Source organism: Lujinxingia sediminis (assembly GCF_004005565.1).
Taxonomy (GTDB): domain Bacteria; phylum Myxococcota_A; class Bradymonadia; order Bradymonadales; family Bradymonadaceae; genus Lujinxingia; species Lujinxingia sediminis.
Map to the genome: position 1 here is coordinate 1 of NZ_SADD01000005.1, position 57,671 is coordinate 57,671.

General features: G+C 64.8%; 41 protein-coding genes, 5 tRNA genes, 1 other RNA gene and 1 riboswitch (1 of these 48 running past the window's edge). Of the genes, 32 read left to right on the forward strand and 15 right to left on the reverse strand.

All coding sequences use genetic code 11. The annotated features are described in order from the left end of the window. Nucleotides 1-128 precede the first annotated feature (128 nt). Entirely contained in the window at nucleotides 129-620 is a 492-nt protein-coding gene (locus EA187_RS10435; RefSeq protein WP_164856180.1) for a type II TA system antitoxin MqsA family protein, read from the reverse strand. Between the two features lie 1,134 nt (nucleotides 621-1,754). Here EA187_RS10435 and EA187_RS10440 point away from each other — a divergent pair. Further along, nucleotides 1,755-2,093: a cupin domain-containing protein gene (locus EA187_RS10440; RefSeq protein ID WP_115604073.1), complete on the forward strand. Its 339-nt coding sequence runs from the start codon at nucleotides 1,755-1,757 to the stop codon at nucleotides 2,091-2,093. A 153-nt stretch (nucleotides 2,094-2,246) separates the two neighbouring features. Here the strand turns inward: EA187_RS10440 and EA187_RS10445 are convergent, their stop codons facing one another. Continuing rightward, nucleotides 2,247-3,455, reverse strand: a complete 1,209-nt coding sequence (locus EA187_RS10445; protein WP_115604074.1) for a right-handed parallel beta-helix repeat-containing protein — start codon at nucleotides 3,453-3,455, stop codon at nucleotides 2,247-2,249. 477 nt (nucleotides 3,456-3,932) lie between these two features. Between EA187_RS10445 and EA187_RS20970 the strand changes: the two genes are divergently transcribed. The 5 genes from EA187_RS20970 to EA187_RS10470 all read left to right on the forward strand — a co-directional run bounded on the left by EA187_RS20970 (nucleotide 3,933) and on the right by EA187_RS10470 (nucleotide 13,752). Beyond that, nucleotides 3,933-4,880, forward strand: coding sequence for a YecA family protein (locus EA187_RS20970; RefSeq protein ID WP_127780229.1), 948 nt, complete (start codon nucleotides 3,933-3,935; stop codon nucleotides 4,878-4,880). 464 nt (nucleotides 4,881-5,344) lie between these two features. Continuing rightward, nucleotides 5,345-10,312: a cupredoxin domain-containing protein gene (locus tag EA187_RS10455; RefSeq protein ID WP_206524254.1), complete on the forward strand. Its 4,968-nt coding sequence runs from the start codon at nucleotides 5,345-5,347 to the stop codon at nucleotides 10,310-10,312. Then, entirely contained in the window at nucleotides 10,312-11,982 is a 1,671-nt protein-coding gene (locus EA187_RS10460) for a YncE family protein (RefSeq protein ID WP_127780230.1), read from the forward strand. Before EA187_RS10455 ends, EA187_RS10460 begins: the two co-directional genes overlap by 1 nt. A gap of 197 nt (nucleotides 11,983-12,179) precedes the next feature. Further along, nucleotides 12,180-12,473 (forward strand): hypothetical protein, encoded by a 294-nt coding sequence (locus EA187_RS10465; protein ID WP_115604078.1) that lies wholly within the window; start codon nucleotides 12,180-12,182, stop codon nucleotides 12,471-12,473. 190 nt (nucleotides 12,474-12,663) lie between these two features. Continuing rightward, nucleotides 12,664-13,752: a porin gene (locus tag EA187_RS10470; RefSeq protein WP_127780231.1), complete on the forward strand. Its 1,089-nt coding sequence runs from the start codon at nucleotides 12,664-12,666 to the stop codon at nucleotides 13,750-13,752. Between the two features lie 259 nt (nucleotides 13,753-14,011). Here EA187_RS10470 and EA187_RS20395 read toward each other — a convergent pair whose 3' ends face one another. Next, complete coding sequence (locus EA187_RS20395; protein WP_164856181.1) at nucleotides 14,012-14,149, reverse strand: hypothetical protein; 138 nt, start codon at nucleotides 14,147-14,149, stop codon at nucleotides 14,012-14,014. Nucleotides 14,150-14,200: 51 nt separating this feature from the next. Here EA187_RS20395 and EA187_RS10475 point away from each other — a divergent pair, with 51 nt between their 5' ends. Beyond that, the gene (locus EA187_RS10475; protein ID WP_127780232.1) at nucleotides 14,201-15,178 is read left to right on the forward strand and encodes a YecA family protein; all 978 of its coding nucleotides are present in this window, start codon (nucleotides 14,201-14,203) and stop codon (nucleotides 15,176-15,178) included. A gap of 88 nt (nucleotides 15,179-15,266) precedes the next feature. On the opposite strand, the gene EA187_RS10480 is transcribed toward EA187_RS10475, so the two are convergent. Both EA187_RS10480 and nrfH read right to left on the reverse strand, forming a co-directional pair. Continuing rightward, complete coding sequence (locus EA187_RS10480; RefSeq protein ID WP_127780233.1) at nucleotides 15,267-16,787, reverse strand: ammonia-forming cytochrome c nitrite reductase subunit c552; 1,521 nt, start codon at nucleotides 16,785-16,787, stop codon at nucleotides 15,267-15,269. Between the two features lie 68 nt (nucleotides 16,788-16,855). Next, nucleotides 16,856-17,326, reverse strand: coding sequence for a cytochrome c nitrite reductase small subunit (gene nrfH / locus EA187_RS10485; RefSeq protein WP_115604083.1), 471 nt, complete (start codon nucleotides 17,324-17,326; stop codon nucleotides 16,856-16,858). A 281-nt stretch (nucleotides 17,327-17,607) separates the two neighbouring features. Between nrfH and EA187_RS10490 the strand changes: the two genes are divergently transcribed. The 6 genes from EA187_RS10490 to EA187_RS10510 all read left to right on the forward strand — a co-directional run bounded on the left by EA187_RS10490 (nucleotide 17,608) and on the right by EA187_RS10510 (nucleotide 27,977). Then, nucleotides 17,608-18,150 (forward strand): hypothetical protein, encoded by a 543-nt coding sequence (locus tag EA187_RS10490; RefSeq protein ID WP_127780234.1) that lies wholly within the window; start codon nucleotides 17,608-17,610, stop codon nucleotides 18,148-18,150. 151 nt (nucleotides 18,151-18,301) lie between these two features. Then, complete coding sequence (locus EA187_RS20400) at nucleotides 18,302-18,817, forward strand: hypothetical protein (RefSeq protein ID WP_164856183.1); 516 nt, start codon at nucleotides 18,302-18,304, stop codon at nucleotides 18,815-18,817. Next, complete coding sequence (gene hemW, locus EA187_RS10495; RefSeq protein WP_164856184.1) at nucleotides 18,814-20,046, forward strand: radical SAM family heme chaperone HemW; 1,233 nt, start codon at nucleotides 18,814-18,816, stop codon at nucleotides 20,044-20,046. The genes EA187_RS20400 and hemW overlap by 4 nt, the downstream gene beginning before the upstream one ends. A gap of 300 nt (nucleotides 20,047-20,346) precedes the next feature. Then, entirely contained in the window at nucleotides 20,347-26,316 is a 5,970-nt protein-coding gene (locus tag EA187_RS10500; RefSeq protein ID WP_164856185.1) for an alpha-2-macroglobulin family protein, read from the forward strand. Between the two features lie 69 nt (nucleotides 26,317-26,385). Continuing rightward, nucleotides 26,386-26,937, forward strand: a complete 552-nt coding sequence (locus EA187_RS10505; protein ID WP_164856186.1) for a cupin domain-containing protein — start codon at nucleotides 26,386-26,388, stop codon at nucleotides 26,935-26,937. Between the two features lie 65 nt (nucleotides 26,938-27,002). Further along, nucleotides 27,003-27,977, forward strand: a complete 975-nt coding sequence (locus EA187_RS10510; protein ID WP_127780238.1) for an NAD-dependent epimerase/dehydratase family protein — start codon at nucleotides 27,003-27,005, stop codon at nucleotides 27,975-27,977. A gap of 42 nt (nucleotides 27,978-28,019) precedes the next feature. Here EA187_RS10510 and EA187_RS10515 read toward each other — a convergent pair whose 3' ends face one another. From EA187_RS10515 to EA187_RS10525, 3 genes are all read right to left on the reverse strand, one after another. Then, a complete protein-coding gene (locus EA187_RS10515; RefSeq protein WP_127780239.1) occupies nucleotides 28,020-28,919 on the reverse strand; it encodes an ABC transporter substrate-binding protein in 900 nt (299 codons plus the stop codon). 218 nt (nucleotides 28,920-29,137) lie between these two features. Then, complete coding sequence (locus EA187_RS10520; protein ID WP_127780240.1) at nucleotides 29,138-29,701, reverse strand: hypothetical protein; 564 nt, start codon at nucleotides 29,699-29,701, stop codon at nucleotides 29,138-29,140. Nucleotides 29,702-29,796: 95 nt separating this feature from the next. Then, nucleotides 29,797-30,333 (reverse strand): hypothetical protein, encoded by a 537-nt coding sequence (locus tag EA187_RS10525; RefSeq protein ID WP_127780241.1) that lies wholly within the window; start codon nucleotides 30,331-30,333, stop codon nucleotides 29,797-29,799. Between the two features lie 372 nt (nucleotides 30,334-30,705). Here EA187_RS10525 and EA187_RS10530 point away from each other — a divergent pair, with 372 nt between their 5' ends. The 6 genes from EA187_RS10530 to trpA all read left to right on the forward strand — a co-directional run bounded on the left by EA187_RS10530 (nucleotide 30,706) and on the right by trpA (nucleotide 36,940). Next, on the forward strand, nucleotides 30,706-32,196 hold the full coding sequence (locus EA187_RS10530; RefSeq protein ID WP_127780242.1) for a carboxypeptidase M32: 1,491 nt from the start codon (nucleotides 30,706-30,708) through the stop codon (nucleotides 32,194-32,196). Nucleotides 32,197-32,201: 5 nt separating this feature from the next. After that, nucleotides 32,202-33,164 carry a hypothetical protein gene (locus tag EA187_RS10535; RefSeq protein WP_127780243.1) on the forward strand — a complete coding sequence of 321 codons (963 nt, stop codon included), beginning with the start codon at nucleotides 32,202-32,204 and terminating at the stop codon, nucleotides 33,162-33,164. Nucleotides 33,165-33,371: 207 nt separating this feature from the next. Beyond that, a complete protein-coding gene (locus EA187_RS10540) occupies nucleotides 33,372-34,397 on the forward strand; it encodes a penicillin-insensitive murein endopeptidase (protein WP_115604094.1) in 1,026 nt (341 codons plus the stop codon). Between the two features lie 67 nt (nucleotides 34,398-34,464). After that, the gene (locus EA187_RS10545) at nucleotides 34,465-34,944 is read left to right on the forward strand and encodes an SRPBCC family protein (RefSeq protein ID WP_127780244.1); all 480 of its coding nucleotides are present in this window, start codon (nucleotides 34,465-34,467) and stop codon (nucleotides 34,942-34,944) included. Beyond that, a complete protein-coding gene (locus EA187_RS10550; protein WP_115604096.1) occupies nucleotides 34,944-36,140 on the forward strand; it encodes a pyridoxal-phosphate dependent enzyme in 1,197 nt (398 codons plus the stop codon). Before EA187_RS10545 ends, EA187_RS10550 begins: the two co-directional genes overlap by 1 nt. Beyond that, the gene (gene trpA / locus EA187_RS10555; protein ID WP_127780245.1) at nucleotides 36,137-36,940 is read left to right on the forward strand and encodes a tryptophan synthase subunit alpha; all 804 of its coding nucleotides are present in this window, start codon (nucleotides 36,137-36,139) and stop codon (nucleotides 36,938-36,940) included. Before EA187_RS10550 ends, trpA begins: the two co-directional genes overlap by 4 nt. 51 nt (nucleotides 36,941-36,991) lie before the next feature. Here trpA and EA187_RS10560 read toward each other — a convergent pair whose 3' ends face one another. Beyond that, nucleotides 36,992-39,250 (reverse strand): mechanosensitive ion channel family protein, encoded by a 2,259-nt coding sequence (locus EA187_RS10560; protein WP_127780246.1) that lies wholly within the window; start codon nucleotides 39,248-39,250, stop codon nucleotides 36,992-36,994. Nucleotides 39,251-39,492: 242 nt separating this feature from the next. Between EA187_RS10560 and EA187_RS10565 the strand changes: the two genes are divergently transcribed. Both EA187_RS10565 and EA187_RS10570 read left to right on the forward strand, forming a co-directional pair. Then, on the forward strand, nucleotides 39,493-39,993 hold the full coding sequence (locus tag EA187_RS10565) for a hypothetical protein (RefSeq protein ID WP_115604099.1): 501 nt from the start codon (nucleotides 39,493-39,495) through the stop codon (nucleotides 39,991-39,993). Then, nucleotides 39,990-40,688: a hypothetical protein gene (locus EA187_RS10570; protein ID WP_127780247.1), complete on the forward strand. Its 699-nt coding sequence runs from the start codon at nucleotides 39,990-39,992 to the stop codon at nucleotides 40,686-40,688. The genes EA187_RS10565 and EA187_RS10570 overlap by 4 nt, the downstream gene beginning before the upstream one ends. Here the strand turns inward: EA187_RS10570 and EA187_RS10575 are convergent. Continuing rightward, a complete protein-coding gene (locus EA187_RS10575) occupies nucleotides 40,633-41,757 on the reverse strand; it encodes a matrixin family metalloprotease (RefSeq protein WP_164856187.1) in 1,125 nt (374 codons plus the stop codon). The genes EA187_RS10570 and EA187_RS10575 overlap by 56 nt on opposite strands. A 2-nt stretch (nucleotides 41,758-41,759) precedes the next feature. Then, nucleotides 41,760-42,803 carry a SurA N-terminal domain-containing protein gene (locus EA187_RS10580; protein ID WP_115604102.1) on the reverse strand — a complete coding sequence of 348 codons (1,044 nt, stop codon included), beginning with the start codon at nucleotides 42,801-42,803 and terminating at the stop codon, nucleotides 41,760-41,762. Between the two features lie 227 nt (nucleotides 42,804-43,030). On the opposite strand from EA187_RS10580, the gene EA187_RS10585 reads away from it, so the two are divergent. After that, nucleotides 43,031-44,497, forward strand: coding sequence for a vWA domain-containing protein (locus tag EA187_RS10585; RefSeq protein ID WP_127780249.1), 1,467 nt, complete (start codon nucleotides 43,031-43,033; stop codon nucleotides 44,495-44,497). 161 nt (nucleotides 44,498-44,658) lie between these two features. Continuing rightward, nucleotides 44,659-45,537: a PHP domain-containing protein gene (locus tag EA187_RS10590; protein WP_127780250.1), complete on the forward strand. Its 879-nt coding sequence runs from the start codon at nucleotides 44,659-44,661 to the stop codon at nucleotides 45,535-45,537. Nucleotides 45,538-45,613: 76 nt separating this feature from the next. On the opposite strand, the gene dinB is transcribed toward EA187_RS10590, so the two are convergent. After that, complete coding sequence (gene dinB / locus EA187_RS10595) at nucleotides 45,614-46,669, reverse strand: DNA polymerase IV (protein WP_115604108.1); 1,056 nt, start codon at nucleotides 46,667-46,669, stop codon at nucleotides 45,614-45,616. Between the two features lie 199 nt (nucleotides 46,670-46,868). Here dinB and EA187_RS10600 point away from each other — a divergent pair, with 199 nt between their 5' ends. Further along, a complete protein-coding gene (locus EA187_RS10600; protein ID WP_127780251.1) occupies nucleotides 46,869-48,584 on the forward strand; it encodes a hypothetical protein in 1,716 nt (571 codons plus the stop codon). 425 nt (nucleotides 48,585-49,009) lie between these two features. Here the strand turns inward: EA187_RS10600 and EA187_RS10605 are convergent, their stop codons facing one another. The 3 genes from EA187_RS10605 to EA187_RS10615 are packed head-to-tail and all read right to left on the reverse strand — an operon-like array spanning nucleotide 49,010 to nucleotide 54,809. Further along, nucleotides 49,010-49,684 carry a hypothetical protein gene (locus EA187_RS10605; protein ID WP_127780252.1) on the reverse strand — a complete coding sequence of 225 codons (675 nt, stop codon included), beginning with the start codon at nucleotides 49,682-49,684 and terminating at the stop codon, nucleotides 49,010-49,012. Beyond that, a complete protein-coding gene (locus EA187_RS10610; protein ID WP_127780253.1) occupies nucleotides 49,674-53,291 on the reverse strand; it encodes a CehA/McbA family metallohydrolase domain-containing protein in 3,618 nt (1,205 codons plus the stop codon). Before EA187_RS10610 ends, EA187_RS10605 begins: the two co-directional genes overlap by 11 nt. A gap of 33 nt (nucleotides 53,292-53,324) precedes the next feature. Next, entirely contained in the window at nucleotides 53,325-54,809 is a 1,485-nt protein-coding gene (locus tag EA187_RS10615) for a porin (RefSeq protein ID WP_127780254.1), read from the reverse strand. A gap of 376 nt (nucleotides 54,810-55,185) precedes the next feature. Between EA187_RS10615 and EA187_RS10620 the strand changes: the two genes are divergently transcribed. From EA187_RS10620 to EA187_RS10655, 8 genes are all read left to right on the forward strand, one after another. Beyond that, nucleotides 55,186-55,268: transfer RNA gene (locus EA187_RS10620), tRNA-Ser, on the forward strand. A 61-nt stretch (nucleotides 55,269-55,329) separates the two neighbouring features. Next, a tRNA-Ser gene (locus tag EA187_RS10625) sits at nucleotides 55,330-55,419 on the forward strand. Between the two features lie 175 nt (nucleotides 55,420-55,594). After that, nucleotides 55,595-55,668 (forward strand) — tRNA-Arg (locus EA187_RS10630). A gap of 222 nt (nucleotides 55,669-55,890) precedes the next feature. Then, nucleotides 55,891-56,403 (forward strand): tRNA adenosine(34) deaminase TadA, encoded by a 513-nt coding sequence (gene tadA, locus EA187_RS10635; protein WP_241250191.1) that lies wholly within the window; start codon nucleotides 55,891-55,893, stop codon nucleotides 56,401-56,403. 4 nt (nucleotides 56,404-56,407) lie between these two features. Further along, nucleotides 56,408-56,494: transfer RNA gene (locus EA187_RS10640), tRNA-Ser, on the forward strand. A gap of 40 nt (nucleotides 56,495-56,534) precedes the next feature. Next, nucleotides 56,535-56,621, forward strand: a tRNA-Ser gene (locus EA187_RS10645). Nucleotides 56,622-56,685: 64 nt separating this feature from the next. Further along, nucleotides 56,686-56,776, forward strand: an RNA gene (gene ffs / locus EA187_RS10650) — signal recognition particle sRNA small type. Between the two features lie 113 nt (nucleotides 56,777-56,889). Further along, nucleotides 56,890-57,121: riboswitch (cobalamin riboswitch) on the forward strand. Between the two features lie 155 nt (nucleotides 57,122-57,276). Then, nucleotides 57,277-57,671 carry the 5' portion of a hypothetical protein gene (locus EA187_RS10655; protein ID WP_127780255.1) on the forward strand. Its footprint extends 73 nt past the window's final position, so the window shows 395 of its 468 coding nt (coding positions 1-395); the start codon lies at nucleotides 57,277-57,279; the stop codon falls past the right edge of the window.

The following is a 57,671-nucleotide window of genomic DNA, read 5'->3' on the forward strand; positions in this document are numbered from 1 at the left end:
GTGCTGTCGAGCCTGGATGACTGATTTTGGCCACCCTGGAAGAATCAAAGCCACGCCGGGTTCGGCGTGGCTTTTTTAATAGTAGGGGGCGTTGGGTGGTGATGGTAGGGTTTGGCGAGCATTTACGCTTAGCCGCGGACCGGCTCGCTGCGATGCCAGCGCTGGTCACTTTCCCAGAGGTTGATGGTGAGGTCGGTGGCACCAGCGTCTTCTTGCGCGACGCTGGCGAGGTGCTCGGCGTAGTTTTCGATGGGCTCTTCGTAGGCGACCATCAGGCGGAGAAGGCGGTCGTGGCCCGGGCTGATGTGTTGTTTGTTGCTTTCCCAGCGGGAGACGGTGGCTTTGCTGACGCCCATGCGGGCGGCGACGTCGGTGCCGGAGAGACCGAGGTGTTTCCGCAAGAAGCGGACCTGGGGGCCGCTGAGGCGCGCGCGCTGGCAGATGAGGGCGCGGGCGATGGTGCGGTTGAGCTCGGCGATGCGGGGGATGTCGACCTCGGAGGCGCCGCAGGAGGGGCAGGTGCGGTGGGTGACGCCGCGCAGCAGGGTGCCGGGGAGGGCGTGGTAGGGGACCTCGCCAGTGTGTTGGTTCATGGGGGCGTTGCATTCAAGGCAGTTCATGGGGGCTTCCAGGGGGAGATAAGGGTGGCGCATGGCTGGGGGTGATGCCTGGAGGTAGCGTCGGTACGTCGGTCGTGTTGATGTTACGTCAACACGTGGGGTGGGGGCGAGTCGTTTTCGGCGTGTTTTGAGGAGCTTGCTGCGAGGGAGGTGGCTTCGTGCTGGGGCGGACATCGAGGGTCGGCCCGGGAGGAAGAGGGACGAAGCTGATCGGTGAGCGGAGCGCTTTTATTGGAGCGCTCCTATGCGTCGGCAGCCGATCCTTGAGCGCCTGCAACCTCACACTGGCTCGCCCATACCGATGGCCGATGCCTCGCGATCCGCGAAAACCCGTGCAATTCCCATCGACTATGCCACATGGTCACGCTGAGCTGTCGGCCGCCGGGTGGGCGAGGAGCATTGAAGCGGGGTGTCGACCCCGGGAGCCGGTGCCCGGAGGGCATATGAGCGGGGTGTCGAGGGCGCCCTTGAGGGGGGCCGGGCATCGCCGGGCGGTGTCGAGGGCGGCGCGGAGGGCGCTGAGCTAAGAGATCGTGGTGTCGAGGGCGGGCTTCGATACCCGGGGGGGACCGTGCCGGGGGTGTCTAGGGCCGGTGGAGTACCCGGGCCGGGTAGATCGGCGTGGTGTCGAGGGCAGGTCGGGGTACCCGGGGTGCATTGAAGCGGGGTGTCGCCCCCGGGAGCCGGTGCCCGGGGGGGAAGGCGGCGCGGTGTCGAGGGCGTCCTTTCAGGTGGTCGAGGTATCGCGGGGTGGTGTCGAGGGCGGCGGGGAGGTCGCTGAGTTAAGAGGTCGCGGTGTCGAGGGTGGGTTCAGGTGCCCGGGGGGTAGCGTGGTGGGGTGTCGAGGGTGGGTTCAGGTGCCCCGGGGGTAGGGCGGAGAGGTGTCGAGGGTGGGGAAAGATGCCCGAGGGGGGGCGGCCTGTGGTGTCGAGCTGTGACGCCGTGGTGGCGGTTCATGGGGTTGATGGTGCCGGGTATCACCCTGCGCCACAGCCTCGACCCCACGCCCTTCTGCCCGCGCCCGTGCTCCGCAGGGTGGGGGTGGGGTTATGCGGGGCGCGGGGGTTGCTTAGGTTTGGGAGCAGCGTCGACCACCTGGGTGGCGCTCAGGTTTTACGTCGAAGGAGCAGACCTATGGAGAACTTCAGACCCGAAACGATCAACGTGAACGATGCCCCGCGGGGCCAGGGCGACTATATGCGTGTGCTGGCGCGGGGAGAGCACCTGGCCATGCGCATCTGGATCGAGGAGACCCCGGCGGATAAAGAAAGCGTCATGCACAGCCACGGCTACGAGACGGTGGGGTATGTGATTGAAGGGCGCGCCCGGCTGCATTTTGAGGGGGATTCGGTGCTGCTTGAGCCGGGCGACTCGTGGCTGGTGCCCGCGCATACGCCGCATTTTTACCTGATTCTGGAGATGTTCACCGCCATCGAGGCGACCAGCCCGCCCTCGGAGGCCCATCTCTCCTGAAGGTCGATGGAGACATGGGATGCCCGGCCCGGGGCGTGGAAGCTCCTTTCCAGGCCCTGAACGAAAAAACCGCACCCCGGCAAGGGGTGCGGTTTTTTTGTGGAGCGCCGGGCTCAGCATGGCGAGCTCAGCGCAGCGCGTTGACGTGAAGCATCAGGGGAGGATGACGTCCGCGCCGACGTTGTCGATGAAGGAGTTCACGCTTTCGACGTCTTCGTTGACGCTGGAGCCTTCGCCGACGGCGATGCCGGCGCCCTGGGAGTAGGAGAAGGTGCTGTCGAGGACGACCATGGTGCTGGTGCCGGTGGCGCCGCCGATGGTGAGGTTGGCTTTGGGGGCGTCGTCGTAGCCGGAGAAGCCGGCGTGCTCGATGGTGGTGTACTCCATGCGGCTCTGGTTGGAGTCGACGCCGTCGAGGTAGAGGCCCTTCCAGATGACGTCGCCCAGGCGGCTCATGACGACGTTGTCGGCTTCGGTGCCGAGCGCGACGAGGACGCCGCCGTTTTCGCCGTCGATGGTCATGCCGATGAACTCGTCAAAGAGGATGCGGGTGCCGGGCTCCAGGTCGAGGCGGTTTTTGACGACGACGGTGTCGGTGACGGCGATGGGAGCGTTGTTGGAGAGGGGCTTCCAGGTGGCGCTGGTGGTGATGTCGCCGCCGTAGGTTTCGACGCCGGCCTCGAAGTTATTGCCCGAGAAGGTGGAGAGGCGGTCGACTTTGCCGACCTCGCCGGCGGGCAGGCGCATGGCGTAGTCGAAGTTGCCGGAGAAGGTGTTTTGCGAGAATCCGGTCAGGGCGCTGTCGGGGGTGACCTCGATGCCGTAGCGGGCGGACTCGCGGATGGTGCTGTTGGAGATAAAGAGGGTGGAGCCGCCATCCAGCGAGAGGTTGGCCGCGCGCAGGCCGTTGCCAAAGGGGTTGTCGCCGGCGAACTCGATGGTGGTCCAGCGCAGGTTGTTCTGGGAGGAGGTCGAGTTCACAAAATGAATGCCGTCCCAGGCGCCCTTGGCTTTGTCTTCGCCGGTGAACTTGATGGGCTTGTCCTGGCTGCCGCGGCTGTCGAGCGCGCCGCCGTTTTCGCCGTCGATGGTCAGACGCGTGGTGCGGGCGAACTGCACGTTGACGCCGGGATCCACGCGCAGGGTGGCCTGCACGGTGACGGACTCGGTGACGACGTAGTCGGGCAGGCTGGGGTCGGAGACGATGTTGCTCAGGACGGTGTCTTCGAGAATGCTCTGCGGGAGCAGATCCGGCTCGGTGTTGGCCTGGGGCCCGTCGTCGCCGCAGGCGACCAGGGCCAGGGACGCGGAGAGGGTCAGGGCGCCGCGGGTCCAGTTCTTCAGGTTGATCAGGTTCATCATCGTGTACTCCGTAAAGTCCGTCGTGTCCGTCAAATCCGTTGAACGCGTGCTGACGTGTGGGGTCAGGGTTTGCTGTCGCGCATCTTACATGGGCGTTAAAGCGGTGGCGACTGTGAGCGTGCGCCCGGCGCGACGGGAAGTCGGTGCCGGGAGCCTACCACGCCGAGGTGTAGCAGGGCAGACGGGGCGCTGCCAGCAGCGGGGGGATCGTGGGGACCTGGCGTGGCGAGCGGGGCGTCGAGGGGAGAGACGTGGGGGAGGTGGGGATGTTCAAAGCGGGGGGCGGCGCGCTACAGGCAGTCGCTCTCATCGACATCTGGAATCATGGCCGCACGTCCGGCGTCGGTGACTGTACCAACCCGTCGAGCGTGTTTGGCGTTTGTGGTGACGTGGATTTGCCAGTGATTGAAGACTTGCGTATCAGAGGCGGGAAGAGCGGGTGAACACGGATAAGAAAATGAGCATGCGGAGTATGCGATGCCTTATGTGAATCGATGTGTGGTGGTGGTGCGGCCGGGGCAGCGTTTTGTCGACTGGGTGCATGCGCTTGATGAAGAAGACGGGGTGGAGCCTGCCGAGGCGTCGGCGATTCGCGGGGAGACCATCGCCTATCTGGCGCCGGAGGTGGAGACGCCCGGGGATGTGGAGCGTTTTCTCAAAAAACAAGCGCGTAGGATGTTTGAGGACCTGCTCGAAGGTTGGTGCGTGGACCGCGAGCAATGGCCGAAGCAGCGGGGCATCAAGAGTTTTGAGAAGTGGGTGGAGTGGGAGCTTCATGATTACGTCGTCGACCTGGATGGCGCGCCGCTTGTCTCAGATTCAAGCACTGACCAACCCGGGGTTGTCGATGAGCCCTTTGATTTTCATGCCGCGCTCCATGACCCGGATGGATATATCAGCGACACCTGGGGGCCGATCTGGGTGGCGCATCTCTATGAGCAGTTTGCGAGTTCGAAGGAGGCTGAGGGGCTGAGGTATGTGGTGGGGTGGACGGAGGTTCTTTTTCATTACCTTCATGGTTATGAGGGGATCACGGTTCATGATCTGACGCCGGAGCTTCTGGAGTACGCGTTGCTGGTTCATTTCCCGCGCAAGATCACCGATCCGAGCTTTGATGCGGAGGCGGTGCTGGCGGAGTTTGTGGCGCTCTTTGAGTTCATGAAGCGGGCCTACAATCTGAAGAACGCATCGGCGTGTCTTGCGCTGCTGCGACGCAGGGGGATGGCCGATGAGATGGATGAGGCGATGAACTCGGCGGATAACTTCGGGATGGCCAAACGCATGATGGCGGGGTTGGAACCGTTCGGCGGGGGCGCGTTCGGCGGCATTCAGCACCCTTTTGTGTCGAAGGAGCCGGAGGTGGGGCGAAACGATGCGTGCCCGTGTGGGAGCGGCAAGAAGTACAAGCGCTGTTGTTTGAAGTAGGGGGGGGCGAGTCCGCCTTAGAGAGTGATAGAAACTGCGAATTCTGCGAATTGTTGATTGAAGTCTGCTGAGGGGAAGCCACGTTTAAGGGGCCGTCACTCCGTGAGCCAGCGTTGATGCCGTGTCTGCGGCATCGAGACTGCTGGCCAGCCAGCGTTGCAAAGCCTCGACGATGCAAACGCGTCACCCGGGTTTTGCGCCGTGCCGGTGTCATTCTCGATGTCGCATGGCTGGGCATCGGCGAGTGCACGGGGCGTAGCAATCCGTCCAGCCATAAGCCTCGCTATCCGTGCGGGGTCGCCGTGCGGCGATGCGTGTGGGGCCTTCCGGGGAGTTGGGGAGGTCGCGTGCGGCCGAATGCTGTTCCACGCTGTGAAGCTGTGAAGCTGTGAAGGTGTTTTGTGCGAGCGAGCCCGCGCTGTCGGGGTCGCGAATGGATTGTCAGACATCCGGGGGGATGAACGATGGAGAGATATGGCTACGCGGCCGCGTGCGTAGGGCGTTCTTTTATTCGTCAGACACCATCATCGTGGGGGCTCTGCCTTTTGGCGGTGGCGCTGGCCGGGCTGGTGGGCAGTGGGTGTGTGGACTGGAATGACGAGGATAATAACGCTGCGGGGATCTCGCAGCAGGAGGAGGGGCCCCGGGTGGTCGAGGGGCCGGGGGCCCGGCGCCCCGGAGGAAAGGGGCGCCCCGGGGGGCCGGCGTTGCCGGAGCCGGAGGAGGAGCCGGTAAGCTGTGAGCGGGTGATCAAGGCGGATGTGGTCGCCATCGATCAGATCTATGTCTACAACCGCTACGGCAGCTACAACCCCTTTGGGATGATGTACGCGCTGCGCCGCGATGTGGTGGCGCTGGAGGGGGATACGCCCGGGCCGGGGAACGCGCGTTTAAGGGATGGGAAGCGGCCGCGGCCGCTGGTGTTGCGGGCCAACGAGGGGGATTGCCTCGATATTCAGTTTGAGAACTGGCTCAATCCGGGGCAGTGCCGCGCGCCGATCGAGGGGAATCCGGCGTTTTTTCGCAGCGACCGGGGGCCCGGGGAGTGTGACCAGTCGGATACGCCAGCGACGCGCGCGGTGTCGGTGCAGGTCAACGGGATGCAGTACCTGGGGATCGAGGACAGCGGGGCGCATGTGGGCTTTAACGCCACGCGTCTGGTGGCGCCGGGGGAGCAGGCGAACTACCGTCTCTACGCCGAGAAGGAGGGGACGTACCTGATGCGCAGCATGGGGGCGGTCACCGGCGGTGAGGGGCTGGGGGCGACCACTGCGCTGGGGCTTTTTGGGGCGGTGAACGTGCAGCCGCGGGGGGCGCGCTGGTTCCGCTCCCAGATCACCCATGAGGAGATGCTTCGGGCGGCGCGAAAGGTCGAAGACGCGGAGATCTTAAACCCCGATGGCACGCCGCAGATCGACTACAACGCCGAGCATCAGGGGGTGCCGGTGCTCTCGATGCTCAACGCCGAGTTGGAGATCGTGCACTCGGATCTGACGGCGATCATCGCCGGCTTTGAGCCCACGCGAAACAGCCCAGTGTACCGCGGGGAGCGCGCGTATCGGGAGTTCACGATCATCTTTCATGATGAGCCCAAGGTGGTGCAGGCCTTTGAGGAGCTGGACCATAACTCCACGTTCAAGGGGCTGGCCGACCACGCGGGGATTAACTACGGGATCGCCGGGGCGGGCGCGATGATTCTGGGGAATCGCAAGGGGATCGGGCCAAATAAGGAGTGCATCAACTGCAAGTTTGAGGAGTTCTTTATGGCCTCCTGGCCCAACGGCGATCCGGCGATGAATGTGCGCCTCAATGAGGAGGGCGTGGCCGTGGAGGCGCTCTGGCCCGACGATCCGTCGAACGTCTACCACAGCTATGTGCGCGACCCGGTGCGCTTCCGCAATCTGCACGCCGGGCCGCGGGAGACGCACGTGTTCCACCTGCACGGCAACCAGTGGCTGCGCTCCCCCGACGATGATCAGTCGGCGTACACCGATTCGCAGACCATTGGCCCTGGCGAGGCGTTTACCTACGACATCGCCCACGGGGGCTCGGGGAACCGCAACCTGGCGCCGGGCGACAACATCTTCCACTGCCACCTCTACCCGCATTTTGCCGGGGGGATGTGGGGGCTCTGGCGCAATCATGACGTGTTTGAGGACGGGAGCATCGAGCGCTACCTGCCCGACGGGGAGATTCATTGTGGTACGCCGACGCCGGCGCTGGTGCCGCTGCCGACGCGGGCGATTCCGCCGCTGCCGACCTACACGAAGACCCGGGTGTATGCGGATGGGAAGATGCAGGATCGCCCGGCGATGCCGGGCTACCCCTTCTACATCGCGGCGGTGGGGGGCAAGCGCGCGCCGCTCAATCCGCTGGTCCATGTGGAGGACGGGGGGCTGAGGCGCCATCTGGTGATGGGCGCGCCGGAGGGGGGCGTGGTGTACGGGCAGCGCAGCCCCTTTGACGTCATCATCAACGAAGCTCACGTCAAGCTCCTGCCCGATGAGGGGCTGCCCGGGGAGCAGGATGCGATGCTCTACCACGAGGGGGCCTTTCCGGGGGCGGAGAGCGCGACGACGCCCTACGGATTCCCGGCCAGAGCCTATCCGGCGTATCTGCCCGACGGTCAGCCGGGGCAGTGGTTTGTGAACGGTCAGCCGCGGCGAAAGGGAGCTCCCTTTGCCAACCCCTGTCCGGCGGATGCGCCGGCGCGGCGCTACAGGATGGCGGCGATCGAGACGGAGATCGTGACCAATAAGGCTGGCTGGCGCGACCCGCAGGGGCGGATCTACGTGCTGGAGGAGGATATCGATGCCACGCTCTCGGGGGAGCGGCCGACCGAGCCGCTGGTGATTCGCGCGAACTCCGGGGATTGCCTGGAGGTCGAGCTCACCAACCTGATGCCGACGCATCTGGAAGAAGATGATTTCCAGATGTTCACCCAGGCGGACATGGTCGGGTTGCACATGCACCAGGTGAAATTCGATATGGGCTCGGACGGGGGCATGAACGGCTTTAATTACGAGAACGGCAGCCACTCCCACGAAGAGGTGGCGATGATGGTGGCGGCGATCAACGCCGCAGGCGGGGCCTTTGTCGGAGGGGATGGCCTGGATGAATCTGGCGAGCGGGTGGAGCTGGAGCTGACGCCACACGCGCGCCTGGGGGTGATGGGGGCGCAGACGGTGCAGCAGGTCTACTGGGTGGATCCGGTGCTCGATGACGAGGGCAATGACCGCACGGTGGGAGCGTCCTTCTTCCACGACCATATGTCGGCGGCCAGCTGGCAGCAGCATGGGATGTACGGGATGTTGGTGGCGGAGCCGGCCGGTTCGCGCTGGCGCGATCCGCAGACTGGCGAGATGTACGGGACGCGGGCCGATGGGGGGCCGACGAGCTATCGCGCGGATATTCTGACGGCCAACGCCGGCGATAGCTTTCGGGAGTTTGCGCTGGTGCTGGCGGACTTTGCGCTCCTCTACGATGGGGATCGGCCGGTGAACCCGCCGATTCAAAAGGAAGAAGACCTGCCCTGGGCGATTGGGCATGAGGATGAGCCCCGGCCGGAGGCGATCTCGGCCAGCGATCCGGGCACGATGCTGATCAACTACCGTCAGGAGCCGCTGCCCCTGCGCGTGGGGGAGCAGGGGCCGCAGGGCTGGCAGCAGAAGGCCGGGGATGAGGGGGATATGGCGCAGGCGTTTAGCTCGGTGATTCACGGGGATCCGGCCACGCCGCTTTTGCGGGCGTACAGCGGGGACCGGGTGAAACTGCGTCTGGTGCAGGCCTCCCATGAGGAGCAGCACGTCTTCGGGGTGTTTGGCCAGAAGTGGTTGCGCGAGCCGGACCATCCGGACAGCGGGTATGTGGCCGCCCAGCAGATTGGCCTCTCGGAGAACTTCACCGCCGACCTGGGGCCGATGGCGACGTCCTATGAGGAGGTGAGCGATTACCTCTACGGGAGCTTTCCGACCGACGACCTGTGGACCGGGATGTGGGGATTGCTAAGGGTGTTCCGTGACGCGCAGCCCGACCTTCTGCCCCTGCCCGGCGAGGACGCGCGGGGCTTGCCGGGGCGCCCTCTGCGGGTGTGCCCGCCGGGAGCGCCGAAGCGGCGTTATACGGTGCATGCGATCCTGGCCCGGGGGAACCTGCCCGACGACCGGCTCACCTACAACCCGACCTACGACCTCTATGATCCCGACGCCATTCTCTTTGTGAAGGAGGCGCATCTGGAGGACCTGCGGGCGGGGCGTCGGGCGCCGGAGCCCCTGGTGCTGCGGGCGGCGGCGGGAGAGTGCATCAAGGTGCGGCTGATCAACGAGCTTCCCGAGGAGATGCCGCCCTCCTCGCTGCACTTCAATTTCAACCCGCCCATTGTGGATAAGTTCAATACCAACCAGATTCGCACCTCGAACCACGTGTCCTTGCAGCCGCAATTTGTGACCCATGACGTCCATCGCGGCGGTGGGGCCAACGTGGGCTTCAACCGTGAGCAGACGGTGCCGCCCGGAGAGGAGCGTCGGTTTGACTGGTACGCCGGGGTGTGGTCGCAGGGCCGCAAGGGGATCGTGTCGACGCCGATTGAGTTCGGGGCGATCAATCTGCGCAGCATGGCCGACGTGGTGAACCACGGGGTGCACGGGGCGATGGGGGCGTTGATCGTGGAGCCGCTGGGCGCCAGCTGGGTGAGCGACGCGGACACCGACGCCCAGGCCACGGTGAGTTATGTGGATAGCTACGGGCATCAGCGCACCTTCCGCGAGTTCGTGATGGTGCTTCAGGACGAGCTCGCCCTCCACTCGGGAAACCCGGTCTTTCAGGGAGGCGATCCGCTGGAGCCGACGGTGCTGCGCAATAATGCGGGCGCCGATGACGCCGAGGATTCCGGGCATAAGGGCTTCAACTACCGCACCGAGCCGCTGTGGGCGCGTCTGGGGGTGCCCCCGGATTACGATCAGAACGGGCTCAATGATCTGCAGCAGGGCGACCTTTTGAGCTCGGCGGTGCATGGCGATCCGGCCACGCCGGTCTTTCGGGCCGAACCCGGCGACAACCTCCGGGTGCGGGTGCTGCTGCCCTCGGGGCATCCGCGTCAGCACGCGATCGGATTGTTGGGAGCGACCTGGCCGGTGGCCACGGCCCAGACCGGTTCGTTCTCGCAGGTGCTCGGTGCCAACGAGTCGACCTTCTACACCGGGACGGACGGGGGACTGGCGGCCGGCAAGGCCTCCAACCTGATACCGCTGCACGGAGCCGGAGGCCCCTTTAAGGTGCGCGGGGACTTTTTGCTCTTTGATCAGACCAGCCCCCACTTCTACGGCGGCACCTGGGGGCTGATGCGGGTGGGGAATGGTCCGGTGCAGGATGTGGCGTCTGAGAATGCGCCGGTGGAGTCTGCGTCGGCGGACGATACCCCGGAGGAGCGCTGATGGGCACATCGCATCGATGGGCGGCGCTGGCCGTCGCCTCCGGGGTGCTGGCCACCGCCCTGGGGGTGGCCGCGGGAGGCACGCTGCTGATGGGTCATGCAGGCATGGGAGGGGCGTCCGCCGGCTCTTCCGGGGAGGCACCTTCCCGGGAGGCACCTCCCCGGGTGGCACCTCCCCGGGTGGCACCTTCCCGGGAGGCATCCACCACGTTCTCGGAGTTGGTGGCCGGGGTGATGACGCCGGCGTTGGATCTGGAGCGCGGCCATGCTCCCGAGGTCTGGGAGCATGAGGGAATGCATATCTCCTTGACGCTTGAGGCCGCCGAGCGCGGGCCGATCGCTCGTCTGAAGGTCACCGACGCCGAGAGCGGGGATCCGGTGCGGGGGTTAAAGCCCCGGGCCTGGCTGGATGGGCCGGGGGTGGATGGCCCGCTTAAGGGGGCAGCCTGTGGCGCCCGGGTGCAGGAGCTGAAGGAGGGTGGGCTTGCGGAGCGCGCGGAAGTCGATCTCAACGGGTTGCGCGTGATGCTGCTCAACGACGACCACACGTTGAGCGTGGTCAACCCGCAGATCGCGCTCAAACAGACCCGGCTTGAGGCGCTGCTGAGGCTTCCGGGGGAGGTGGCCGACTGGGTGCTGCATCCCGACGGGCGCTCGCTCTACCTGTCGATTCCCGAGTTAAGGCAGGTGCTGGTGGTGGAGACACAGGGTTTTAGGGTGGCGTCGACTCTGGCGCTCGAAGAGGCGCCGGGGGCGTTGGCGGTGTCACCCGATGGTCGGCATCTGTGGGTGGGGGGCGCCGGGGCCGAGGCGTCGGCGCTGCGTGTGATCGACACCTACGATGACCGGGTGGTGGAGGAGGTGGAGGTGGGGCCGGGGCCGCATCAGGTGGTGTTTTCGCATGGCGGCCACCGGGTGTGGGTGGCCGGGGAGTCTCTGGATGAGCTGGTGGCGATCGACGGGCCATCGAAGCGTCGGGTGGGGGCAGTAGAGGTCGGAACTGGCGTTGTGTCGGTGGGCCGGGGCGGATCAACGATCGCTGTGGCGCGGGAGGGCGGGGAGGTGCGTCTTTTTGATGTGCAGCGAGGCTCCGTGGCGAGGGTGCCGCTGGCGGCCGGCGTCGCGAGGCTGGATGTGGCGCCCGGGGGGCGTTGGGCCTTTGCGATGCAGCCGGGCCTCAAGCAGGTGAGCGTGATCGACCTTGCGCGAGCCACCTCGCCAGGGGCGTTTCGGGGAATCGAGGCGCCCGAGGAGGTCGTGTTTACCAAAAACTTTGCCTACATCGAGAGCGCGGCCGGCGCGCAGCTGGGGATGGTGGCGCTGGACGCTCTGGAAGGCCGCGAGCCGAGCCTGCAGTGGGTGTCGACCCGTGGGGTCGGCATGGCGCGTGGCGGGGGGGCTGGCTTGAGCGCGGTGCCCGGTCCTGATGGGCGCTCGCTCTTTGTGGCCTCCCCCGCGCAGCGGGCGATTATGGTGCTGGGGGAGGGGCAACGCGGGCTGCTGGGGCGGATCGACAACCGTGTGGGAACCCCGCGGGCGTTGTTGCTCCTGGATCGTTCGCTAAAGGAGGAGGCCCCGGGGGTGTACAGCACCGCCGCAGCGCTGGATCTGGCCAGCCCCCGGGCGCTCCGACTGGACCTGGGCGGCGGAATCGGGGCGTTTTGCTTCTGAGGCCTCGGGAGCATGCAGGGCAGCAGTGCGCCTGTGTGCAAATTCGACGCGATGGGCGCTCCTGCATCCCGATGGGGGCGTGGCAAACCCCCGGCGATTGTGGCAACAGTGGACGCGCCGGGGCACCAGCGATGTTGCGATGGACAGGTCATGGCGGCCTTCTAAAGACATGTGTAGTGGACCAGGAGAGGTGATGTATGAGCGACGATTCCTCCTTTGAACCTTTTGAGATCTTGAAACATCGCCTGCAGAACTACGCGAACGTCAACGCGTATGATCTGGCGGCGTTGAAGTCGAACCTTGAGAGGCAGGGCAACGAGGAGGTGCGGGCCATCTTCTGGCGAGAGCTCGATGCGACGATTGCCGGGGACGGGGTGACGCGGCACGCGTTTGAGGCGTTGACCGAGGGTGAGTTTGAGGATGACGCGGACTATGTGGCGTTTTTGAGTGCGCTGCGCGCCTATGTGTTTGAAGGGGGCCCGCTCCCCTGAGTTGGCGACGACGACGCCAGGCTCGGGGGCGATGCGTTTTGGGGAGTATGAAGGGGGATATGTCGCCAGCGGGGAGCGAAGCGCCGGGGGATGAATACTTTTTTTCAGCGCTCTGTTGTCTACACCCCGGAGATTTTGTGTCATTTTCGTGACACGTGATGGTTGTCCCCTGTCTGGCACGGTGAGATGGATGTGTAAAAAGGTGTTTGGTATCGCTGCGGCCGCCCTGGCGGCGGCGACGTTTTTTGTTCCCGGGGTGGCGTTGGGGCAGGAGGTGCCGGACCTCTCGATCACGTCGGAGGACGGTGACTTTTCGATCACCTTCAACGGCGATTTTCAGCTGCGTTACGAGGTCAATGCCGAGGATCTGTCGGTGCAAAACGCCGGGTTTTTCATTCGGCGGTTGAGGCCGGCGATTGAGGCGCGGGCCTTTGGCAACCTGGTGATGAAGGTGGTCCCGGAGCTCAACCGGGGGGCTTCGCTTCGCGACGGCTGGGTGGCCTATGAGTTCTCCGATCACGTCATCGTGCAGGCCGGTCAGTTTGCGCCGCCTTTTAGCTGGGAGCGCGACAGCTCCAGCGACTACCACGTCTTTGTGGAGCGCTCGCTGGCGCACGGGGAGTTTCAGTGGGCCGACGGGCGCGATATTGGCGTGATGGTCGACGCGGATCCTAGCGACACCTTCCACCTGGAAGCCGGCATCTTCAACGGAGAAGGCCGCAATGCCATGCCTTCGCCGGACGTCAGCCACGTGGTCACCGGGCGAGTCGCCGGGGCGCCGATCGGGGTGTACAGCGAGAGCGAGGCGCTGGTGGAGCCGGTGGCCGAGCCGACGTTGATTCTGGGGGCGGGGGCCTACTACGCGAACGCGTCGCGGGCCCGCGACTGGCTTGGAGACGATTCCAATCTGCGCGCCGCCTTGCTGGGGGCGACCGCCGACGCCTACCTGGCCATCGATCGGGTCACGCTGCAGGGGAGTTATTTTTTCCGGGACACACGCTCACCCGACGGCGCCTTTGATGGTTTTGTGGGCCAGGGCATGAACGCGCAGCTGGCGGTGCTGGCCGTGAAGCAGCGCCTGCTGCTGGCGGCCCGTTTCTCGCAGACCTATTTCGACGACGCTGCGCCGGTCACCAGCAACGATGAGGCCGCGCTGGCAGCTCAGATCTACCACCGGGGGCATCGCTCCAAGCTGCACGTGGAGGTGGGCGCGCGGGGGCTGGTTAACGATGGGCCGCGTCAGGAGTTTTTGAGATTGCAGTATCAGTTTTTGTTTTGAGGCGCGGAGAACTCGCCACGTCATGAGCCCGGGACGGCGTTGCGTCCCGGGCTTTTTTTATGCGTGTGATGCGCGTGCCCGGGGGAGGTTTGTTACGCCGTGAGCCATCGACGTCGGCGTCTGCTCACAGCGCCGTAAGGGGATGGCCAGGACAGCCCCCCGGCCGGGGCGCGCGTCATGGCGAGGTCAACGTGGGGTTGACCTGAGGCCGAATCCGGTCGATGCTGCGCGTTCGCCGTAACCATTGTGCAGTACGCCGTCAGCTCTCCTCGGACGTCAGCTCATGCTGAGCCGCGAGCATCGCCTGATCGCGCACCAGCGTCTGAAGCACCGCAGAGATCATCATCTGCGGGATGGCCCGTGTCGCGTCATGCCCGCGTGTGAAGCGTCTGGTCATGAGAAGAGCCGGCGGCGTTGAACCGAACCGACCCCTTTTGGGAGGAACGCTATGCGTCGAGTGAATCGTTGTGCGTTGGTTGTGCGGCCGTCGCAGCCTTTTGTGGACTGGGTGCGTCAGGTGGATCGTGACTATGCGGCGGGGCTGAGCGATGAGGATCTGCTCGCCAGTGATGAGGTCTTTCTCACGCCGCTTTTTCATGTGCCTGAGGACACCGAGGAGTACCTGGAGAAGAACGCCACGCGGGTTTTTGAGGCGATGCTCCACCGGTGGTGTTACGACCCGAGGAAGTGGCCGAAAGAGCGGGGCTGGGGCGTCTTTCAGGAGTGGCTGAACTACGAGGTTGCCGTCGATTTGCATGATCTGCCCGCGGCGCCCTTGAGGCATGGCGAGCGAGCGTCGTACGGGGGCAAGGAGCCCGAGTTTGAGTTCTGGGAGAGCGTGCTCGACGATTATGAAGAGCAGGTGCATCACGTGCGCTCCGAGGTGTGGTCCGACGGGCTCTTTCGGGAGTTTGAGGGGTCGCCGGAGGCAAACGCGCTGCAAACGCGCGTGGGTGGGGCGCGTCTGGTCCTGGATTATGTGCATGTGTACCGCAACGAGCCCTTTTCGGAGATCAACGCGGAGCTGCTGGAAGATGCGATGTTCAGCGCTCTTCAGCTGCGAGGCTTTGAGATCGGCCTGGATGGGGCGTCGATCGTCGAGGAGCTCAAGGCGCTCTTCGGGTATGTGCAGCGCGTGGTTGACTTTGAGCCGGCCGACGCCTGCCTGGAGCTTCTGAAGCGTGAGGGGCTGTCTGCGGAGTTGGACGCGGCGATGCAGGAGGCCGCCGATAAGCACGCCGCGAACAAGCGGGCCCGCAAGGCCGACGAGGAGCGGTTGGCTGCCGGTCAGGCGTTGCTCGCCAGCGGCCTCTGGGCGGGGCTTCAAAAGCCCTTCGTGGTCCGGGAGCCGGAGCTCGGACGTAACGATCCCTGCGCCTGTGGGAGCGGGAAGAAGTACAAGCGCTGCTGTTTGACCGTGTCCTGAGAGGGCTGGAGTCAGATCGCAAAAAGCCCCCGCTGCGCGAGCAGCGGGGGCTTTTAACGTTCAGGTGGGCGCGTGTGCGCGCGCAACCTCAGTAGACGCCGGCCGGAGCTTGCTCAGCAGGCGTCACACCTTCGACGGGGGCGGGCTCGGGTTTGACGGGCTTCTCGGTGCCTACTTCGGAGCCTTCGACGTGCTCGGGGCGGGTGGCGCCTCTGGCTTCCAGGGCGGCGATGATGCGGCGCGCTTCGAGCTGAGCCTGGCGGGCCTGGTCGATGGCGTCGGCCAGCACGCGGGCGGCCTCTTGAGGCGCGTGGAAGCCGCGGGAGTTCTCCGAGTAGATCCAGTCGAGGCGGAACTGCGCTTCGCGGTGGAGCCTGTAGGCTTCGGCGAGGTCTTCGGGGGTGGCGCCCATGGCCCGGGCCAGGGCCAGGTCATCCATCATCTCGACGAGCGCGTTGGCGGCGCGGTCGATGAGTCCCTGGGTGGTGTCCTGGATGGTATGCACGCGTTGGCGAAGGTCGGATTCGGAGCCGCCATGGCAGGTCATGCAGCTCGACGCCATATCGAGCAGCGGGGAGCGCACGTGGTGGTTGCTGACCTTCATCGCGCCCATGCGCTCATAGGGCATATGGCAGTCGGCGCAGGCCACGCCGGCAGCGGCGTGGGTGCCGGCGTTGTAGAGCTCAAACTCGGGGTGCTGGGCTTTGAGCATGGGGGTGCCGGTGTAGCCGTGGGTCCAGTCGTTGAAGCCGACCTCGTCGTAGTAGGCGATCTCGTCGTCGACGTTGATGCCCTGTGCCCAGGGGTAGATCACGTGCTTGTCCTGCGGATCGAAGTAGTATTCAACGTGGCACTGGCCGCAGACATAGGTGCGCATCTCCTGGCGGGAGGCGTCGCGGTTGACGTCGTAGTCTTCGATGCCGCGCTCATGCTTCATCAGCGCGGCGATGCCGGCTTTAAAGGCCGGGCGGCTCACGCGCAGGCTCATCGTCTCGGGGTTGTGGCAATCAACGCAGGCCACGGGGTGCTCAATGAGCTGCTCGCCGGAGTCGTCGACGATGTTGCGGGCCTCCTCGTAGGGCATACCGCTCATCTTCACAAAACCCGCCCAGACGTCGCCCTCGCCGGCGAAGCGGTAGGCGGGGATCACCGAGGCGTGGCAGTGCAGGCAGGCGCCGGGTTGCTGAAACTCGGTCACGCGCTCGGTCTCCTCCTGGTCGAGGAGCATGTAGGCGTGGCCGCGGGCCTCGCGGTAGTCGACGGCGAACGCATAGCCAGACCACATCTTTTTGAGCCAGGGATCTTTGTCGAGCTTCTGCATCGGCACCGCGCTGGAGCCCCCGTAGCGGGTGCGTTCATGGTCGACGGTGCGCATGTACGAGTCGTACTGATGCGGCCAGTTCTGCGCCCAGACTTTGGGGTCGACGGTCTCTTCGTCGACCTCGACGACGCGGTAGAAGGGGGTCTGACCTTCGGTGCGGCGCTCAAAGATGTTCATTAAGAGCGCGACGATGATGATGGTGACCCCGGCGGTGAGCGCCACAGCGATGATGTAGCCGCGTTGAAGAGGAAACTTTTTACGAGGGGGATCCGAAGAGGTCTGGCTCATCATCAAACTCCAAAAGACGGGCGAGAAAAACGCGCTCAAGTCGTGGTGCGTACGAGGGGGACAAGGCGTCAGAAGCGCTGCGGGCGCTGGTGGCCGGCGTGGCCGACGCTGAAGTGGCAGTTGACGCATTGAGGGTTGTCGTCCTCGTCGAGGATGGGGTGGACGAGGTCGCCGTGGCAGCTGATGCACTGGTTTTGCAGCACGCGCTGGTTGCGCGGGATGATCTGGATGGGCTCGTAGAAGTTATCGAAGGTAAAGGCCCAGGCGTGGCGAAAGCCGTTATCAGCCTTGGAGATGTATTTGGGGATCAGGCTGTTGGGCGTGTGGCAGTCGTTGCAGGTGGCCACGTTTTGATGGCTGGAGGCCATCCAGGAGTCGTACTGGGGCTGCATAATATGGCAGTTGGCGCAGACCAGCGGGTCGTCCTGGAGGTAGGCGTGGCCGTCGGCGTAGAGGAAGGTAAAGAGGCCGACGCCCACAAGCACTCCGACCCCCACGGCCAGGACGAGCCCGAAAGCATGTGCGGGAATGGTATTCATAGACATCACGGCGTGAATAAAACGTGGATGTGCCTCGGCGGTGATTCGGTCTGTCCAGAGTGAGGGAGGGGCTAAGGGCCGTCAAGGGCGGGGCGGGTGAAGCTCTGTAACTGCGCGCATCGATGTGCCTGGCGAAGATGTATCGCTGAGGTGCATGGAACGTTGACCGCAGGGTCAATTTCGATCGAATAGTAGGCGTTGCGGAGCGTCAAAGGGACGTCGCGAGTCTTGACCGACGTCGAGCTCCGACATGTGAATACGTAGGCCAGTTCGAGGAGAGGATGATGCAGATGCGCTTCTGGAAGGTGTGGGTAGGGGCGGGGTTGGTGCTCTCGTCAGGGTTCAGCGGCTGCGGGCTGGGGGAGCGGGTGGAGGCCATAGATGCCGAGCACAGCGGCGTGGAGCGCGGCTATGAGGAGGGCACGCAGTGTCGCGGCCTGCAGGACAAGCTCAACGACTGTCGTCTGGGCAGGTTGTGGACCGATCCGCAGGAGTCTCCTGATTGCGACGAGGGCTATTTCGAGGATGATGTGCGCGCGTGCCAGATCGCTTGCATGCTCAACGCGACCTGTGAGGCGCTCGGTCGCAGCTTATGCTCGCTCGGTGGTGAGGTGTTGAGCGAGTGCCTTCAGGCCTGTGAGCCTGACCGCGTCTGCCCCGACGGCACCCCGGTGAGCCATCAGCAGTATTGCGATGGGGTGGAAGACTGCGCCGATGGCTCCGATGAGCCAGCCGAATGCGAGGCGTTTATGCCCTTTTTGTTCTGTGAAGATCCGGACTTCTATGAGCGCCGTTACTCCGAGAGCGATGACGATGATGATTGATAGCGCCTGGCGTGGGGGGGAGTTGGCGAGGGGGTCTGCTCGGCGATTGAGCGCATAGCGCGGTCCGGGGGGAGAGGCCGGGCTGTGCAGGGCAGAAGGGAGGGGGTATAAGGGGAGGGAGGTTTGAGGGACTGCCCGCGGGAGAGTGGCGATGGATCCGAAAGAGGTGTTGGACACGTTGCAGCGTCAGCTCAAAGGGCTCTTTGAGTCGGGGACGCGCTACCAGGTCGAGAAGATCGGGGTGGTGGTGGGCTTTCTGGTGTTGGTGGTCGCCAGCGTGGGCTGGGCGATGAGCGGGCCGGATGATGGCAACGAGCTCGGGGCGAGTTTTGGGGATGAGGAGCTGACCAGCCAGCTGGAGCGTCGGCAGTATTATATTGAGAATAAGGGGAGCAAGGACTGGACCGATGTGCGTGTGGTCTTTGATCGCAAATACCTCTACACCACCGATCGCGTTGAAGGCGGGGAGCGATTGACGCTGAACGCCGAGTCGTTGCGCTACTTTTACCATATTCCACGGCCCTGGGGGCGTCAGGACTGGGAGCGGCTGCCCGAGGAAAAGCCCCCCGGGGTGCAGCCGGAGGCGTCGTACAGCCCGAGCTTCGTGCAGATCCGCACGGAGCAGGGGCGCATCGATCTGAAGGTCGGCCAAGAGCGCAGCCCGTGAGTGATAGCGAGGCTTCTGCGATACGCGTAAGGGAGGGGGAGATTGGCGTCTATGTGCATGTGCCTTTCTGTGAGCGGCTCTGCCCCTACTGTGACTTTGCGGTCTCGGTGCAGCGGGAGATCCCGCATCAGGCCTACGTGGAGCGGGTGGCTGCGGAGCTTAAGGCGCGCGCTGGCGAGTTTGAGGGGTACGAGGCGGTCACCCTTTATGTGGGTGGGGGAACGCCCTCGCTGCTCTCTGGCGAGGCCCTGGGAGCCCTTTTTGAGGCGGTTCGGGGTGTTGTGAGCGTGCACGAGGGCGCGGAGGTGACGCTGGAGGCCAACCCCAACCAGCTCACGGCGGCGAACCTGGCAGCCTGGAAGGAGCTGGGGGTGGAGCGGCTCAGCGTGGGGTGCCAGAGTTTTCAGGATGCGCAGCTCAAGGCGCTGCGTCGCAATCATTCGGCGGCGCAGGCCATCGAGGGGGTGGAGCGGGCGCTGGAGGTGATGGAGCGCGTCTCGATCGACCTGATGTTCGGCGTGCCCGGGCAGACGATGGGCTCCTGGGAGGCGGACCTGGCGGTAATGCAGCGGTTGGTGGAGGAGCGGGGCCTCGACCATGTGAGCGCCTACAACCTGACGGTGGAGCCGGGCACGGCCTTCTGGATTCGGCGCAAGCGCGGCAGCCTGAGCCTTCCCGACGAGGATACGAGCGCGAATTTTCTGGAGAGGTTGGTTGAGCGCACCGCCGAGGTGGGGCTGTGGCGTTACGAAGTCTCGAATTTTGCGGTGCCCGGAGGGGAGAGCCGCCATAACAGCGGCTACTGGCTCAGGCGGCCTTATGTCGGCGTGGGAGTGGGGGCGCATAGCCTGCGGGTTGCGGCCGACGGCCGCTCCTGGCGGCGGGCGAATGCGAAGAAGTACGCCGAGTATATGGAGCAGGCTGAACCGGGAGCGCCGAAGAGCGAGGAGGCGCTGAGCGCCCGGGAGTCCTTTGGGGAGCATCTTTTTCTGGGGGCGCGAAGTCGCCTGGGGCTCGATCTTTCGGGGCTTTTTGAGCGTTACGCCGGGGTGCTCTCGCGAGCGGAAGAGGCGCGGGTTGGCGAGGCGGTCGAGGGGCTGGAGGCGTTGGGGTTGTTGGAGCGCCTCGATGGCGACCGGGTTATCTGGCGACCGACGTTGCGGGGGCTGGATCTGGGCGATACGGTCGCCGAGCGCCTTTATCTGGCGGCAACGCCGGATGATATCTGAGCGTTCGCGTGGGGGCTGGCCGGCCAGCGATGCAGGCATGACTTCGGGGGCCGGTCTGGCGGGGAGCTGACCACGCTCGGTAGGACCCGATATCCCTACAGTTTGCGTGGTGTGTAAGAATTCTTGAGCCCTTTTTTGGGAGGGTGAAGGTGTTTGTTTTCAGCAGGTTAGGATGGTTTTGGGGCGCGATGCAGTACGCGCTTCTTAAATAAAATAGATCGAAATGAAGGCGGCTTCGTACAAGGTGCTATGGCGAGGTACGCCGACAGATGTTCAGACGACCAGGAAGACGAGGAAAGCATGCGAGCGATGAGCGCGGGCAGATGGGTAGCGATGATAGTGGCGGCAGCGCTGATGGCAGGGTGCGGCTCAAAACGCTCGTCGGTGGACGGTCTGGCCGAGGGACAACTCGGTGATACCGAGGCTCCCCCGGTGATGGGCGGAGCGCTGGGTGAGGATGAGGGGTACGATATGGTCAAAGCGGTGCGTGGTGAGGAGCTCTCCGACGAGGATGTCGCGCGCCTTCTGGGGCGGCTGGAGCCGCTGGAGGGCAAAGAAGGCGATGAGGTTGCGTTTCGGCGCCGCAGTGACACGTTGCCGCCGGCGGTGCCTGGAAAAGAGGTCAGCGAGGCGTGGCCTCCCGATCTGACGCAGGTGGTGGGCGAAGCGCCGGAGGCCGGTGCGCTCGAAGTGCTGGCGTTTCGGCCCGAGGGGGCGGTGGAGGGGCCGATTCAGCTCTCGGTGAGCTTTAGCCGCCCGATGATCGACGTGGGGGCGGTGGGTGAGGCGGAGGCGCCGACGATCACGATCGAGCCGCAGCCGGAGGGGAGGTGGCGCTGGTTGGGCACCCGCACGGCGGTCTATGAGGTGAGCGAGGCCTGGCCGCGTGCGACGACCTATCAGGTGGAGGTCGCCGCCGGGGCGACGTCGGTGGACGGCTCGACGCTTGAGAAGGCGGTGCGCTTCGGCTTTGAGACGCCGCCGGCCCAGGTCAGCGCAGTCTATCCGCGCCACGGGGTGCAGGCAGCGGATGCGCCGGTGCACGTGGTGTTCAATCAACCCGTTCCCGACACGATGGTCTCGAAGATTCGTGTGCAGGCGGGGCGAACGTCTATCGGGATGCGTCAGGTCTCTGGCGAGGAGGCCGCGGCGCTTCAGGAGGCCGGAGGTGTTAAGGAGGCGGCGGCGGAGGGGCGCGTGCTCACGCTTGTGCCCACCGAAGCTTATCCGGACGGTGCGACCGTGCGGGTGTCAGTGGCCGCGCCGATTGAGAGTAAGGAAGGACCCGTGCTGGGGCAGGAGGGCTTTGAGGGCAGCTTCCAGGTTCGGGGGGCGTTCAGGGTGGTGAGCGCGGGGTGTTACGGCTCGAATCCATGCCAGCCCGGAGGCTCGTTGCATGTGGAGTTGAGCAATCCCATGGCAGCCGACACGGACTTTAGCGGTGCGGTGAAGATGGTGCCGGAGGTGCCTAATCTTCAGGTCATCGGCACGGGCAACAGGCTGTGGCTCACCGGCGACTTTTTGCCGAAGACGACGTATGCGATCGAGGTTCGTGCCGAGCTCTTCGACGCGTTTGGTCAGCCTTTAAAGGGGGAGCGTCGCCAGCGGGTGACGATGGGCGCCTACCCTGCATTTGTGGCCGGGCCGCCCTCGGAGATGTTGGTGATGCCTGCGAATTCTGTGGCGAGTCTGCCGGTGATGCTCGGCGGGCTGAGCTCGCTGCGCGCGAGGGTCTTTAAGGTTGAGGCGGCGGACTATCCGGTGTTTTTGCAGTCGCGCGATGAGTCGCCGCGGACCGGCGATCTGGTGGACACGCAGATGTTCCGTTTTGGTGGTGAGGAGGTCGACGCGCGCCATGAGGTTGAGGTGGCGCTGGGCAAAGCGCTCACCGGCGCGGGCACCGGTCAGGTGCTGGTGGTGCTCGATGAGCCGACGCCCTGGCCGGAGCAGCGCTGGAGTCAGAAAAAGCCTTCCTGGTCGTACTGGGTGCAGGTCACCGATCTCGCGCTCGACCTGACCAGCGATCAGAGCACTCTGGAGGGACAGGTCACCTCGCTGCGCAGCGGTGAGCCGCAGAAGGACGTGCAGCTCGTTGTGGAGGGCCGAGAGGTTGCCCGCGTCAACGATCAGGGACGCTTTACGATGGCGATCCCTACAGAAGCCGCGGTGTTGGAGGTCCGACAGGGGAGTGATGTGGTGATGATGCCGCCCAACGCGCAGACGGGCTGGTGGTCGGGGCAAGGGTGGAATCGTCGCACGCAGTCGGAGGTCGACCAGGCAGTCTGGTATTTGATCAACGATCGGGGCATGTACAAGCCCGGAGAAACCGTCACGCTCAAGGGCTGGGTGCGCGCTCGCGAGCCGGGGCCGCGCGGAACGCTTAAGGCATTGAATGGCACGCAGCAGGTGACCTACCGGGTGCGGGAGTCGCGCGGCAACGAGATCGCCAGCGGTACGGTGGATGTCGACGGCTTCGGTGGCTTCGAGTTCGACGTGGAGCTGGCCGATAACGTCAACCTGGGGTGGGCGAATGTGCAACTCTCGGTGGGGGCCCGGATTGCCGGGAAGACGACCTCGCATAGCTTCCATATTCAGGAGTTTCGTCGGCCGGAATATGAGGTCAGCGCCCGAGCGATTGGGGAGCCGCACCGCACCGGCGAGGAGAGCCGTTTTGAGGTGGAGGCCGCCTATTATGCTGGCGGCGGTCTTGCGGGAGCGCCGGTGACCTGGCGTTTTTCGGAGAGCGCGACCAACTACACCCCGCCGAATAACGAGGGGTGGACCTTTGGCGCGTGGCGGCCTTACTGGGGGCGCTGGGGCTGGCAGCCTCCGTCCCCGCCGCAGGTGTTGCCCGAGGCGTTGCGTGGCGGCCATCAGAGCATGACGGACGCCCGGGGCATCTCGGCAATCAACGTGGGTTGGGAGGCTCCCGACGACGGCCTTCCTCGCCGCGTGCAGGCGACGATGTCGGTGATGGACGTCAACCGCCAGAGCTGGGAGGCCAGCGCCAGCGCGCTGGTGCATCCGGCGGCGGCCTATGTGGGCATCAAGAGTGAGCAGACTTTTGTGCAGCGTGGCGAGGCCTGGGAGGTGCTCACGCGTGTGGTCGACGTGGATGGCGCCGAGGTCGAAGGGGCGAAGGTTCAGGTTGTGCTCTACCTGGCGCGCAACCCCTGGAACTTCACCGTGGACGATGCCGAGGCCATTAAAGCGTGTTCGCCCGATGGTGAGGGGCGCTGTGTCTTCAAGGGGCTCTCGGCCGGGTCGTACCGTGCGGTTGCGACGGTGGAGGATGAGGCCGGTCGGAGCTCGGTGAGTCATCTTGGCGTGTGGGTGGCCGGTCAGGACACCCGTGGTGCGGATCTGGTCGAAGAGAAGCAGCTCGTGCTCATTCCCGAGCAGGAGACCTATAAGCCTGGCGATGTTGCCCGGGTGATGGTCAACGGGCCGTTTTATCCGATGGACGCCACCGTGGAGCTTCGGCGTCAGGGGCGCTACGAGACGCGGCAGGTGCGCCTGAGCGCGGAGAACCCGGTCGTCGAGATCCCGATCGAAGACGCAATGACCCCGGCCCTCACGCTGACTGTGCAGAGCGTCGGCGTGGGCGACGCGGCCTCGCCGGAGGCCTTTGCGCGCGGCGAGCTTCAGCTGAACGTGGAGCCTGTCGAGCGTCGCTTGAGCGTGGCGATTGAGCCCGCAGAAGATCACGTGGAGCCGGGCTCAAAGCTCGGTGTCGAGGTGAAGATCACCGACCACGAAGGTAAGGCTGTGAGCGGTGCCAATGTGGCGCTCTTTGCGGTCGATGAGGCGGTGCTGGGGCTCTCAAACTATGTGCTGCGCGACCCGCTGAGCATCTTTTACCCGGAGTTTTCTGCAGGGGTGTTTGATATGCGCACGCGTCGCTGGTTGATCGTGCCGCCGACGCCTGAAACGGCCGAGCCGGAAATGGTTGCTGACGACCTCGCTTTCAGCGAAGGGGCGGAAGAAAACATGGCGTTGGGCAATCTGGAAGGGCGCGGTGGTGGGGGAGCGGAACCGATGGCCAAGCGGATGGCGATGGCCGCGCCCGCTGCGGCCGCTCCCGGCGGAGCGCCTGCCCAGGCGAATACCCCCATCTCGGTGCGCGAAGTCTTCGACGCGCTGGCCTTCTTCGATGGCGATCTTGTGACCGACGCCGAAGGGCGCGTGCGCGTCGAGCACACCTTGCCCGATAGCCTCACGCGCTACCGCCTGATGGCAATCGCGGTCGAAGGCGACCGCCGCTTCGGGCACGGTGAGTCTCAGGTTGTCGCTCGCCTCCCCTTGATGGTGCGCCCGTCTGCGCCGCGTTTTGCCAATGTGGGCGACCGCTTTGAGCTTCCAATCGTGCTGCATAACCAGACCGATGAGGCGCGCACCGTCGACCTTGCGCTGCGCGCGGTCGGCGGGCTGAAGTGGTTGGAGCGCCCCGGACGTCGGGTGGTGGTTCCGGCCAATGAGCGCGTGGAAGTGCGCTGGAAGGCAGAAGCGACGTCTGCCGGTGAGGTGCGTGTGCAGGTGGCCGCGGCCAGCGGAAGTTTTGCCGACGCCGAGCTGATCACGATGCCGGTACTCACGCCGGCGACCACCGAGGCGTTTGCGACCTACGGCTCGCTTTCGGATGAGGATGTGGTCCGCGAGATGATCAAGGTGCCGGAAGACGCCTTTGCGCAGTACGGAGGCCTGGAGTTTTCGGCCTCGTCCACGCAGCTGCAGGCGCTGACCGATGCGTTCATCTACCTGACGACCTACCCCTACGCCTGCTCCGAGCAGACGGCCAGCCGCCTGATGTCGGTGCTGGCGCTCTACGATGTGCTCGAAGCATTTGAGGCCGAAGGCCTGCCTTCGGTTGAGGAACTCAAGGCGGCGCAGCAGGAGTGGGTCGACCAGATCTTGCAGGCCCAGCGCGGCGATGGCGGGTTTGGGTTCTGGAAGGGAAGTCGCGAGTCCTGGCCCTTTGTGAGCGTGCATGCCACCCACGCGTTGTGGATGGCGGGTGAGGCGGGGCTTAAGGTTCCGGCAGGTGCGATGCAGCGCGCCCGCGCCTACATCCAGCAGGTGGAGCGCTACACCACCGAATACGGGCCGCGTGCCCGCGCCACGGTGGATGCGTACGCTCTGCACGTCCTTGGGAAGATGGATGTTGCCGGTGAGCGCGAGCTTGATGCGGTGGTGACGCGCCACGGCATTGAGGTGCTTCCGCTTGAGGCGCTGGGCTGGCTCTTGCCCCTGGCCGAAGGCACGCAGTGGGAGCGGCGCTTTATGCAGCGTCTTCAGAACAACGTTCAGGAGACGGCAGCCACCGCCGAGTTTCAGGAGGCCTACGAGGCCGGTGCCTACCGTGTGCTGCACTCCGGTCGCCGCACCGACGCGGTGGTGCTCGACGGTCTGATGCAGGTCGACGTCAACAACCCGCTCGTCGAGAAGTCGGTGCGCGGGCTGATGGCTCACCGCACACGCGGACGCTGGAGCACGACTCAGGACAACGTCTTTGTGATCCTGGCGATGCGTCGCTACTTCGACACCTTTGAGTCGGCGAATCCGGAGTTTGTGGCGCGGGCCTGGGTGGGAGATGTGCATATTGCCGAGCACAGCTTCTCGGGGCGTACTGGCGAGCGCTACGCGGCCGGTGTGCCGATGTCGTACCTCCAGGAACTCGACGATGCCACGCAGCCGGTGGTCATTGAGCGCGATGGCCAGGGGCGGATGTACTATCGCCTGGGCATGCGTTACGCGCCCCAAAACCTCGATCTTCCGGCCAGCTCGGAGGGGATGGAGGTGGAGCGTATCTATGAGGCCGTCGACAACGAGGATGATGTGCGCCGCGCCGACGACGGGGCCTGGGAGGTCAGAGCGGGAGCGCGTGTGCGCGTGACCTTGACGATGACCCTGCCGGCCAGACGTTACCACGTGGCCCTGGCCGACTGGCTTCCGGCGGGCTTTGAGCCGATCAACACCGAGCTTGCGGTGAGTGAGGTGGAACCTGGCCTCCAGGGTGGCAGCGCCAAACGCCCGGGCTACTGGTGGTGGGGCTGGCGCTGGTACGAGCACCAGAACACCCGGGATGAGCGGGTCGAGGCGTTCAGCTCGCTTGTGGGGCCGGGTGTGCACACCTTCAGCTACGTGGCGCGGGCGACGACTCCGGGTGAGTTTGTGGCGCCGCCGGCCAAAGCCGAGGAGATGTATCACCCTGAGACCTTCGGTCGTTCGGCGACGGAGCGGGTGCGGGTGGTGGCAGAAGCGGCGCAGTGATGCCGTGTCCTGGCGAGCGGCCAGCGCTGGTTCGCTCGCCAGGGATAACTTCGATGGATGGGAGTGAGGATGCGCGGAGCAAAGCTGGTGATAGCCCTGATCGTCGCCGCTGGTGTCGGAAGTCTTACTACCGCGGTGGTGGCGCAGACTGAGAGCGCGCAGCCGGTGGTGGTCAACGCCCACCGGGTGCAACAAAGGGTTGGCGACGATAGTCAGGTGCGCGTGGCCAACCTGCTGCGTGGCGAACAAGCCTATATGGGGCGATGGGCACTCGCGCCCAATGCCCAGACCTCGCCGCGTAGGGCAGCGGCGGAGACGTACCTCTATGTGCTCGAAGGCAGCGGCGTGGCGATGATCGCCGGGCAAAGCTACATCGTCGGGCCGCATATGGCGGTGTACGTACCCGCCGGCGCCGAGCTGAGCTTCACCAATGGCGCGGAGCGCCTGGTGGCGGTGCAGGTGTATGCGCCCGGTGAGGAGGCGGCGCGTTATCAGGAGTGGCGTCTTCGGGACGACGGAGAATCCTGGCCCCGGCGCCGCACCCGACCCCGGGTGCGAACTCGCCAGTCCGCGCTGCCGGTTGAGGCGCCTTCCGCCCGGGAGCTTACCTTGCAACCCTGAGAGCGGTGCGCATCCTTGCCCCACACCGACTTAAACGCCACGCGGCACTGGCGAGAGGATGTGAGATGGGCAAGGAACCTACGATCCAGCGAGTACTATTGACCGGCGCGACCGGCTTTGTCGGAAGTGCCCTATACCCCGCGCTGATCGACGCCGGCTTCGACGTGGTATGCGCCACGCGAAGCCCCGAGCGGGCGCGCCGCAAGCAGCCCGAAAAGACCTGGGTGGGGCTCGATGTGGAAGACGACGCGTCGGTGCGGCGCGCCATGGAAGGCTGCGACGCGGCGTATTACCTGGTCCATCGCATGAGCGATGCCGAGGACTATGAGGCGCGAGAGACCTCCGCGGCCATGAATTTTTTGGAGGCTGCAACGCGCGCCGGTGTGCACCGCATCGTGTATCTAGGCGGGGTCAAGCCGCGGCGAGAGCCCTCGCGGCACCTGCGCAGCCGGTTGGTGACCGGTGCTATTTTGCGCAGCGGCGATGTCTCGACCATCGAGCTTCGGGCGTCGATGATCATCGGCGCGGGAAGCGCAAGCTGGCGGCTTCTGCGAGACATCTCGGTGCGCCTTCCTTTGATGCTCTGCCCGCGCTGGTTGCGTAACCGTACCGAACCGGTGGCCATTGAGGATGTGGTGCGTGCGCTGGTGGCAGCGCTCACGCTCAGGCACGAAGGCAGCGCCAGTTTTGATATACCCGGCCCCGAGGTGGTGACCTTTCAGGAGTGTGTGCGTCGCGTGGCCGAGGCGGTGGGCAACGACCCGGTGATGGTCAACGTACCGCTGCTCACCCCCCATCTCTCCACCTACTGGCTGCGCCTCGTCACGGGTACCAACGTGCATCTGGCCCGCGAGCTGGTCGAGGGGCTCAAGAGTGATCTTCTGGCGCGTGACGCGCGTTTCTGGGAGTTGGTTGGCGTCGATGACCTCGTCTCCATTGACGAGGCCATCGCACGCGCTCTGGCCGAGGGGCCTTCGACAGGCAACACGTATGAGCGGGCGATCAAACGCGTCTACCGCGACCCCCACGCCAGCGCGTGACGTGGGAGCTTCGAGCGACCTTTGCCCGGAAGGGCGCGTGGCTCAGCGCAGCACCAGCGCGTTGGTCCAGTAGGTGGACTTTCCAGGGCGGCTCTTGATCAGCGCGTTCTCGGCCATCCAGGCTTCAAGTTGGCCGTAGTAATCCTCACTCATCGAAAAATCGAAGGTGAAGCAGGGCACCGTGGCGTCAAAAATCGCCTGGCCGAGCTCGGTATCAAGCGAGTTCTCGGTGGCCTCATTGTAGATGGCGCGCGCCTCTTTCGGGTGCTGGTGAATGAAGTCGATGCCGCGCCCCATCACCTTGAGCAACGCATCAAAAACATCGCGTTTTTCGTCGAGCAGAGCCGGGCTCGTGATCAGAATCAGCTGGCAGAAGTCCGGTACGCCCCAGTCTTTGAGCGCGAAGAAGTCCGCGTCGACGCCGCGGTGGCGAGCCTCGACCACCTCAAAGTTATAAAACGCCAGCGTGGCCACATCGGCCTTATCTTCGAGCAGGGCGTCGGTGTGGTAGAAGCTGTTGTTCACCCGCTCGAAGTCATCGGACGTGCAGTCGCCGCCGTCGGCGCGCACCATCGTGCCTACGATCGCTGGCCCGCCCGGTCCCGGTGCTCCCGGGTACTGGATGCGCTTGCCGACCATGTCGCGGGGGCGCTCGATGCCCGAGTTTTTCAAAAACATCACGCCGCCGTTGGTGTGCAGAAAGCGGGCAAAGCCCACCACGGCATCGCCTTTGGCCTTATCTTCCACCAGGTGCAGGGGCTCGGTGATCGCCACCTCCATCTCGCCGCGCGCAATCGCGTCGACGGCGTCGAGGTGCTCGGCGGGCTCAATGAGTTCCAGCTCGATGCCGGCATCCTTGAACCAGCCTTTGCGCTGGCCAATGAGAAAGGGCAGGTGATCGGGGTTGAGGAACCATTCCAGTCCCAGTCGCAGCTTTTGCATCGTAGACCTCGATAATTAGGGTGCGGTGCATGTAGGTGAACGTACGCAGCGATCGCAGATTCGCGGCGAGGAGGCAAGGTGGGAGGTGGGGAAGGTTGGGGCGTTCGGGGAGTTTCGGGGGTAAGAGATACGACCGGATGCAAAAACGCCACACGGCACCTGGGAGGTGCGGTGTGGCGTTCTTTCAAACATATAAAAATGAAGCGATGCCACCAGAGCTAGTCGATGATCTGATCCGCGCGTTGGGGGCAGTGCGAACCTTCGGGGGCGATGGTTTCGTAGTACTCAAATCCGAGACCGGCTGGCCAGCCAATCTCCGTGAGACGGTCTTCGGGAACGCACACGATGTCATAAAGACACTGACCGGTGTCCTTCTCATATTTAATGGGCCACCAGAGGCAAGGCGTCTCTCGGATCATGGTCTCGGTAGGGTTGTTGATGTCGAGCCATATGGCCGGATTTCTGCAGTACGAGTAATACTCGGGGATGGGGCCGGTGTCTCCAAAATGTTCGTCGCAATACTCCCAGCTTCCGCCGAACCCGTCTTCGGTGCGAATGCAATAGGGACCGCGGTAACCATTGAAGTTATGATCCATCCACTCATAATAGGCTTCGGAGTAGAGGAAGTAGGCGCTGTCTGTGCAAAGAGGAAGTTCAGGTGGGGTGGGTTCTTCGAAACTAAATACATCGTGATTTGCATTGCCATCGTTTGATGTGGCCTGAGAACAGGCCAGCGTCGACGCAAGCATGATCGTTTTTATAAGCCGTGCTGATGTCTGCATCGATCCCGCCTGAGGTTGTGGGGCCCGTAATCTAGTATTCTTTCAAATAAAACGTCGGGCGTCGCGGTGCATTGTGTTGTGATGTGTGTGTTGGATCAGCCCTCACTCGGTGGTTGCGGCCCGAGTCCGGGATTATTGTTTTCTTCAGGACACCCATCGTAAAAGTCTAAATCAGACCCTTCGGGCCAGCCGATCTCATGCAGGCGGTCGCGCGGGACACATGCAAAATCGTGGAAACAATTGCCTTCATCATCTTCGCCGAGAAGCGGCCACCAGGTACAGGGGGGTTGGCGATTAAGTTGCGTGCCGTCAGAGGTCGAGATGATCGGGTCCTTGCAGTGGTAATAGTACTCCTCAATGGGTTCAGATGAGCCACAATGCCTCGACGTACCTCCAAATCCATCGTCGCGAACGCAATAGGGGCTTTTGTCGGCGTGTTTTAATAGACTCCATTGCAACATATAATCGGTCTGAAATTCCATTTGATCCATATCTGTGCAACGTGGTGGGCGAACGTCGACATCTTGATCGCCAGCATCCTCAGCGTCCACGGAAGACGCTTCGGAGCAGGCGACAAGGGCCACACAACACACGCCACATAGAAATTTTGATAAACGATAAAACGCACGCATAGATCTCCTGAAGACGATGGGGTGCGGGGGCTTAAGATAGCTGTGCATTCACCCTGTGGGGGGAGGGCGTTGTGGTCAAGGTGGAATTTCGCCATTCGTTAAGACGGGAGGGAGGCCGGATGGCGAGACGTTGGCGAGGATGGGGTAAGTTGTCGCGTGCAAAAGGTTTTTCTGGAGGGCAGTCGTGCGTCAGCTGAACCCGCGAGCGGGCGGCAGGTGGGCGCTACGAAAAGAGCGCGATTGCGACTTGAAACTTGAAAGCAACGCCGCCTCATGGGTAGGTTCTGCGCGAGATGGCCTCCGTTGGCGGTGCGCGTGGCGCGCGCGGCCAGGGTATGAGCGCCAGGCAACCCGCAACATCAGGACGAAAAAATGAGCGCTTACGCAGAGTTGGCAGAGCATTTTGGGAAGATCGGTCGGTTGGGCGACGCCGTCGGCGTGCTCTACTGGGATATGGCGACGATGATGCCGGCCGGGGGCGCCGAGGCGCGTAGCGAGCAGATCGCGACCTTGCGGGTGATTCACCACGAGCTGCAGACCGACCCCAAACTCGCCGCACTTTTCGAGCAGGCCGATGGCGAGTCGCTGGACGCCTGGCAGAAGGCCAACGTCGAGGAGATGCGCCGGCAGTACACGCACGCCACCGCCGTGCCCTCGGATCTGGTGAGCCGGTTGAGCCGCAAGGGCGCGCAGACCGAGATGGTCTGGCGCTCCGCTCGCGCCGATAACGACTTTGGCCGACTCGCGCCGCATCTGGCCGAGACGGTGGAGCTTGTGCGGGAGACGGCGCGCATCAAGTCCGAGGCGCTGGGAGTGTCGCCTTATGATGCGCTCCTCGATCAGTATGAGCCGGGTGGGTCTTCCAGGAAGATCGACGCCATCTTCGATGACCTGGCGGGTTTTTTGCCAGAATTTCTCGAAGCGGTGCTCGCCCACCAGGCCGCGCAGCCCGAGGCGGTGATGCCCACCGGCGATTTTTCGGTCGAGCGTCAGGAGAAGGTCGCGCGCGAGCTTATGGCGACCCTGGGCTTTGATTTTGAGCATGGCCGACTCGATACAAGCCACCACCCCTTCTGCGGCGGGGTGCCTGATGATGTGCGCCTGACGACCTATTATGATCCCAGCGGTTTTATTAAGGGGATGATGGGCGTGATGCACGAGACCGGGCATGCGCTCTATGAGCGAGGGCTTCCGGTGGAGTGGCGTTACCAGCCGGTGGGCGCGGCCAGGGGCATGAGCGTGCACGAGAGCCAGTCCTTGCTGGTGGAGATGCAGGCCTGTCGCAGCCGGGCGTTCGCGACCTACGTGGCGCCGATCTATAAGGATGCGTTCGCCGGAACTGGCGATGCCTGGGAGGTCGACAACCTCTACCGCGTGATGACCCGGGTGGAGCGCAGCCTTATTCGCGTGGACGCCGACGAGGTGACCTATCCGGCGCACGTGATCCTGCGCTACCGCCTGGAGAAGGCGATGCTCTCGGGGGATTTGCAGGTGGCCGATCTTCCCGGGGCCTGGCGCGAGGGCATGAAGGAACTCCTGGGCATCGAGCCCGAAGACGATCGCGACGGCTGCATGCAGGATATCCACTGGATGGACGGCACCATCGGCTACTTCCCGACCTACACCCTGGGGGCGATGACGGCGGCGCAGCTCTTTGCGGCGGCCGACCGTGAGCTGGGTGATGTGGAGGCGCAGCTTGAGCGCGGGGAGTTCGGCGGGCTGATGGGCTGGATGGGCGAGAAGATTCACGCGAAGGGCTCGTTGCTCTCGACCGACGCGCTGTTGACGGAGGCGACTGGCGAGACCTTGAACGCGCGTTACTTCAAGGATCACCTGCGCCGCCGCTACCTGCCCGAAGGATGAGTCTGTTGGTGGATGTAAAGACGATGGAAAGAACGCCGCGGGAGGAGGTGCCGCGGCGTTTTTACGACGAACTTGAGGGGTGGCTTGGCCTGCTTGACGCCAAGAACGCGGCATTGCGTACGCGCATTGATGCGCTCAGTGCGGCGTATCCGAGTGCGGTGAGGCTTGCACGGGAGCTCGAGACGATCGTGGCGAGCGATGAGCGCTTTGCACGGCGGCTTCGCGACTGGCCCTGGGGCGAGAGCTATGGGGCGTTGCTCGGGGAGTGGCGCGAGCGCTTGAGCGCAGAAGATGGCGCCGACCGCTCGGTGGTGTGGTCGTGGAGTGAGACTCGGCAGCGCTTCTTGGCCGCTGGCGCGGGCACCGGTTTTCGGGGAGGGAACTCAAGCTGTGCACGTCTGATCGAGGCGCTGGTGGTGGAGGCCGGGGAGGTCTCCTACCCGATCATCTTCAACCACGACGTGGAGATGAACCATCGCGCGGTGGCCCGGGCGGCGGCGATGCTGCTCTCGAAGCTCGCCGCGCAGCGGGCCGGCGAGGAGGTCGGTGGAGACAGCGTGGCCTTTGAAGAGGATGCGGCGAGGGGAGAGGCCCGGGAGGTGGGACCGGAGCGCGAGCTTGTGCGGCAGATTGAGGATTTTGTCACGACCGACCCCCGGGCGCACGAGCAGCGCTGGGTGATGGAGCGTGCGCGAGGGCCGGTGGAGGAGCGCGAACTTCGGGAGGCCGGTGGAGCCCGGGTGCGCCTTGTGGTGGAGCGTGCGCATCTGCGTGTGCGTCGCATCGAGCAGGCGCGCAGCGAGGTGGTGCGAAAGCGCCATCACGTCTTTGTGGATCCCGCTCCGGAGCAGATCCACGACCGCTACTTTGCGAGCGAGGAGGCGTTGGACGAGGCCGTGGAGCGCTGGCTCTGTGAGCGCATTGAGGCCGGCTTTCGCGTGTTTGCTGAAAGGGCCTCCGAGGTTTGAAGGGTAAGGTCCGGTGACTATGTTTGTGTGGGTTAAGTGCCTGAAAAATAAGGGGATGGGGCGGTGTTTGGGGCCGCGGTGGCGCGCATCAGGCCCCGGTGCGCTGGCTTGACTTTGAAGTGGAGCTGGCATAACCGGGAGGGTGTTTTGCCTTCTGCGCAGCTCCCCGGTGAGCGACGTATCTCAGATTTCCAGGAGCCAGAGACAATGGTGCAACGACGCAAAAATCTCTCATGGGTAGGATGGATGACCGGGCTTTTGGTGGCCCTGAGCAGCTCCACGGCCCTCGCCGCCGACACTTCCGCTGAGGAAGAAGTGCGCTACCACCAGCTCGCCGATGGCGAGACGTTGGGTACGGTGGCGATGCAGTATCAGGTGGGCATTGATGAGCTGTTGACCTGGAACGATCTGGAGAGCGTGCATGTGCCCCCGGAGACGACGCTGGTAGTCAAGAGCAGCGAAGAGGTCCAGGGACCCTCGGAGCCGCTGCCGGTGATTCATGTGATTCGTCGTGGCGACACTTTTGAGGGGATCGCGCGCCGCTACGGGGTGACGATTCGCCAGGTGCAGCGTTGGAACCGTCGTTTGAACCCGCGTCGCCTGCAGCTGGGCGCGCAGGTGCGACTGCATATCCCGGGGTCCAATGGCAAGTCGGTGAGCTGGGGGGCGGCCAACGGCGGACGCCTCTACAACGGGGTGGCGATGCAGACCACCCCGGGTATGCGCGTGCGCAATGTCGCGCGCTCCTACGGGACCCAGCGGGTGGTGCGCCTCTTGCAGGCCGCCGGCGCGGATGTGCAGGCGCGATGGCCGGATGCCCCCGACCTGGTCGTGGGAAGTTTGAGCGTGCGCAACGGTGGAAGGCTTCGCCCACATCGCTCTCACCAGAGCGGGCGTGATGTGGATTTGACCTACTACCACCGTGGCAACGTCGAGCTTCCTGATTTTCGCGATATGAGCGTGGAGATCTTTGATGCAGTCAAGAACTGGCATCTCTACAAGACGCTGATCGACAGCGGGCAGGTCGAGTTCATGTTTGTCGACTACCAGCTGCAGCGCTCGCTCTACGATTACGCCATCTCGATCGGCTACACGCCCGAAGATCTGGAGCCGATTCTGCAGTACCCCCGGGGCGCTAACGTGCGCGCGGGAATCATTCGGCATTCGCGGGGGCACCTCAATCATGTGCATATCCGCTTTACGTGTGGCCCTGAGGACCGCAACTGCCATTGAGCAGTCGTTGGGCGTCCGATGATGTGTTGAAGATGGTCTTACGCTCCACCCAGACAGAAGGTGATGTATGGCATGGATTGAAGGTTCGGCAACGAAGACGGTGGTGATGAACGCTCCCCTTGATGAGGTGGCCGAGGTGTTTGCCTCGCCGGCTCAGCTCAAAGAGTGCATGGAGAATCTGGAGCGTTTTGAGGTGGTTGATGAACGCACCTACCGCTGGTTGCTCAAGCCGATGGGTGCCAAAGGCATCACCTTTCAGGGGGACTACACCGTGCGCTATGAGCGTGAGGGCGATGTGGTTCGCTGGGAAAGCCTGGAGGGAGGCACGATGAAAACCCGCGGAAGCGCGCGTTTGCGGGAGGTGGGAGCCGGGCGCACCGAGGTGAGTTACGAGGAGACGCTGGCCAGCGATCTTCCGATTCCAAAGTTGGGCGCGAAGATGTTTCGACCGATCGTCGCGCGCGAGATTGTGCGCGGCGTGGAGAGCTTCCTCGACCAGGTTAAGCGTTACGTTGACGCCGGGAAGCATCGCAGCGGTCAGAGCTGATGGGCAGCCCGGTCTGTGGCGCGTTTGGAGAGTTCGGGGGACGATTTGTAGCCGAGGCGCTCTGGTCGCCGCTGGCCGAGGTGGCGGGGGCGTTTGAGGAGGCGCTGGGCGATCCGAGCTTTGGGGCCCGGGTGCACGGCTGGGCCGAGCAACGCCTTGGTCGGCCCACGCCGCTGACGCACCTGGGAGGGCTTTCGGATGCGCTGGGCGGTGCCCAGATCTGGTTGAAGCGTGAAGACTTGCTCAGCGGGGGCTCCTTTTGCGGGGTTGTGGCGCTGACCCAGGCGCTGGTCGCGGTGCGGCTGGGGCGCGGGGAGCTTGTAGGGGAGACGGCCACCGGTGATTTCGGGGTGGCGCTGGGGCAGGTGGGGCTCGCGCTGGGGCTTAAGGTGCGCGTGTTCATGACCCGCGACGATATGGCGGCGGAGCCCGCAGCGGTCCGGCGCATGGAGGAGATGGGGCTTGCTCTGGAGCCGGTCGAAGGTCCGGCCCGCGGACGACGCGGGGCGATGGCCGAGGCGCTGCGCTACGTGGCGTGTGAGCCGCAACAAGCCTTTTATGTGACGAGCTCGCTTGCCAGCCCCGATCCCTATCCGCGCATGGTGGCGTTTGGTGCCGAGATCATTGGAAATGAGTGCGCCCGTCAGCTTCGTGAGCGCGGTGTGAGCGCGGACTATGTGGTCGCGCCGGTAGGAAGTGGCGGGTTTGCCTGCGGACTTTTTGGTGCTTTTGTGCAGGAGGGCTCGGTGCCCGGTGTGCAGCTTGTAGGGGTGCAGTCCGGCGGCGATGCCAGCCCGACCAGGGGCGCAGCCAGTCTCGTCAGGGGGGGAGTGGGAGTGCATATGGGAACGCGCTCCTTTGTGTTGCAGGATGCGCTGGGGCAGGTCGTCACCCCGCTGACCGATGCCGCCGGGATGGCCATGCCGGTGGTCGGTCCGCAGCACGCGCGCTGGATGCGCACAGGCCAGGTTCAGTATGTGGAGCTTGCTGACGCGGAGGCCTACGCTGCGGTACGCACGCTGGCTCGCTCGGAGGGCATTCTGGCCTGTCTGGAGAGCGGCTACGGGCTGGCCTACGCGCTGCGTCTGGCCCCGACCCTCCCCGAAGATGCGCATGTTGTGGTGGGCTTGAGCGGCGACGGGGCGCGGGACCTGGGGCGCCTGTCGCGCGCACGCGGCGAGGGAGTTTCATCATGAGTGAGCGTCTCACCATGCTGGAGGAGCGCGCCTCGGCGCGTCGCCCTCTTTTGATGGTAGCGCTGGTCGCCGGCGATCCGCACCTGGACGCGACGCTCGATTATATGGGCATCCTGGCCGAAGCCGGCGTCGATATGGTCGAGTTGATCGTGCCCTTCTCCGAGCCGGCCTACCACGGGGCGGTATTGCAGCGGGCGATGGCGCGCGCGGTTAACGAGCACCTGGACTGGGCCCAGATCGAGGAGATTGCCGCGGAGTTTCGGCGCTCCTATCCCTCGGTGGCGCTGGTCGTGTCGAGCTATCTTAACCGTTTGATGGTGGCTCCGATGGGGCCAATCTTTGAGGGGCTTCAGGCCGCCGGAGTCGATGCGTTGTGGATTTACGACCTTCCGATGGAGGAGTCCGCCGAGGTCGAGTCGTACAGTGAGGCCGCAGGGCTTCCGCTGGTGCGGGCGGTCTCGGCGACCACCTCGTTGGAGCGCTTTCGCGAGATCGCGCGCCGCGCGGAGGCTCCGATCATCTGGACGGGGCACAGCGGCGGGGAACTCACCCTGACGGGGGAGGCCTTTGAGGAGCGGCTGCGCACCTTCGGTGAGTACACGCGTCGGCCGATCGTTGCGTCGATGGGCGTCACCACCGGCGCGGAGGCTCAGGCGGTGGTGCAGGCGGCCGACGGGGTGCTCGTGGGAAGCTCGGTGGCCTGGCTGCTGGAGGGGCGAGGGCCGGATGTGAAGGAGCATCTGCGCCGTCACGTGGTTGAGCTTCGATCCCGGGTCGATGAGGTCGCCGGCCAGGGGTGAGGCCCGGGTCCGTGGTGGTTGTTTCGAGACGTGCAGGGGGCTGCCGGGCGCTCAGTCTTCGGACTTCGAGGGGCTATGCGACTCGGCGCTGGCCGCTTCGCCGGAGGCGCGCTCGGAGCGCCGGGGGCCAAAGCCCAGCTGGCGATTGACCTCGGGCAAAAAGTCCACGCTGCGCAGGTGCACGTCGCGCTGGGGGAAGGGGATCTCGATGCCTGCCTCGTGGAGCACTTCCCACAAAATGAAGTTGAACTTGCCCCGGAGTTTGCGCTCGGTGGTGCTGCGGCAGTCAAAGTGCACGAGCAGCTCAAAGTCGATGCTGTTATCGCCAAAGCCCACAAGCCAGACGTCCGGAGCGGGGTGGGGCAGGATGTTGCTATCGCGGCTGGCCGCCTCCAGCAAAAGCTCCTCAACCTGACGCGGGTCGGAGTTGTAGGAGACGCCGATCGGGATATGCACGCGCACAATGGAGTCGTGAAAGGTCCAGTTGATGATGCGCCCGCTGACGATGTCTTTGCTCGGAATGAGCATGTCGTAATTATCCGGTGTGCGCACCACGACGCTGCGTGCCCCCACCGCCTCAACGCGGCCGTAGACGTCGTTGACTGAGATGAAGTCGCCCTTTTTGACGGCGCGGCCAAAGAGCAAGATAAAGCCGCTGATGAGGTTTTCGGTGAGGTTTTGCAGGCCGAAGCCGATGCCCACGCCCAGGCTGGCCAGCACGACCATCACCGCCGAGGGCTGCACGCCCAGCGCCACCATGCAGAGCACAAACGCGATCACGATCAGCGCGTAATTGATAAGGGTGTTGACCGCGTAGGCCACGCCCACATCGACGTTGAGCGCCGGATAGACTTTGGCGTTGAGCAGGGCCTTAAAGAGGCGAATGGAGAGGATCGTCGCCACCACGATCAGCACAATCGTGAGCAGGCTGTAGATGGAGATGGCGACGTTGCCCACCGAGAGGAAGGGCACTCTGAGCAGCGCCACAACCGGCTCGTAGAGCGCGAGCAGGCGAAGCGCCAGGGTGATGACCAGCAGGCCCCCCAGCGCCAGTGTCCATTGCTCGATGGCGCGCAGGAGCGGAGAGGTCAGGGCGTCTTCTTCGTTCTCGGTCTCATCGCGGGCCTCTTCGGTCTTGTTGGCCACGAAAGCGCGCAGGCGCTCGGCTGCTGAAAAGGAGAGCGTCAGCAGCACGATCAGCGCATAGCCGCGCGCCAGGATGAACGTCGCCGCGTGCACGAAGCCGGCGGCGTTGAAGAGCAGCAGCGCGATGGTGACCGCGAGCATCCCGTAATAGTTTGCCGAGATGGCGCGGCGTACCATCGCGTAGAGAGGAGAGCGCTGGGGGGCGGGCAGAAGCGCCAGCACAGCGTCGCGTGCGAAGAAGAGATAGATCGGCGCCAGCGCCAGGGTCAGCCGAAACGCAAACGCGACAAAGCCGATGGCGTCCGGGCGATAGTCGAAATGGTAGAGCGCGGTGAGCAGGAGCAAAAAGCCCAGGGAGATGCGCAGCGTGATCAGCGCAAAACGCTCCAGGCGCAGGTAGTGAGAGGTGGCCCCGGGGTCGACCGGGCTTAAGCGCAGCGTGGTCACGATCATGGCGTGAGCAGCGCGGTAGGCCAGCAGCCACCAAAGCGCTCCGGAGAGCACCCGGGTCCAGGCCACGCTGGAGAAGGCCGCCTGAATCGGGAAGTAGCTCAGCGCCACCAGCAGCGCGATGGCCGCCGCTCGCCCCAGGAGCAACGCCAGGCTGCGCAGAACGCTGGTCAGCCAGGGGGAAAGATCGATGTGCACCAGGATCTGGCTGCGCCGGGCGACACGCTGAGCCTGGCGGTCGAGCAGAATAAAGAGGACCGCGAAGATCAGCAGGATGAGGATGGGCATTGCCCAGTCCACCAGCATCCACGGATTGATCTGGGCGATACTCTCGCGCAGGTCGCGCAGGCCGTCCCAGAGCGCGTAGGCGTCGATGAGGAGGTTGTCGGCCAGGCTCAGGTCGAAGTGCAGGGGCTCGCGAACGAGAAAGTCGGCGTAGTTTTGTTTCAGGAGCGTCTGCGCCTGGTCCAGGCCCGGCTCCACTGAGTGCACATCGACCCCGGGAGCATCCGGTGTTTGTTGGGAGCTGCTCTCGTCGGAGTTGGAGCCCGTACCACCGCTCTCCTCGGAGGATGGAGTCGGGCCGACAAAGGGGAGGTCGGGTTGTTGCGCGTGAAGCGGGTTGAGCCAGGCCAGGCTGAGCGCAAGGAATGCGATCGTCGTCAGCACAAAGCCCAACGTCGGGCGTGACTTTTGAGGCTGAGAGTCGAACATAGATGCCGGGCCGTCGACGGAAGATCATCGGGGAGGTGAAGGTTTCGTCATCGCGAGCGTCAATGTACGTGGCGACGCTGCATTCGTCACCTGCGCTGCTCCCCCCTCGTTCCGGGGCTTCAGGTGGGGCTGGTGGTGGTCTGAAGCCTGCGGTTGCCTGACCCACCCCCTGCTGTTATAACTCCGTGCTGTCCACAGACTTTCGCGCGACGTGTCGCGATATCCATTTTAGGAGATACCCCATGAAAATCGCTCGTTTTTTCGCCGTGTTGCTGGTCACGCTGTTGCTCTCGTCGGTCGCAGTCGCTCAAGGGGCGGTGCAGAATGAGGAGTTCGGCGTGTCGGTTACGCCGCCGAGCGCCTGGGAAGTCAACGCCGATGATGACAAGGCCGTCGCCAACTTCAAGCACGCTGAAACCAGCAGCCAGATTCAGGTCATCGGCACCAAGTTGATGAGCCAGGATGTGGCGGACGTCTTCTTCAGCACCTTCCACAAGACGCTGACCGAGTCGAGCTTCGAGCAGCAGAGCAGCGCGGCTTCGACCATTGGTGAGCGTGAAGGCAAGCTGAGCAGCTACGCCTACACCCACTCCGGTCAAACCGTGAACGTGCTGGTGTTTGAGTTTCTGCGCGAAGGCACCGCCTGGCTTGTGATCGGTTACATGCAGGACAGCGAGGCGCAGAACCTCCGCGGCGACTTCGATACGGTGGTCTCCTCGATGAGCTTTGAGGCGGCCGAGTGAAGCTGAGTGTTGCCAGCTTGAGCAGGCCCGCCGCTCTATGGAGCGCGCGGGCCTGTGTCGCTCTGGCGCTCGTGGGGAGCGTCGTGGTGGGACCCGGCTCGGCGCGCGCTCAGGAGGACGAGGGGGCGCTGAGGGAGGGCACACAGCCAGTCGCCCCGCCTCGGGTGCAGCAGGCCGAGGGCCTGTCCCGCTCCTCGGCCGGGCGAGTGGCGCAGGACGCCATCGAGGCCCGGGCCGAGGCGGTCACCCTCGAGTCGATCGGCGCGCGTATACGCCGCCCCTCCGGGTGGGTCATCGTGGCGTCCGGCCCCGGCGCGGTGGCGACCTTTCGGGCCAGCGGCGACAGCGAGGCGCAGATCGAAGTGCGCCTCAGTGGTGAGATCCTGGTGGGGCGCGCCGAGCGCTACGCCCAGAGTTTCCAAAACCAGATCCAGGGGGCGGGCTTTCGGGTGGAGACCGCCGAGCGGGATGTCGTCTTTGGAGGCAGCACCGGCGATTTGATCACCTACGGGGTCGACGCCGATGGCGAATCCTACCGCCTGATGACCTGGCTGCATCACCGCGAGGAGCAGATGTGGGTCTTCTCGCTCTTCTGTCTGGAGGGACGCCTGGAGGCCTATGGCGAGGTCTTTGAAGAGCTTATTCTCGCGATGCAGTGGCATGCGGAGGCCCCCGATGCGTCGGGCGGCGAGTGAGCAGGCCGAGGAGTATGAGCAGGAGGGGGGATGCCGGAATGTGCGAGGGCATCGGCGTGTGGGCGCAGCCTCCTGACGCCTGCTCGGCGTTCGGGGCGGGCGCAAAGGTGCAGACGTGTTCGTCGCGATCCCCGTTGACTGCGCAGGAAAAATGGGTGGGGCAGTCCGCCTCGGAGATGCAGGGCTCCGAGCAGTAGCCGGTGCCGGTGGGCGCGTCGTCGAGCACGCAGAAGCCCGGGCAGTGCATCAGGTCAAAGGCGCAGTAGTCGCCGGTCTGGCCGCGGTGCGGGTCGCACACGCCCTCCTCAACGCAACTGCCGGCCTCGGGGCAGTCGGAGTCGCGGGAGCATTCGCGGCCCTCGGCGGGGAAGAGGGCGCAGAGGCCGAGCTTGTCGTCGGCGCTCAAGACCCGCTGGCGGCCGTCGCGCAGGTAGGCTGCGCTCATCGACGCGGCGTTATGCGCCAGGGTGTGCGAGAGTCCCAGGACGTGGCCGAGCTCGTGGGTAAGCACGGCCTGCAGATCGACTGCGGGGCGCTCGGGCTCGGCAAAATGCTGGAAGGGATCGGGGGCTGAGCGCCAGACGACCAGCGTGCTGTTGAGGGTGATGCTGGCGCGCTCGTCTGGCGAGGCCGCGTAGGAGGTCCAGGCGATACGCCCGGCGTTGGGGCCGGAGCCCGGCTCAAAGTTCACCTCGACCGCCTTTACTTCGCTGGCCGACTCGCCATCCCGCACCTCGGTCTCAAAGGCGACCTGCGCGCAGCTGACCGCGTTCCAGGTGCGCGCCGATGCCGCGATGGCGGCGATGACATCGGCGCGCGCTACGCCCTCGGGAAGCGGGCCTGTGAGGCGAAGGGGCAGCGGAAGGTGTGCGGACTCGGGCGCAAAGCCGTTGAACTCGGCGTGGGTCGAGGGGGGAAGGTCGGCCAGGGGGCGGGGAGGGGAGCTGTCGGTGGCGATCCAGCGAAGCTCGGCCGCCGCGGGGAGGGGCGCGAGCGAAGCGAGCGCGGCCAGTAGCGGGACCAGCAGCGGGGCGTTCACGCGCAGGGCTCTGGCGAGCGCGCCGGACATGGTCATTCTCCCGGCGCGCTGTCTTCGACGCGCTCAATCTCGGCGTGCTCGCGCAGGCGTTGCAGCAGGGCGCGGCGTTTGGATTCGAGCAGTGCGCGGTTGGCGCGCTCACGCAAGAGCGGCTCCACCTCATCGAAATCGCGCACACCGGCCTCACGACGATCGTGCACGCAGTACACCGTCACGCTGCTTCCGTCGGGCGCGGGTACCACGGCACTCTGCGCCGGAGAGTCGCCCTGGCCGAAGAGCCGAAAGCCGGCTGCGGCCGGAAGCTGGTGGCGTTGACGCCAGCCCAGGTCGCGGTGGATGGCCTCCTCGGGGAGCGACTCGGTGTTGCAGTGTGCCCGGCTGATACGGGCGACCTGCTGGCGATGCCGCGCCGGCAGGGTCACGCTGCTCACCCGCACCCGGGCTGCGGCCGGACGTCCGGCGGCCACCCGCGCGTAGATCTCGCGCAGCTGCGCCTCGCTTACCGCCGGCTCAGCGGTGGGTTTTGCGATCGCATCGCCGAGGAGCGTGTGTTCGAGAATCATCGCGTCGCGAACGTCCCGGCGAAAGTCACTCATCGAGAGGTTTTCGGCCTTCAGATAACGCTGAAAGGCGGTGGTGGAGCCGAAATGTTCGTCGACGCGCTCCTCCACAGCCAGATCGATGCGTTTGGGCGAGATCTCCACGGCGGCCTGATCGATATGCTGGCGTAAAAGCTCGTGATCGATAAGGCGGTCGATGACCTCGTTGCGCTTGATCTGGCGAATCGCCGGGTTAAAGGGGCGACGCGCGTGGCGGTAGAGCTCATCGATGCGGTCGAGGCGTCGCTCCACCTCGATGGCGTGGATGGGCACCTCGTTGACCCTGGCGACAACCCGTGACGCCTCCACTCCGGCCGCAGCCCCGGGCGCGTCTGCACCACCCGGGCTCAACGCGCCCGACGCCTCCGCCGAGATCTCGGTGGGGGGCTCGCTTACGCCCGGATCGCAGCCCAGGAGTAGGACCGCCAGCAGCAGGCTCAGCGTCTTCAAGCTCAGGTTGTGCACACGATGCTTCATAGAGGCGTCTTACAGGGAGTGGCCGGGGCTCGCAACAAGGGCGTGTCGCATAGAGAGAATGCCGCTGATCGCCCCGCGCATTCCCCGGCCGGGGGGGAGCACGCGCGCTTCGACGTCAAAAATCTTCGCGAGATTTAGATCCATTGCGCGTTGACCGCGTTTGCACCGGGGAAGGCTTTGATGATCGCAGCTCCCCGGTGGGCTGCCCCGACCGATAAGGAGAGGTCATGAACGCAACGCAGGTCGCATGGATCGTGCTGGGAGTGGTGGTGGGGCTGACGGCGGGGCTTACGCAGGCGCGGCTCCTTCAACATACCGAGACGGTGGTGCCCGCGCTGGCGACAGCCGCTGGCGAGGCGTTGATGACCCCGGTGACGTCGCTTGAGACGATCCCGCCGGTCGACGAGAACCCCACCCTCACCCTTTCGGCCGAGCTGGCCCACACTCAGGTACTCGCCGAGCGTGAAGCCGAAACCTACCTCGATGTGCAACTTCAGGCCGGGCAGGCCCGCGCCGAGCGCCGCCCCGGGCTCAATGTGGCCCTGGTGCTGGATCGCTCCGGCTCGATGGACGGGGAGCCGATGGTGAAGGCGCGCGACGCGGCGATCTCCTTTGTGGAGCGCCTTCAAGAGGGCGACCGCGTCAGCGTGATCTCCTTTGGGGCCGGACCCCGGGTCGATATGCCCTCGACGCGGGTCGATGCGCGCAGTCGGGCGGAGGTGATCGCGGCCATCGAGCGCATCGAGGCGACGGGGGCCACCCACCTGAGCGGCGGGGTGGAGGAGGCCTCCGAACAGCTCCTGGGCGCGCGGCGGGAGGGCTCGGTCGACCGCATGATCGTGATGACCGACGGGCTTCCCACCGCCGGACTGACCGGAGATGAGCAGCTGCAGCGCCTGGTGCGCGGGGTGCGCTCCCGCGGGATCTCGGTGACGACCCTGGGCTTTGGCACGAGCTATAACGCCGATCTGATGGCTTCATTGGCCGAGGAGGGCGCCGGCAACTACAGCTACATCGCCCGCGCCTCCGACTTTGAGCAGGCCTTCACCGAGGAGCTTGACGCCCTGGCCGGCACGGTCGCCACCGGCGTCACGCTCACCCTTCTGCCATCGCCCGGAGTGCGTTTTGAAGAGGTCTACGGCATGCCGGTGGACGTGGGCACGGGGGCGCTGAGCCTGGGGCTGGGCGATCTTCGCGCGCAGACCACCCGCCGGGTGATGGTGCGGGTGACCACCCGCGGCATCCCGCTTGATGGTAAGGCGGCCATCCGCGCCATCCTCACCTACGAGGATCGCGTGGCCGAGCGTCCCGTTGAGAAGGAGATGATCGTGGAGGCTACGACCACCCGCGATGACGTCGCCATGGTCTCAAGCCTTCGCCCCGAGGTGATGGCGCGGGTTCAGGAGGCCATCGCCCTGCGCACCCTGCGCGAGGCCACCCGAGACTACGCCCGCGGCGACCAGGACGGGGCCACCCGGCGTCTGGCCCGCGAGCGCCGTCGCATGGATGAGGCCGCCGCGAAGTTCGGGCTCCCCGCCGAGGCGATGGGAGCGGTCGCCGACGAGGTCCAGAATGTGCAGTTCAAGATGGAGCGGGCCGCGCCGAACTCGGCCGCCGGCCGCTCGCTGAGCTTCGAGCGCAGTGAGCGCGACCTGGAGCTTGAGCGCGGTGAGGCCGCCCCGGGCCGCTTCTGAGCGTGGGGCCGCTGAGGCCCCCGCGCCCGGAGCCCCGAGCCCCGAGCCCCGAGCACCGAGCGCGGAGGCTTGACCCGCCGGGGTTCGGCCCCCAGATTGTGCCGCGTCAGACGCTCTCTGTACGCGGCATGTTTTGATCGTCCCCAACCCTGTGAGGCCCTATGAGCACCCCGAGCTGGCCAGCCGACGGCCCGATGGAGATCCACAGCCACTCCACCGTCAGCGATGGTACCTTTGAGCCCGAGCACGTGGCCCGGCTGATGGCCGAGAGGGGCGTGGCCCACTGGTCGCTCACCGACCACGACACCACCGGTGGCCTGGAGCGCGCGCAGGCCGCCTGCGCCGAGGTGGGCGTGAGTTTTATCAGCGGCATCGAGATCAGCGCGCAGTCCGAAGGAAAGTCCATTCACGTGCTCGGCTACGGCTTCGACCCCGACGAGCCCCACCTCGCCAGTTACGCCGAGACCATGGAGGTCGCGCGCCACGAGCGCATGGCCGAGATGGTCGAGCGGGTGCGCGCTCTGGGGTTGGAGGTCACCCTTGAGGATGTGATGGCGCAGTCGATCCAGGGCAATGTCGGTCGCCCCCACCTTGCGCGTGCGCTGCACGCCCGGGGGCTTGTCGACACCCCTCAGGAAGCTTTTGATCGCTGGCTGCGCGCCGACGGGCCCGGTTATGTGCCCATGGCCTACCTCTCGGTGGATGATGCGTTGGAGCTGATTCAGGGGGCCGGCGGCATGGTGATTCTGGCGCATCCGGGACGCTACACCACCATGGTCGGACACCTGGACCGCTGGCGTGAGGCGGGGCTCTTTGCCCTGGAGGTGCGTCACCCCTCGCACGACCTGGCCACCGAGCGCCGTCTGGTCGACGTGGCGCAAAACTACGGCCTGATGATGAGCGCCAGCAACGACTGGCACGGAAGCCTCCCCGACGACATCGAGCGCCTGGGCCGCGTGAATTTCAGTCCAACCTGGCGAGACGCGTTTTTCGATCGTCTGGCGCAGACGACCTGGGCCCATATCCAGGGCTGGCGCTGACCGCCTCACCTTCGCTTTCGAACCCTTTTTCGACCCGCGCTGACTTCTCCCGGCGCGGGTCTTTTTGATCGACACGCTAGAAAAAAAGTTCGAGCTGCTGGGGCAGATGGTCGTAGTCGTGATCCAGGCGCACCCCCACGCCCAGCAGGCGCACCTGACGCTCGCTGCGATCGAGGGCCTCGGCCAGTAGCGGGGCGTAGCTCTCAAGTGTGGGTTCGGTGAGCTCGGCGCGCTCGACGGTGGTCTGACGAAAATCGTCGAATTTCACCTTCACGAAGAGCGCACGAATCGGCGGGCGCTTCTTTCGGCCCAGACGCCGGTGCAGGCTCTCGACCAGGGCGGGCAGGCGCGCGGTGCACGCCGCCAGGTCGGGAAGGTCATTGGCGTAGGTGTTCTCCACGCTCACGCTTCGCGCGATCCGCTCGGTGCGCACCGGGCGATCGTCGATGCCCCGGGCCAGCTCGTAGAGGCGTTTTCCGCGTTTGCCAAAGCGACGGATGAGCTCGGCGAGCTCAATGCGCTGGAGGTCACCGCAGGTCTTGACCCCCATGTCGTGGATGCTGCGCGCGGTGACCTTGCCCACGCCGGGGATGGCCTTAACGGGAAGCTCCTGCATAAACGCCCCGATCTGATGGGGGGCGACCACCGCCTGGCCGTCGGGCTTGTTGATCTCGCTGGCCACCTTGGCCAGAAATTTGTTGATCGACACTCCGGCCGACGCTGTGAGTCCGGTCTCCTCGAAGATCGCCTCGCGGATCGCCCGCGCGCACAGCGTCGCGCTGCCGCTGTGGTGCGGGGTGTGCGTCAGATCGAGAAAGGCCTCATCGAGGGAGAGCGGCTCGATCTGGTCGGTGTAGCGCTCAAAGATCGCGCGGATCTTCTGACTCTCCTCCCGGTAGACCTGCATGCGCGGCGGCACGATGATCAGCTGCGGGCACAGGCGCATGGCGTAGGCCGACGCGATCGCCGACTTCACCCCGAAGGTCCTCGCCGCGTAATTCGCCGTCGCGATCACCCCGCGGCGCTGCGGATCGCCGCCTACCGCGATAGGGCGACTCCGAAGTAGGGGGTCGTCGCGCATTTCTATGGCTGCAAAAAAGCAGTCCATATCGACGTGAATGATCTTCCTCATGGCCTCTTTCGCCTTACTCTCGGCCGCGCTCCGCGTTGGGAGGGGCTCTGCGCCCCCTTTTGTAACAGGCTTGAAACGCTTGAGAAAATCTTAACTCCCCCTTTGACAAGTCCGCGCTCTTTTCTCTATGAGGGCCGCGGACGGCAGGTCCACCCCTCACACTCTTTTCCATCCAGAACATCCTATCGGGAGGTCGTACATGCAGTACGTCAATCGCAAGTCCCTGGTTGTCTCGCTGGTTCTTTCCCTCGCTGCCTGCGGCGGCTCTGAGATTCAGGCCGAGCCCGCCCCGGAGCTGACCATCGAGTCGATCGAAGCCGGCGACGTCTGCGCGTCGGGCGGCATCATCGTCTATGTGGACGGTGTGGAGAGCGCCACGGTCTGCAACGGCACCAACGGCAACGATGGCGTTGATGGCACGGACGGCGTCGATGGTACCGATGGCGAGCCGGGCACCGACGGTGTCGATGGCGCCGATGGCGACGCTCCCAACGTGGTGGTTGAGGCGATTGAGCCCGGCGGTGTCTGCGAGGCCGGCGGTCAGGAAGTGCGCGTGGAAGCCGCCGACGGCACCGTGCTCAACACCGCCGTGATCTGCAACGGCGTCGACGGCATCGACGGCGAAGCCTCCTCCCCCACCGTGATCATCGGCGAAGCGCAGTCCTGCGACTTCGGCGGCGTCTCGGTGACCATTGGCGACGGCGACCCCTTTGAGGTCTGCAACGGCGCTCCCGGTGCCGATGGCGCAGCTCCCTCGGTCAGCGTGGGAAGCCCCGCCAACTGCGACTTTGGCGGCGTCTCGGTGACCATCGGCGACGCGGCCCCCTTCGACGTGTGCAACGGCGCTCCGGGGGCCGATGGTCAGCCGGGCGCAAGCCCCACCATCGATGTCACCCCCATCGCCGCCGGCGGTGCCTGCGCCGATGCCGGTGGCTACCTCATCACCATCACCGACGCCGCCGGCGCGGTGGAGACCGCCACGGTCTGCAACGGTGCCGACGGCGAAGGCGGTGGGACGACCAACCCCGATCCGGTGATGACCATCAGCGAGTGCATGATTGTCACCGACGCGGTGACCACGCCTGAGGGCACCGCGGCTGACGCCGACGGCCTGGTCAGCGTGGAAGTCGATGGCGTGGGTACCGACGTACCGGCGACCTTCGTGGCTGAGCTGGGCTACGGTGATGTGGGCGCCGACCCGGGCACCTGGACCTACTCCGAAGGCATCGCCGACGCCACCGGTGAGCTCCTTGGTGAGTTCGGCACCACCATCGCCGCCGGCGACTACGGCTTTGTCTGGCGCGTGGCGCTCGACGCCGGCGACGCCTGGACCTACTGCGGCGTGAACGGCGTGATCGGCACCTTCACCCCGGCCGACGCCGGTACGTTGACGGTGACCGGCCAGACCGGCGGGGAACTGGTGACGGTTGCCGCGTGGGACTTTCAGGCCGGGCTCGACGCCATCGAAGGTACGGGAAGCGGTGAGTTTTTCCGCAATGGTGTGACTGAGACGTGTGACGTTGTCTCGGGTGGGCAGTGGCGCTGCTCCGGGTTCACGGGCGGGGCCGACTTTTTTGATGTCGACGGTGTGACGCCTCTGGTTGATGAGTATTTCCGGTTCGAGGTCAACTTCACCAGCTTCAGCAACATCAGCATGGTGGCTAATCTTCGGGCGACCAACACCGGGCCCCGTAAGTTGCAGTTTGCCGCAGAATACGCCGATGGCTCGCTGGTTTTTGCTGACTTGCCCTTCGTGAACACCTCCGGGGACAGCACGATCACGCAGACGTTCGAGTTGCCGCCCACAGATGGTACGGCAGGGCCGGTTGCCTATCGTGTGTATCCCTATGACGCGGGTGCAACGACGGGGAACATTCGCTTTAATGAAGTGACCTTCTCCGGCACCGCGCTCTAATTCGCGTGGCACCGGCCTTCTGAAGGTCAGTGATTGAAAACCCCGGCGAGTCATCGCCGGGGTTTTTTGATCAGGTTTTTCGTTCTGGGAGGGGGTCGGGTTTGGGGGGAAAGGGTTTTTGAGAGGTCGCCAGGCCTGAAAACCGGGAGGTTTCTGGCGGGAGAGGGTGTTCAGCCCCCCACGGGCCGGGAGGTTTCTGGTAGGAGAGAGGGTGGGACACCCCCTTGAGCCAGGAGTGGTCTGGCTTCGGAGGCTTAGCGGAGCTCCGAGGTCAGAGGGCCTCTGGCTCTGGAGGCTTAGCGGAGCTCCGAGGTCAGAGGGCCTCTGGCTCTGGAGGCTTAGCGGAGCTCCGAGGTCAGAGGGTGTCTGGCCGGGGAGGGGGTCGGACACCCCCCCGGGCAGAGGGTGTCTGGCCGGGGAGGGGGTTACTCCGCCGGCGCTTCCGAACCGTCGTCTCCGAAAAGCGCGTCGGCGGTGGCCACAAAACGCGCCTCCACCTCCTCGCCGGCCCGCAACACCGAGGGGAGCGCACCGGGGCCGCTCTCGGCGTCGGCCGGGATCAGCGCGCCGCCGGGCAGGATATGCAGCTCGCTCTCAAGCACATCACCCTTGAGCGCGCGCACGATCATGGTGCGCGTGGCCTCCACCTCAAGCTCGGGCAGGGCGTAGCTCATCATCGCCGCGGCCGCCACACGCCCCTGGCGCACCTCCACCTTGAGCTCGGGCTGGCCGGTGCGCGGGCGCTCTCCGGGGAGCTCAAACTGCAGCCCACCGAGCATCCGCGGCAAGAGCGCGCGGCCGGCCAGATCGGCCTCGGGGCCTTCGAGCTTGCCATCGCCGTTGACGTCGAAGCGGGTGAGCAGAAGCCCGCTGCGCGCGCCCGGGGCCTCGGTGTAGAAGAGGGCCACGTCGACACGATCCTCAAAGACCTGCACGAGCACCTGACGCTCCGCGCCGATCTCATGGGCGTAGGAGGGCGAGGGGCCGAGGGTGAGGCCCGAGAGTAGACACAGGCCGAGAGCCAGCCGGAGCGCCCCGGTGGCGCGCCGGCTGGAGGGTGGGATGGGGCCACATGAAAAACATGAAAAATTAATGACCATGGCCCCAGTGCTCGAAGATCAGGCGCACGTCGCGCAGGTCGCCCTGGGTGCGATCGATGGGCGTATGATGCTCATGCAGGTGCAGAGGGACGCTCTTGGCGTCGAGCCGTCGCTCGCCGAAGGGCACATAGTCCCGCAGCGCGCCGGCCATCTGCGCGGCCTCGAAGGTGCCGTCGACGCAGCGGGACGGGGCAGGGTTCGGGGGCTCAAACTCCGTGCGGCCCTCGCCACTGCGATCGTCGATGACCCAGATGGGGTTGGTAAAGGCCAGAGGGCGAACCTCCCCGGTCTCGGTGGGGCTTAAGCCTTCGACCGCGCCGCCAAAGCCAAAGGAGCCGGCCAGCGAGCCCAGCGCGGCCTCGAAGTCCACCTGGGGAATCTCCTCGGGCATCACCACCGGGAAGAGGTTGGTGTCGCCGGAGGCCTCCATCACAAACCAGGTGTCGCCGTCGAGCTCCAGCGTCACCGAGTCGCTCCAGCTGCCCTCCTCGCCAAGCTCAATCGTGCCCTGGTAGACGACCTCCCCGTTGGCCACGATCTCAAAGCGCTCCACGCCCACCCAGTCGGCGGCGTGGGCCTGCAGATCGAGGGTGATCTCACCGGTGGTGCTGGTCACGGTCGAGCCCAGGGGCTTGCCGCCGACCGACATGGCGATGAAGGGGCCGTTGGTGACCACGTTGTTATGGTTCTGCAACGCGTCGACGAGCTGATCGGGGGTCATGGCCTGGGCATCGTTATGGCCCACGTAGAAGTAGTTTCGGGGGTAGCCCGGCTCCGGATCGCCGGCGGAGGCGGCCGAGTGGCTGTCGGAGTTGCCGGTGGCCGTGTAGCGACGGTAGGTGCCGTCGGGGCGTCGGGTGTTGAGGAAGGTGTACCAGTCGTCGAGCCCGCCGGGGTAGGCGACCTCATCGCCGTCACACAGGATCACGCCGGCCTCATCCGGGAGCGCCTCGTACTGCTCCTCGGTGAGCTGGTCGACGATCTCCTGCGGAAGATCCACCTTGTCGACCGGCATGCGGTAGTGACGAAGCAGGTGCACGCGCTTGCCGTTGTAGATCTCGATGGCGTCAAAGTCGTCGGAGAAAGTGGACTCGTAGGTGCCGTCGTCGTTTCGCCGCACGAAGGCCGGACCGTTGGGGCTGGAGACCGTCGCGATGATCTTGTCGGTTCCCTCGGCGGTGTTCACCGGCAGATCGGCCACGCCGGTGAGCGCGTTGACGTAGTGCTGGTTGAAGTAGCCGAGCAGCGAGTCGCGGGGGTGGTTGACCTGCACGATCGTACGATCGGGGCCGAGGCTCCCGAGCTCGCGCAGCGCGTCAAAGATCTGCTGCGGGGGAACGTCCTGCCAGGCCATCGAGCCGCGGTTCATCGAGGTGATGTCCTGGCGCAGCGGAAACGCGTTGAAGTGACCGGCCTCAAAGGTGGTCAGCTCCAGGCCCACGATCGAGCGCAGGAAGGGTTGAAGGTTGTTGCGGTAGATGTAGGGCATGTAGTCGGAGATGAAGTTGTGGTCGGTAGCCACGACCACGTCGACGCCCTCGGCGGCCACGCTGATGACCCGCTCGTTGTAGTCGAGCCCGCTGTCGATGGAGCCCTGGGCGTGCATATGGAAGTCGCCGTTGAGGTAGCCTTCGACCTTCATCTGGTGCTCGATCGTGGCCTGCACCCGGGCGATGCCGCCGGTGGTGACCTCGATGGCCTGGCTGAAGAGGGAGTACTCGGTGCCGCGTGAGACGTAGGCGGTGTAGTTGCCCGGGCGAAGGTTGATGTGCGCGCGGCCGTCAGCCCCGGCGAAGGTGATGCCCTCGATGTAGCGGCGGGGCGCGGTGTCGCCCTCCTCGTAGTTGGCGAATTCGCTGGTGCGCCACGCCTCACCCACCTCCAGATCGAAGAGGAAGTCACGGGTGGTCTGGCCGGGCTGCGGCGCGTATTCGCCCACGATGGTGAGCTTGGCGGGCACCGGGGAGCCGGACTGATCGACGACGACGAGCTCCACGCGGCCCGAACTCGGGGCCTCGGCACGCAGGTTGAGCGGCTTGCTTCCTACCTCAAAGCTCTTAAAGCCCGAGGTTTCGCCGCTGGCGCGCACCCGGTGGCAGTAGCGTCCGGCGGGAAGCGAAAGCTGGAAGTAGCCGGCCTCGTTGGTGAAGACCTGATTAAAAATACGCGGGCGTGCGCTCTCGGTGGGCGTGCACGCCGCCTCCAGCGAAGCCGCGCCCTCGATGCCTTCGTAGATGAAGACCTGGGCGTGTTCGCCAGCCGGCTCGCCACTGAAGGCGTCGAAGACACGGCCTTCGACGCGCACGGTGTCTTCCTGGCGGATGCGGTAGAGCTCATCGCGCAGGCTGGCCACATCGCCATCGCCCAGGATGAAGTAGTTGGTGAATTTGAAGCGATCCGGGAACTCCGCGCGCTGGGCCACGCAGGTGTCGTAGCGTTCCAGGCATTGCTGGCCCAGTTCCTGGCAGTCGCCACTCTGGCAGTTCGCTTCGATCTCGGCGCAGACCTGGGCCGCGGGGCGCTCCGGATCGCAGAAGGAGGGGGCGAGCCGGGTGGGGAGCTCGTGGGTGAAGACCCCGCCGAAGCCCGAGGCGTAGAAGAGGAAGAGCATGTCGTAGGGGTCGGTCTGCCCGCCGTAGGCCTCGTTCTTATTAAAGACGAAGTTCGACTCGGGGGCGGCGGCCGAGGCAAAGCCGTAGCTCACACCACGTTCGCTGGCGGTGGCCACCAGATCGGTGATGTGGCCCGGAAAGGCCGGCAGATCGATGGGGCGCTGGTAGACCTCTTCGAGCCCAAAGCGCAGGTCAAAGCCCATCTCCGGCAAAAAGATGCTGTTGAGCGCGCCCATCCCCAGGACCATGCCCGTGGGCACGGTGAAGCCGTTGAAGTTGATATCGGGCAGAAACGCCCCGAGCGCGTTGACGATGTCGCGGTTGGGGAAGGTCAGCGAGGCCTGGGCGTTGTTCACAAGCTCGGCCTCCACTTTGACGTGGCGCGCGCCCGGCTCAAGGATGTAGCGGGTGGTGAACCCGACCAGGGGCACCCCGTCGGACGTGGGGATCTCTCCACGCAGGGCATCGGCCAGATCGGCCTCATAGGCGTTGACCATGGCCTGGTTGAAGAAGCGCAGCATGGTGACAAACTCCCCGCCACGCCCGCGCACCTCGATGATCGCCGCCTCGCCATTGGAGCCGTCGTTGACGACCACGATTGCTTCGGGGTCGACGACCTCCAAAAAGAAAGCCGGGAAGAGCTCACCGAACGCGTCGCGCCCGCCACCGCCGAGGGGATCGCCCTGGGCTTCGGGGCGCTTGAGGTCAGCGTCGATAAGCGATCCCCCAAAAATCCCGGAGCCGCGGTTGAAGGTGCGATCCTGGATGACCAGGCGGACCTGGTCGTTCTCCAGGATCCAGTCGCCGACTTCGCCCAGGGCGGTGGGTCCGCCGATGAGCTGGGTGCGGTGGGTGATGCGCTCGGCGCTGGCGTAGGGGGCGGGCCCCTCGTCTTCGCAGCCGCTTAAGGCGAAGCCTGCGGCGATGATGGCGAGGGTCGCCAGCGCGCGGAGCGCGCCGGCGTTGCGAGTGCGGGTGGGGTGGGTCGACAGCATGTTCAGATCACCGGGAATGGGGGAGGGCGCGTCTTACCAGCTGAGCTGAAGGAGCAGGTCGAGGCGGTCGTTGTCGAGGCGGCGCGCGTCCTGCTCGGTGGTCAGGGTGTAGTTGGCCAGCACGCGCACCGGGTAGGTGGGCGCGTTATAGTTCAGGCCGATGGTGTGGTAGGTCAGCGCGTCGTTCTCAAAGATCACACTGGACTCGCCGCCGTAGCTGCTTGACGGGTCGTAGCTGGCCAGACGGTAGGCCGGCTGCAGGCCGAAGGGGGCCTGGTAGGCGAGCTGCACGGAGTAGCCCAGCGCGCTGAGCTCCGGGTCATCTGGGAGGTCGGGGGAGTCCACACTGGAGGCCACGACGTTGGCCAGCAGCGAGGCTCCGAAGAGGTTGACCTGCAGGTCGGCCGTCCAGCCCTGACGGACGCGGTCGACGCGGTTGGGCTCCTCGCCGAAGGTGTCATCGTTGTAGAAGACGGCGCTCCCAAGCGCGATCTCATCGCCCCAGTGCAGCATCAGCCGCCCGAAGTAGGCCAGGCGATCGTTGGCGTTGAGCGAGGCGTTGGGGCCGTTGCCATTGGTGGCGGCCAGCGCGTAGCTGATGCCGGGGCCCTGATCCTCTTCGCCGCCGAAGAAGTAATCGCCGCGCAGCTGCACGCCGACCTGGCGGCCGGCCGAGAGGCCGTCGACGTTATACCCCTCCACGTTCTGCACGCCGCGGTTGGCCACCGATCGGTGCACGAAGAGCAGGTTGCCCGTCGAGATCAGATCCTCGACATCGAAGGGGGCTTTGAACTGGCCGACGTTGATCTCCAGAAACTCAAAGGGCGCATAATAGGCGTAGACGTCGGTCATGCGCAGCGCGAGTGCTTCGACCGGGGAATCCTGCCGGGTGCGGACCAGGCGGCTTCCGGCGTCGAACTGGAAGACAAAGCCCAGGCCGTTATCCATCTGCCCGGTGGTGGTCAGGCGAGCGTCGGCCATGGTGAAGCCGTCGTTACGGCCGATGAGCGCGACGTTGGGATCGTTGCCAATGGCGGTGTAGCCGGCGCGGATGTAACCGCCCAGACTCAGTGTCCAGGGGCCGGCGAAGGAGTCATCATTTCCGGCGATGACCACGCCGCCCGCAGGGGCCCGAGCAGGGGAGAGCGCCACGGTGCCCACCGGGGGCTCCTCGGGGCTGAGCTCGTCTTTGACCTCTTCATCGCTGAGATCGACCTGCTGGGTCTTGAGGATCGTGACCTGGTGCTTCTCGCGATCCTCCGTCGGGTCCACACGTTCGCCGGGCATCACGTCGCGGCGCGCCTCGTCCTCGGCGGCCTGCTGGGCCTGGCCGACGGCCTCATCGGGCGTGGGGTCGTCCGAAACGGCTTCGGGATCGCCCTCTCGCACGTCGGGCGAGTTGAGGTCGTCGATCACGCGCTCGTCGGGGCTATCGGGCTCCTGGGCCCACACGTCGGTTGCAGTGAGGAGGGAGAGCGCGACGATGGCCATCGCCGCCCTGGACTTCATACGCACCATGATCAGGGCCTCTGCACAATCAATAGAAGGGAATCACATCGCGCCACGCGCGCTATCTGAGATGGCGGCCGCGTTCCTATGAGATTCGGAGAGTCGCTGCGGGCGCGCCGGGCTGGAGAAACCGCATCAGATGTACACCACGCCAAAATGAGCGTCCAGCCACCGGATCTCCTGCCGAAGCAGCGCCGGGCGTCGATCCGTGGCCTCTGCCTGGCCAACGCGTCGCGGAGAAGGAATGCCGGGGCATTAATAGGAGCGAGAGCGGCCCTCAGAGAGCGATGTGCAAAATTTTTAAAAAAGCATCTTGACGGAATCTCTGTTCCGAGTATTCTCCCGACTCCCTGACGAGGCCCAGCCCGAAAGGGGGCCGGCTCCAGGAGGAGTGGCCGAGCGGTTGAAGGCACCGGTCTTGAAAACCGGCAAGCGCAAGCTTCGTGGGTTCGAATCCCACCTCCTCCGCTCTAAAAAAGAAAGATCCTGCTTGCAGGAAGTTGTTTGATAAGTGAATAAGATTGAGTGCGGAGAGGTGGCCGAGTGGCTGAAGGCGCTCCCCTGCTAAGGGAGTATACGGCTTAAAACCGTATCGAGGGTTCGAATCCCTTCCTCTCCTTTTCGACTTAAGTCTGTGCTGGCACAGGACATCAAAAGTAACTGACGATGACCGCTTCACCGCCTCGCAGAAAAAATAAAAAAAGTCGAAAAAGAGCTTGCAAGACCGAAAAGGCGGTGTTAATAAAATGACCACGCCGGGCGGTACAGAAACACCGGCAGCAAGCACATAGCACGCACCTGTAGCTCAACTGGATAGAGCAATGGTCTACGGAACCATAGGTTGGAGGTTCGAACCCTTCCAGGTGCACTTTGAAACGCTCTTAGTTCCTAAGAGCGTTTCTTTGTTTTCGGAGTGCGGCACCGCAAGTCAACGTTGACGCCATGTCTGCTGCATCGAGAGCAAACTGAGCTGTGTTGTAAATCCTCGACGATGCTAAAGCATCGCCTGCGGTTTACGCCTTGCTCAGTTCGCTCTCGATATCGCATCCAAAGGCGGCACCATTGTCTCACGGCGCCATAGGGTCTTACATTGGCACGAAAGAAAGTCGACAACATCTTTATGATGCAAGCTCTGGAAGAAGCGGAGCGCGCACAGGCTGAGGGCGAAGTCCCGGTCGGTGCAGTCGTCGTTCATAAAGGCCAGGTCATCGCTCGCGGCTTTAACCGGCGCGAGAGCTGGCAAGACCCCACAGCCCACGCGGAATTGATTGCGGTGCGACGCGCCGCAGAAGCCCTGGGCAGTTGGAGACTCCATGAATGTACGGTCTATGTCACTCTGGAGCCCTGTCCGATGTGCGCGGGAATGTTAGTTAACGCGCGTGTAGGTCGGGTGGTCTTTGGAGCGCGAGACCCGAAAGCCGGCGCGATGCGCTCGTTGTTTGCGATGGGTGAAGATCCTCGATTGAATCATCGGATTGAGGTCAAAGAAGGTGTCCTGTCAGCAGCCTGCGGGCGAGTTTTAAGTGAGTTTTTCCGCACGATTCGCGAGAAACGTAACGCGGCGGTAATAAAAGATGATTCATCAACACAAGAATCATCTTAAGTGCGGAGGGGTGGCCGAGTGGTCGAAGGCGCTTGATTCGAAATCAAGTGTACCTTCACGGGTACCGTGGGTTCGAATCCCACCCCCTCCGTTTGTACGCTCTTAAAGATCTCGCAGGTTGAGATCTTTCTGGAGAGGTGGCCGAGTGGCTGAAGGCGCACGCTTGGAAAGCGTGTATACGTTTACGCGTATCGAGGGTTCGAATCCCTCTCTCTCCGCTCGACACAGGTGGCCGGTTGACGGTTTGCCTGATGCCCCGCTAGGGTGGGGCTGTTCGACCCCTGAGCGGCCAGTGCGACCGCTGGCCTGGCACCCCGTCAGGTCCGGGAGGAAGCAGCGGACCAGGTTCAGGGTGTGCGCTGGCCGCTTGAGGGTCGAGCAGTTCGCAAAGAATAAAGAATCCCGCGACATCTCGTTTGAGGTGTCGCGGGATTTTTTTTGGTTCAAAATTCGGCGTGTTTCGGCCTCGTGACGCTTGTCGGCGAGTTCGATTGACCCGGTACACGTCCCGGTGCTAACAGGGCCGGGCTCGACGCGGCAGGAAGCTGGTGTGACACCAGCGCTGCCCCCGCAACTGTGATCGGTGATGAGCGCGTAAGCACGCCCGGCCTGGATAGGCCGGCGCAGCTAAACCCACTGAGGCTTCTTAACGCTTCGGGAAGGGCACGCGTAAAGAAGATCCGAGAGCCAGGATATTGCTGCGTGGAGAATTACCCCCAATCGCTTCGGGAAGGCAGCGAGAGGAACGCAGCAGATCCGGCGCGCGCGCGTCGATCCTCGATGTCGTTGGCCTGAAGGCCGGGGCGTTGAGTCGGGGTTGTCCCGCTGCCGACCTTCGATCGCCATCCGGAGCATGCTGTGATGGAGATCGAGATGAAGACGCTTAAAAGTCGGGCGGATTTGATGGCGCTGGTGCTGGCGGCGAGCCTGTCCTTTATGGGCTGTGGCGAGACCGACGAGCCGGCCGACTGCGAGGGCACCAACTGCGAGGTGCCCGATGATCAGCAGGAAGGCATTGAGGTGGCCGGCGAGTGGGCGACGAACTTCGGCGGTCAGGAGACGATCACCGAGGAGGTCTGGGGCCCGATGCTTCTGACCGAGTACGACAACACCGAGCGCGTGGCGATCACCCAGAACGCCCCTGACGCCGAATACGGCCCCAACACCTACAATGTGATCGTGTGGACTGAGCTGGTCGATGACTCGTTCTACTACTGCATGGCGGCCTTCGATCAGCAGACGGTCGAAGAGGCCCGCGCGATCGAGGC

Bases quoted from the DNA above. Each gene is read 5' to 3' on its own strand.
- EA187_RS10510 (WP_127780238.1), top strand. From the start codon at position 27,003: ATGGGCAAGGAACCTACGATCCAGCGAGTACTATTGACCGGCGCGACC.
- EA187_RS10585 (WP_127780249.1), top strand. From the start codon at position 43,031: ATGAACGCAACGCAGGTCGCATGGATCGTGCTGGGAGTGGTGGTGGGG.
- EA187_RS10580 (WP_115604102.1), bottom strand. From the start codon at position 42,803: ATGAAGCATCGTGTGCACAACCTGAGCTTGAAGACGCTGAGCCTGCTG.
- EA187_RS10605 (WP_127780252.1), bottom strand. From the start codon at position 49,684: ATGGTCATTAATTTTTCATGTTTTTCATGTGGCCCCATCCCACCCTCC.
- nrfH (WP_115604083.1), bottom strand. From the start codon at position 17,326: ATGAATACCATTCCCGCACATGCTTTCGGGCTCGTCCTGGCCGTGGGG.
- EA187_RS10470 (WP_127780231.1), top strand. From the start codon at position 12,664: ATGTGTAAAAAGGTGTTTGGTATCGCTGCGGCCGCCCTGGCGGCGGCG.
- EA187_RS10545 (WP_127780244.1), top strand. From the start codon at position 34,465: ATGGCATGGATTGAAGGTTCGGCAACGAAGACGGTGGTGATGAACGCT.
- EA187_RS10575 (WP_164856187.1), bottom strand. From the start codon at position 41,757: ATGTCCGGCGCGCTCGCCAGAGCCCTGCGCGTGAACGCCCCGCTGCTG.
- EA187_RS10490 (WP_127780234.1), top strand. From the start codon at position 17,608: ATGATGCAGATGCGCTTCTGGAAGGTGTGGGTAGGGGCGGGGTTGGTG.
- EA187_RS10465 (WP_115604078.1), top strand. From the start codon at position 12,180: ATGAGCGACGATTCCTCCTTTGAACCTTTTGAGATCTTGAAACATCGC.
- EA187_RS10505 (WP_164856186.1), top strand. From the start codon at position 26,386: ATGCGCGGAGCAAAGCTGGTGATAGCCCTGATCGTCGCCGCTGGTGTC.
- EA187_RS10520 (WP_127780240.1), bottom strand. From the start codon at position 29,701: ATGCAGACATCAGCACGGCTTATAAAAACGATCATGCTTGCGTCGACG.
- EA187_RS10525 (WP_127780241.1), bottom strand. From the start codon at position 30,333: ATGCGTGCGTTTTATCGTTTATCAAAATTTCTATGTGGCGTGTGTTGT.
- EA187_RS10480 (WP_127780233.1), bottom strand. From the start codon at position 16,787: ATGAGCCAGACCTCTTCGGATCCCCCTCGTAAAAAGTTTCCTCTTCAA.
- EA187_RS20400 (WP_164856183.1), top strand. From the start codon at position 18,302: ATGGATCCGAAAGAGGTGTTGGACACGTTGCAGCGTCAGCTCAAAGGG.
- EA187_RS10615 (WP_127780254.1), bottom strand. From the start codon at position 54,809: ATGGTGCGTATGAAGTCCAGGGCGGCGATGGCCATCGTCGCGCTCTCC.
- EA187_RS10455 (WP_206524254.1), top strand. From the start codon at position 5,345: ATGGAGAGATATGGCTACGCGGCCGCGTGCGTAGGGCGTTCTTTTATT.
- EA187_RS10600 (WP_127780251.1), top strand. From the start codon at position 46,869: ATGCAGTACGTCAATCGCAAGTCCCTGGTTGTCTCGCTGGTTCTTTCC.
- EA187_RS10565 (WP_115604099.1), top strand. From the start codon at position 39,493: ATGAAAATCGCTCGTTTTTTCGCCGTGTTGCTGGTCACGCTGTTGCTC.
- EA187_RS10550 (WP_115604096.1), top strand. From the start codon at position 34,944: ATGGGCAGCCCGGTCTGTGGCGCGTTTGGAGAGTTCGGGGGACGATTT.
- EA187_RS20970 (WP_127780229.1), top strand. From the start codon at position 3,933: ATGCCTTATGTGAATCGATGTGTGGTGGTGGTGCGGCCGGGGCAGCGT.
- EA187_RS10435 (WP_164856180.1), bottom strand. From the start codon at position 620: ATGAACTGCCTTGAATGCAACGCCCCCATGAACCAACACACTGGCGAG.
- EA187_RS10530 (WP_127780242.1), top strand. From the start codon at position 30,706: ATGAGCGCTTACGCAGAGTTGGCAGAGCATTTTGGGAAGATCGGTCGG.
- EA187_RS20395 (WP_164856181.1), bottom strand. From the start codon at position 14,149: ATGACCAGACGCTTCACACGCGGGCATGACGCGACACGGGCCATCCCG.
- EA187_RS10515 (WP_127780239.1), bottom strand. From the start codon at position 28,919: ATGCAAAAGCTGCGACTGGGACTGGAATGGTTCCTCAACCCCGATCAC.
- EA187_RS10560 (WP_127780246.1), bottom strand. From the start codon at position 39,250: ATGTTCGACTCTCAGCCTCAAAAGTCACGCCCGACGTTGGGCTTTGTG.
- EA187_RS10475 (WP_127780232.1), top strand. From the start codon at position 14,201: ATGCGTCGAGTGAATCGTTGTGCGTTGGTTGTGCGGCCGTCGCAGCCT.
- EA187_RS10440 (WP_115604073.1), top strand. From the start codon at position 1,755: ATGGAGAACTTCAGACCCGAAACGATCAACGTGAACGATGCCCCGCGG.
- dinB (WP_115604108.1), bottom strand. From the start codon at position 46,669: ATGAGGAAGATCATTCACGTCGATATGGACTGCTTTTTTGCAGCCATA.
- trpA (WP_127780245.1), top strand. From the start codon at position 36,137: ATGAGTGAGCGTCTCACCATGCTGGAGGAGCGCGCCTCGGCGCGTCGC.
- EA187_RS10610 (WP_127780253.1), bottom strand. From the start codon at position 53,291: ATGCTGTCGACCCACCCCACCCGCACTCGCAACGCCGGCGCGCTCCGC.
- EA187_RS10590 (WP_127780250.1), top strand. From the start codon at position 44,659: ATGAGCACCCCGAGCTGGCCAGCCGACGGCCCGATGGAGATCCACAGC.
- EA187_RS10540 (WP_115604094.1), top strand. From the start codon at position 33,372: ATGGTGCAACGACGCAAAAATCTCTCATGGGTAGGATGGATGACCGGG.
- EA187_RS10460 (WP_127780230.1), top strand. From the start codon at position 10,312: ATGGGCACATCGCATCGATGGGCGGCGCTGGCCGTCGCCTCCGGGGTG.
- EA187_RS10500 (WP_164856185.1), top strand. From the start codon at position 20,347: ATGCGAGCGATGAGCGCGGGCAGATGGGTAGCGATGATAGTGGCGGCA.
- EA187_RS10445 (WP_115604074.1), bottom strand. From the start codon at position 3,455: ATGATGAACCTGATCAACCTGAAGAACTGGACCCGCGGCGCCCTGACC.